The organism is Paenibacillus sp. RRE4 (genome assembly GCF_031844205.1).
GTDB classification, from domain to species: Bacteria; Bacillota; Bacilli; order Paenibacillales; family Paenibacillaceae; genus Paenibacillus; species Paenibacillus xylanexedens_B.
This window is the reverse complement of sequence record NZ_JAUZUT010000002.1, coordinates 173,015-230,685: the sequence shown is the minus strand read 5'-3', so window position 1 is coordinate 230,685 and position 57,671 is coordinate 173,015. Positions and strand designations below refer to the sequence as shown.

Sequence of the window (57,671 nt, the reverse complement as noted above, 5' to 3'; positions counted from 1 at the left end):
TGGTCAAAGGTATTCAAGGAGACCATCCCAAGTATTATAAGGCCGTAGCTACACTCAAACACTTCCTAGGCAACAACAACGAAGTGGATCGCGGCAGCGGCTCATCCAGCATCGATCCACGCAATATGCGCGAATATTATTTGAAAGCGTTCGAGAAGCCTTTTAAAGAAGGTGGAGCGCAGTCAATGATGACAGCGTACAACTCGATCAATGGCACGCCAGCTCTGTTGCATCCTTTTGTGAACGAGATTGTCAAAGGTGAATGGGGCATGGATGGATTTATCGTCAGTGACGCGGGCGACGTGATGGGCATCAAGAATGACCATAAGTATTATGATTCTCACACACCGGGTACAGTAGAGTCTGTCAAAGCAGGCATTGACAGCATCACCGATGATGCCGAACTGTCGAAGCAAGCGCTTCGTGAAGGGCTGGAGCAGGGACTCCTGACTATGGAAGATATCGACAAAGCTTTGTTCAATACATTCCGTGTGCGATTCCGTCTAGGTGAATTTGATCCGGAGGAAGGCAATCCGTACGCTGCAATTGGTGAGGAATCCATGATGACAGAAAAGGCCAAAGCACTGTCTCTCCGGGCGGCAAGAGAGCAGGTCGTCTTGCTCAAGAACGAAAATAGTACCCTTCCTTTGGACAAAACCAGAACAGGCAAAGTAGCTGTAATTGGCCAGCTCGGCGGAACAGTCTATCGGGACTGGTACGCCGGTACACTACCCTACAGCGTCACGCCTCTGGAGGCGATTCGCGGCAAAGTGGGCAGTGATAACGTTACTTTCCAAGACGGTGACAATCGCATCACACTGAAATCAGCAGCAAGTGGCAAACTGCTAGGTCTTGTCAGAGTGGAGGGTTCATCTGAGATGGCTGTTAAAGCTTCAGAAGAAGCCGAGACATTCCGAGTGACGGATTGGGGGTTCGGCAGTTACACGTTGCAGGCAGAGAGTAACCGCAAATACCTGACTACAGATGAAGAGTCTGTCACAGCCTCGGCTAATGAAGTATACGGCTGGTTTGTCAAAGAAGTATTCCACCTTCTTCCGCAATCGGATGGTCGCGTGGGGCTTACCACATGGAATGGTAAAATCGTGACGACATCGAACGATGGCCATGATGCACTCAAGGTGGCCGAAGAGTTGACAACATTCGGTGATGCAGCGCTATTCGAGCAAAATGTCGTAATGAACGGGATCAACGAAGCTGTTGCTGTAGCCAAAGAAGCCGAGACAGCAATTGTATTTGTCGGTAACAACCCGCTCGTTAACGGTAAAGAAGAAGTGGATCGCCCCAGCCTGGAGCTGGCTGAATCACAGCTTCAGCTGGTGAAGGCAGTACATGAAGCTAACCCGAACACCGTAGTGGTGATTGTAGGCAGTTATCCTTTTACCTGCAACTGGGTTCAGGAGAATATTCCAGCGGTCCTGTATACGTCACACGCCGGACAGGAGCTGGGGAACGCAGTCGCTGACGTATTGTACGGAGATTATGCACCTGCTGGGCGTTTGAACATGACCTGGGTGCAGTCGGCAGATCAACTGCCTGATATCCGGGATTATGACATTATCCAAGCGGGCCGCACGTATCAATATTTTGAAGGAGATGTGTTATATCCGTTCGGACATGGTTTGACCTATGCTTCATTTAAATACAGCAATCTGGAGGTTAGCCCTGCGCAAGCAGGAAAAGACGACCGCGTGACCATTCGAGTGGATGTGACGAATACCAGTTCAATCGCCAGTGACGAGGTCGTGCAGCTGTATGTGCGCGCAGGAAAGTCCAGAGTGAAACGTCCTCTCAAAACGCTGAAAGCATTCCGCCGCCTGCATATTGAGGCTGGAGCGACAGCGACCGTTCATTTTGACCTGCCGGTTCAGGAACTGGCCATCTGGGATGTTACACGTGACTGCTATGTTGTGGAGGATGGCATCTATTCGATTATGGCAGCCAAATCTTCCTCCGATGTGCAGTTGGTCGCAGATCTAAAAATAGATGGAGAGATCATACCTTCACGTGACCTGAGTGTGACTACACGTGCCGAGAATTATGATACATATCGGAGCGTGGAACTGGATGAGTGCAAAGAGGGCGGTACAGCAGTCCGTGTCATAGGAGAGCAAGGATGGATTGTCTTTAAGGATGCCGACCTTGGCAACGGGGCCACCACATTTAAAGCTCGCCTATCCGCAGAACAGCAAGGGGGTGTGCTGGAAGTGAGATTGGGTGCGTCAGATGGTGCAATCGCAGGACGTGTAGAACTGGCACAAGGCAGTGCTCAGCAGTGGTCTACGGTAGAGGTTGATCTTACAGGGGCATCGGGAGTGCAGGATATCTACCTGATGTTACCTGCGGGCGTCCGTGTTCGTCATTTTGAGGTGCGTTAACATATAGAAAATGTAAAAGATAGAGAGCAGGATAGAAGAGGTCGCTGACCATCTTTTTCCTATTCTCTATTATGCGAGGCCAACCTGTTTTTAACGGTTGGCCTTTTTTTATTTTTATATCATCGCCATTCAAAAACAGCAATTATATCACGATATATATTATATAGTGTCATATCATATGCTGAATGCATAGGTGGGGAAAGGAGTCGAACCCGAACTCGAACTCATTCTTTATCAGGACGGTATGTAAGCTACAAAAGTAAAGGAAAAGGGGAATCTGCAATGTTACGCTACTTCCGCAATCGAAGTTTAGTTTTCACCAGTTCTGTCCTGATTGCCATCATTTTGTTTGTAATGATCATCCTGATGAGTGTGTTGAATTTCAAACAAAGTCAGCAGGCTTACTACGAAGAAATCAATCAGGTAGGTAAGGCGCTGTCCAATCAGCTTCAGCTCAACCATAAATGGGTAGAACAAGCGAATCAGCAACTGGAGGCTTCACCTAACCCAACATCTCCCGAACTGACGTCATTGAAAGAACAACTCGATGCGATGACCGGTGTTGCTTCCATTGCAAACGCATATATATTCAGATCGGATATTATTGAACGTGATGGGAAACAGATCTTAACGGGGTTGCAAGTCAATCAGGCTCTCTATGAAATGGATATGGTGCCCGGTGTCGAATATGAAATTCCAGAAATAGTTCAAGATACATATGATCATGTATTTCAGAACGGAACCACTTTTACAGAACCTTACACGGATACTGCGGGGACATGGGTGACCTATCTAAGCACAATTAAGGATGATACGGGCAAGGCGATTGCGATTTTTGGTCTGGATCTGGATGCCGCCCAAGTCAAGCAGGATCAGATGTGGATGTTTTTGTACAGTCTGGGGAGTGGATTGGTCATTGCAGTCATCATGATTCTGGTTGTGGTCATTCTGGCTCGAATTGTACTTCGACCGTTACAGAAGCTGGCAGACGTATCGAAACAGGCAGCAGGCGGCAATCTGACAGTCAGTCTGGATGTTCGCAATAACAATGAGATCGGCCAAACGGCCAATGCATTTAATCATATGCTTGGGGGGCTGCAGCAACTGATTACAGGCATTCAGTCCACTTCTGCGAGTGTGACCCGCTCAGCTGCGGATCTGCAGATGAGTTCGGAACGTACGACTGAAGCCTCACAAGAGATAACCGAATCGATGTTGCAGGTGTCCTCCGGGGCAGAACAGCAACGTCAATCCACGAATGAATGCCAGGAGTCCATCGGCGAGATGGTCATTGGCATCAAACGAATTGCTGACTCATCTCAGGTGGTTGCTGAACTGGCTTCGGATACAACGGATCTCGCTAGCCGAGGTGAGGCAGATATTACAACGATGGTCGATCAGATGCAGAAGATTGAACTTAACATGTCGGGCACAGTCGTAGTTCTTCATGATCTTCAACAACTGAACAGCAGCATCGGTGGAATCATGTCCATGATTCGGGATATTGCGGATCAGACGAGCCTGCTTGCGCTGAATGCATCCATTGAGGCAGCCAGAGCAGGAGAGACCGGAAGAGGATTTGCGGTGGTTGCACAGGAGATTCAGAAGCTATCGGCCCGCTCCAAAGAGTCTTCTGATCAGATCGACCAGATTCTTCAAGGTATCCTGAATCATACGGAGAAGGCCGTAACCTCCATTGAAGAGTCGGTGGATGTCGCTAAACGAGGAGCAGAGACATCCGTCGTAACGGCAGAAACCTTCCGCCAGATTGTCGAATCTATTCAGAAGGTATCGGGACAAGTCTACGAAGTATCCGCTGCCTCCGAGCAAATGTCAGCCAGCAGTGATCAGATTGCTGCTTCTCTGGAGCAATTGGGTGTTGTGGCTTCGGATTCATCCGGTAACGCGAACAAGGCCCGTGCTTCTTCGGAAGAACAACTGGCGCTGATGGAAGAAGTATCAAGTCTCTCCCACGAACTGAGAAGTTTGGCTTACGAACTGAATCAGGTCATCCAAAGGTTTCAGGTGTAAAAAATTGAAAAACCATCGTTACATAGCATCAAGCTGCAATGTAACGATGGTTCCAGATGCCTGAGTAGCCCTTACGTCAATCAACCGCTGATTACGACTTCCGCGGAAAGGCAGAGATACGTCGCGCTCTGCCGCAACGTATCGTCCGTCAATAATTACGTCGCACAGCTGTGCAAGCTCTGCTCTCTCCGGGTCGGTGACGAGTTCCTCATATTTGAATCCGGTATAGGCCCACACCGTCAGATCCGGCCTTGCATCCCGAAACTGACGTACCCACCGGGTACATGCCGCTGCTGAGAAAAAGGGGTCACCTCCGCATAACGTCACGCCATCCAGTAGCGGATGGTTCGTGACCTCCTGCAAAATCTGTTGCTGCCGCTCTTCTGTAAAGGGTTCACCTGCGCGAAAACTCCACGAATCCGGGCTGAAGCAGCCCGGACATGCGTGGCGGCATCCGCTGATAAACAGCACAGCACGCAATCCGGTTCCTTCATTGACCGATTCGGGAATGTAACCAAACAGATTCACCGGTGTTTCACCCGATCCCGCACTTCGGCCTGCTTCGCAGCATTGAAGCGTACCTTGTAATCTCCAGTCAGATAACCGGTTACACGGCGCAAGCGCTGGAAGTGAACCTCATTTTCGTGAACTTCACATCCCGGACAGGTATCACCGATGACTCCTTCATACCCGCATTCAGGGCAGCGATCAATCGGATGGTTAATCGAGAAGTAACCAATATCTTGTGCCAGCGCGTACTGTACGATGCGCATAAAGGCGGCTGTATTCGCCCGCACATTGCCGTCAAGTTCAACATAAGAGATGGCTCCGGCATTGCACAGAGCGTGGAATGGAGCTTCCAGTTCGATCTTACGGTAGGCAGGAAGGTTATGATAGACCGGAATATGGAACGAGTTCGTATAATATTCACGTTCGTTCACACCAGAGATCGGGCCGTAACAGGCTCGGTCTATTTTGGTGAATTTGCCGGATAAACCTTCAGCAGGTGTAGCAAAGAGCGTAACGTTCAAGTTATGCAGCTCACTCATCCGATCACAGAACTCTCTCATCGTACGGATGACATGCAGCGCCTCGCGATGTACATGCATGTCTTGTCCGTGATGCCGTCCATACATAGCAGTCATACATTCGGCGAGTCCGATAAATCCAAGAGACAACGTGCCGTGTTTCAACAGATCGGCAACCGGCTCATCCGGTTCCAATTTCTCTCCGCCTTCCCATACCCCCTCACGCATCATGAAATCCGATGATTTGGCAGGCTGTTTTTTCTGAATGGCATACCGATGAAGTAAACCATCCACGGCATTGTGCATGATTTTATCCAAGGCGACGTAGAATCCTTCCCGATCCGCGACAGCCCGACTGTTTTGGCAGATGCCAAACCGAATCCCGAGCTTCACCAGATTGACCGTATTGAAGGACAGGTTTCCTTTGCCACTCTGCCGGTTTCGTCCAAAGCGATCCGCAAGGGTACGTGTGCGGCAGCCCATAGTTGCAATGATCGTGTCCGGGTCTTCCGGATGATAAAAAGATAAATTAAACGTTGCATCGACATTGACAAAGTTAGGATACATGCGACGTGAAGAACAGGTTACCGCGAGGCGGAACAAGTCATAGTTCGGGTCGCCCTGGGCCTGGTTAACCCCTTGTTTGCATTGGAAAATATGCTGTGGAAATACAGGCGTTTCCCCATGTCCGAGGCCACGAATCGTTGCTTCGAGCAGGGAGCGGGACACAAGACGGCCCTCGGCTGATGTACACATACCGTAGTTTAGCGATGTAAAAGGAATTTGTCCGCCTGCCCGACTGCTCATCGTATTCAGATTATGTATCAGAGATTCGGCAGCTTGTCCTGTTTCGAGCTCCGTTTCTTCATATGCAAAATCAAATGCACGTGGGCAATGTTGCTTCGCTATCATGCTGTCTAGATGTAGCTGCTCGTCCGTGATCAAGGCCTGTTCATTAAAAAGCCGTTGTCCTTTGCGGAAATGTTTTATGAAAGAGCGTTGCACGTAAGGCGCCAGATCCCAGTCGATTTTGTTGGCAGATACGCCGCCGTACTGGCTGTTTTGCTGCGACTGGAAGATGATTGCCACCAAAGCCATCGCAGACATGATCGTCTGTGGTGTGCGAACCGATCCATTCCCCGTATTGAAGCCGGAAGCCAGTAGCCGATCAAATGGAATGAAAATGCAGTTCGTTGTTCCGAGGGCATACTGGTCCAGATCATGCACATACAGATCACCATTCTCCACCGCATCTGCAAGCGCCTCTGGCAATACATGACGCATGGCGTGCCATTTGGCTGTCTCCGATCCAAGCCTGCTCATCTTGCCGCTGAAGGAATCTCCATTCAGATTCGCATTCTCCCTCAGCGTATCAGCGTCTTCTGCGCCAATAATACGTCTACCCAGGTCAGATAACAGATCGGTTGCCGGTGGTGCGGCATGCTCAAGCATAGTCATGTAACGTGCCTCCTAAATGATTTTTGAATAGATTATAATTTGATTAATATATGAGTTACATACTACATGTAGATTTGTATTATCCATTTATAAACTATATGTGGTTTTTTGGGTGTGATTATGATCACACCTCCTGCGAGGTAGAAGAGCATCTTCCGGGATTTGGCGCGGGTTTAAGGTTCCCAAAACTCAAACGGAGGCGTATAATTTCTATTTACCCTGCAAGGATAAACTTACAAGTCAGGATATCGTGGATCGAAGCTTTTTTCAGATCTGTTCGGTGAGAAAAGAGGTTACAGGCACCAAGATGATTCTCTTGCACTTCTGTGGTGTTAAACATATAAGTATAGTTTGTGACAATCGTTCGGATTCCCCGGCAGACCCCAGCATGTGAATCAACATTCTGATCGGTGAACTTAATATAGCAGCCAAGACAAACAAAGAGGGGTTGGATCATGGGGACGGTAGAAGGCGTTAACCAAGGCTTCTATGAAAATATTGAAGAAGCAGCGGCCCATATTGTGGACGTATTAAGTGGCATATTAAGAGTGAATACCATCTTCGTAGCCACGAATGACGGAGTGACTAATGTCATTCTGGAAGCCTTCAACCGCAAGGAAGAATTAATTGTCAAAGGGACTGCGCTTCCGTTTATGGAATCCTACTGCAGTCTGGTCTTGAGAGAAAATAACAGTGTCGTCACCATTGCGGATACCTTGGAGCATACTGTGACAAGCTCCATGGATGTTACCAATGGACTTGGAAATCGTTTTTTCGTAGGTGTACCCATTATGCGAAGAACAGGTGAAGCCTTCGGAACGATATGTATTATGGATGATCCAGGATATAAAATCAGTGAAACGGACATGAAGACACTGCAAGCGATGGCCGTATTTCTGGGATACGTTGTTGACCTGGAGAGTGCGTTGCACGTTCAGGAGCAGAGACTCAGCGATTCAGAACAGTTGCAAGAGAAATTACAGGCGGAGAAGGAACGTGCCGAATCCGAGGCCATGACCAAGACACAAATGCTCAAACTGATGAGTCATGAAATCCGTAATCCGCTGAACGGCATTTTGGGATTGACGGATCTGATGCGGACACCCGACATGTCCGAGGAACAAGCGGAGTATGTGAATATGATCGAAACGAGCGGTAATATTTTGCTTTCACTGCTCAACAATATGATGAACTTTAACATCAACGAAGCCGGAAAAACGGTTATTCATGATGACCCCTTTGATTTGGTCAGTACCATTGAGAACACCGTTTATCTCTATGCCGGAACAGCTGCGAGCAAAAAGATAGAACTGGGGTTAAACCTGAATCTGAATGTATCGCAGGTTTTCATTGGTGATGAGATCAAGATTGGCCAGATGTTGGGCCATGTGATGCAATACGCCATGGACTCCACTCGGGAAGGTGCTGTACTGGTGACAGCAGAGATGAGGGGAGAGGAAGTAGAGGATACAAGCCTTCTCTTGCTACGGGTTAGATACACGGGACAGATGTTATCTGACAACCGTTTGCGAATCTCTACTGCCAAACCAGAAACGATGAGTACCGAAAAACTGATTGGCAGCAATCTGGGACTAGCAGTCAGCCAGAATCTGGCGATCTTGATGCATGGCCGTATTCAGGTGAACAGTCTCCGAGGCGACGAAACCGAGTTCCAGATTTCATTGCCATTACGCAGGTATTGGGACTTGCCGCAAATCACAAGTGTGCAGCAACGTTTGAAAGCTAAAAAGGTGTTACTCGCGAAAGATCCTGATATTTTGCAGGGCGTATCCTCCTTGATGCGGAATTGGGAGATGGATGTGCACATGACTTCGGGTTCAGCCACTGCATATGAATGGATCAAGGAAGGTTATAAGCCGGATGTAGCTGTTGTTGACCTGGGCTTGCGTGAGGGCATTACAGTCGATTTCGTAATTGAGCTGAAACAGCAGATGGAAGCCTTGCCTGTCATTGTGCTCGTACCGTATGGCATGCATATGGATATTCAGCAGGCGGAGGTCTTTGATGCCGTGCTGACGAAGCCAGTTAGACAGACTGAGCTTTTAAATGCACTGAGTATTATTTTGCCATAAACGTTTGCTCAATGACCCGGCTATGTCATCTGGGCTAATCCCCCCTATTGAGGTTAAAAAACGTATATTTCTATTGAGGTTAAGAGGATACAAGCTTCTATTGAGTTAAGAAGTAGCATAGCTCTTCCAAGGTTACAGAAGGCACATCACATCGCATGTGCCTTTTTTGTAATTTTTCCTGAGGTTCTACGTATATGTTTTTCCATTTGTTCAGGTTGGGTTACAATAGGAGATGCAACTTAACTTCATCATTTCTACATTCTGAGGAGGACATGCATTCATGGATTATCGCAGGTTGGGTGGAAGCGGACTGAAAGTAAGCGAAATCAGCTTAGGCAGCTGGTTGACGTACGGAGGATATGTGGAACGTGAAAATGCGGTGAAATCAATTGAAACGGCATTTGATGAAGGCATTAACTTTTTTGATACAGCCAATGCTTATGAGCGGGGCGCTGCCGAAGTATTACTCGGTCAAACATTGAAAGCGTACTCACGGAGTTCTTATGTTCTCGCAACCAAGGTGTTTAACAAAATGGGTGATGGCCCTAACGATCACGGGTTATCCCGCAAACATATTATGGAGCAGTGCGATGCGAGCCTGAAGCGCCTTGGCACCGATTATGTTGATATCTACTATTGCCATCGTTATCATCAGGAGACCCCGATAGAGGAGACCCTCCGTGCACTGGACGATCTGGTGCGCCATGGTAAAGTGTTGTATGTAGGTGTAAGCCAGTGGACCGCAGCTCAGATGGAAGCTGCGCTTGGTACAGCAGACCGCCTGTTGCTGGATCGTATTGTGGTGAATCAACCGGTATATAATATGTTTGATCGGTATATTGAGAGCGAGATCATTCCTTTGGGTGAACGTAAGGGCATCGGACAGGTTGTTTATTCACCACTTGCACAAGGTTTGCTGACAGGGAAATATACAACTGCCTCCGATATCCCGGAGAATAGCCGGGCAGCCAAGCTTGGCTGGGATGAAGGGAAAATCAGCGCAGATCGCATCGGCAAAGTACGCCAATTAGTTGAAGTTGCAGACAAGCTGAACCTGAAGGTGGGACAACTGGCGCTGGCCTGGATTTTGCGGCAAAATAATGTTTCCAGCGCTCTGGTCGGAGCGAGCCGTCCGGAACAGGTTAAAGAAAATGCTGCAGCTTCTGGAATTAAGCTGGATGCTGCTGTTATTGCAGAGATTGAACAAATTCTGGCCTGACACGTTATCTCTTATATATAAGGACGGTAAGAACGAATTTGTTTAATGTATGGGAAAGGGATGTCCCGCTTGCCTTGGTTGAGGCAGGTGAGACATCCCTTTCGTTTCGTCGTTAAGACTAATCATCATCTCAAAATGAATCATTATCGACAACCGTGATATTCCGGGGCGGCAATGAGCATACCCTGTTGCGTCCCGTATTTTTGGCTTCATACAGCGCGCGGTCAGCTTGATCAAACAGGTCGTTGTCATCATGGTCATCACAGTGATCAGGGTAAACGGCTACACCAATGGAGATCGTGAGTTTTACGGTCTGACCGTCCGGCAGGATGAAAAGAGATCGGGCCACAGCTTTACGCACGGATTCTGCAATAGCCATGGATTGATGATAGCCACAATCGAGCAATAGAATTGCAAATTCTTCTCCACCGTTACGGGATACAAGATCGGTGGATCGCGCATGTTCTACAAGCAATTGCCCAAGTTGTTTCAATACTGAATCTCCGGCAGAGTGACCAAACGTATCGTTTACCTTTTTGAATCGATCAATATCAATAACCAGCAAGGAAAGCTTCTGATGATACTGCCTTGCATGCTGAAGCTCAGACTGGAGAGACTGTTCGAATTGCCGCCGATTGCTCAGATCCGTCAAATGGTCCGTGGAGGCTCGTCGTTCCAGCAGAAATAACATTTCGTTGGATCTATTGATAAATTCCGCGATAAAATATATGAAAAGGCCGCCAGCAAAGGCAATAGTCATCTGTATGGGATATACTTTCATCAATGTATTCATGCTGGGCGTGTTCATCAGCAGTACGATAAATATCATGGTCATGCCTAAGAGATTCATGGTAATAATCTTGGTTAATCTGGACCACGAAGCGTAGGCAAAATACACACCTGCCAGCCCGAGTAGGATCATGATAAATGCTGCATCAATGGCTGCTGAGGTAATACCAAACATAACGATACGAAGGATCGCTATGATGATTCCGGTGATGACCGAAGCGAGCCCGCCAAGATATACGGCTGCAGTCACGACAGCCAAATGCCGCAGATCCACAATGGTAGTATCATTGATATGGAAAGAATAATTCATAAGCACTGTACCGTATAGGCCGAATAAAAAGCCACCGACTAGCTGAACGCGAAGCGAGGGAAAAGGCAAACGAATGCTGTAGTATTTGGCGATTATTCCTGACAGGTATAGAAAGGAAATGATCACACAGAGATTGACAAAAAACGTGCTTAACAACCAGCATCCCCCCTTTTACGCACATCCCTCTATTTTATCTGAAAATCGGTGTGGTAGCGAACCATATAATCCCAAATGTTTGAAGGGTTTGGTTTTAATGCGCTATAAAATTCTAAAACGTGTGCGTACGGGACAATATTGACTTCCCTATGCATTAAGATTTATACTTAATCTAAATCAAAATCTTTTTGATATATATAAGCTAAAGCGAACGAAGATGTTCGAGAGGTATATACATTTGAAAAATAGAAAAAGGGGACTTGGTTGTGAAAACGTTAAATCTGACAATACAACGGCAAGCCGTGTATGATGTCGTACGTAAATCAGAAGACCATCCAACGGCTGCCGATGTAATGAACCGGCTGGTGGAACAGGGGTACAATCTGGCTTATGGCACGGTATACAATTCTCTTCGCTATTTAACAGACAAAGAGTTGATCAGGGAGCTTAAACTTGGCGAAACAGCAAGCCGATATGACGCCCGGATGGATGATCACCAGCATATTATGTGTGAAGTATGCGGTAAAGTGGACGAGGTGATGACAGAAGTTCCTCCACAATGGATGAAGCAGGTAGCGGCAGAAACCGGTTATTCAATAGATCATGCACATGTGGTATTTGGAGGTGTCTGCGGGGAATGCAAAACCAAACGGGTCAAGTAAAAGTGAAATGGTTAGGCCGCCGTTTGCCACTTCGGGTCAAACCTGCGCTGGAAGATTCAGGAAGTGCACCTCTCGTGGACAACTGCCCGATTACCAGACGTGTCATTCTGATCAGCCCGATGCCGGGTCAGGTGCATGAGCTGGTGAAGGCTCTGACAGATAGTTGCTTTGACGTACTTGTGTTCCATCGCTGGGAACCGGATCTCCATGAACGGCTTGTTTTTGATCTACTGATCTATGACCTCTCGGTTGCCGGAACGATTGATGCATTTACGGGAATCCACAGCCGCTTGAACCGCGAGGCGGAGCAAACGACACCTTGTCTCTACCTGGTGGGAGAGAAGATGATTGGCAGTGCAAGCGGACCGATGCTTCAGGAGGAGTTGCTTGTATGGCCTGCACGCCCGCAGGAGGCACTATACCGGGTACAGCGCATGATTGGCAGCAGTCCTGTGATGCCCAAGCGAGCTTTTTTACCTGAAGAGGGACAGCGAATCGGATTCAAAGACTTGGTGCTGGATCGGGAACGGATGAGTGTGCAGCGTGATCAGGATCGCATTCATCTGACCAAGACGGAGTATGATCTGTTACTCAAGCTGATTGATGCCAAAGGTGCAGTCATCTCGCGTGAAGAGATGCTTAGTGATATTTGGGAGACTGATTTTACAGGTGGAAGCAATGTGGTGGATGTTCATATCAAAAGCTTGCGTAAAAAATTGGGCGATAATGCGTCTTCGCCGCAATATATTGTAACGGTTAGAGGGGTAGGCTACCGCTTGGCGGATTAGTAGTATCCCATACAAGTTGAACTAAAGATTTTACACTAACCTGTATAGGATACAAGAATGGCCTCACGTAGTGTAATTGCGATTGGGAATATGAGCTCATGGTTATCTTGTTAGCGATTCAGATAAGGCGTAGATCGTTTATTAAATGATCTACGCCTTATTTTATTTTCCGGTGTCATATGAAACCTCTTTTGTATGCTTCATGTTTCATTCATCTTTAGCGTAACAACCTCATCTGAACCTCATGCGAACCTCATGCAGTAGATAGATGGGACATGTTAGAATCATTTTAACAGTTAGATCAAGTCTAAATGTATATTTGAACGAACGGTGAATATGATTGGAATTAGTAGATAGATACAGCAGACATGAGACCCATTATAAGGAGGACAACAGGATGACAGATCGTTTGACAACTAACCAGGGAGCACCGGTAGGAGATAATCAGAATTCGCGCACAGCAGGTAGAAGAGGGCCAACCTTGTTGGAGGATTACCATCTGATCGAGAAAATTGCCCATTTTGACCGCGAACGCATTCCTGAACGGGTTGTCCATGCAAGAGGTGCAGGAGCACATGGGGTGTTCAAGCTGGAGCAGAGCATGAAGGCATATACGTCAGCCGATTTCCTGCAAGAGCCGGGCACAGAAACGGATGTGCTCGTGCGGTTTTCAACTGTAATTCATGGTACGGGTTCTCCTGAGACCGCACGTGATCCGCGCGGGTTCGCCGTTAAATTTTATACACGTGAAGGAAATTATGATATTGTGGGTAACCATCTGCCTGTTTTCTTCATTCGGGATGCGATTAAATTTCCGGATATGGTGCACTCTCTCAAACCGGCTCCGGATACCAACATTCAGGACCCGGCACGGTATTGGGATTTCATGACGCTGACACCGGAATCCACACATATGATGACTTGGCTGTTCTCTGATCTGGGAACGCCTGCGAGTTACCGAGAGATGGATGGTTTCGGGGTACACGCATTTAAATGGATAAATGCCCAGGGCGAAGTTCACTATGTAAAATACAAATGGGAATCGGTTCAAGGGGTTCGCGCTTTCTCACGTCAGGAAGCTGCTGAAGTTCAGGGTCAGGATTTCAACCATGCAACACGTGATCTGCATGAACATATCAAAAACGGAGAATTTCCGCAGTGGAAGCTGCAAGTGCAACTACTGAAGCCGGAACAGATGGATGATTTCTCCTTCGATCCGCTTGACCCGACCAAAACATGGCCTGAGGATGTGCTGCCGTTCCAGACAGTAGGGACGATGACATTGAATCGTAATCCTCAGAATTTCTTCGCGGAAGTGGAGCAGGCGGCATTCTCACCAAGTGCCGTCGTGCCAGGCATTGAACCGTCTGAGGATAAATTGTTGCAGGGTCGTCTGTTCTCCTACCCGGATACACAGCGGCACCGTCTTGGACCCAACTATTTGCAAATTCCAGTGAATTGTCCGTATGCACCTGTGCGCAATCATCAGCGTGATGGGCTCATGAACGTGAACCAGGACCCCTCTCCCGTAAACTATGAGCCTAACAGCTCAGGTAACAGTCCACAGGAAGATCCGGCTTATCGGGAAACTCAGGTTCCATTGCAGGGGCATATTACACGAGAAAAGATTGAGAAAACAGATGATTACACGCAGGCAGGGGAACTGTTCCGCTCCTTCACACCAGAAGAACAGCAACATCTACTGGATAATCTGACGAATGATCTCAAAGCCGTACCGGTAGATATCCAGATGCGAGCATTATGCCACTTCTTCCGGGCAGACGGACAGCTGGGTGGACGACTGGCTCATGGCTTGGGCGTGGATATCTCTGGGCATATGCCAAAATAAAGCGAGACTACTTGTGGATACGGGAACTTCCTGCATTTTGAACAAGCGGATAGCTGGTCTTGATACCAGCTTGGAAAGGTCATGATACGAACCGGGTATGACTGCGATTTTGCAGCATTGCCCGGTTTTCTTATGTTATTTTATACACAAATGAAAAACATTTTTACAAATCATTTACATAAAATACCTGACATAGAGGTTGACTTCTCGTTTCTGGACACTACAATGGGTAGTGTGAGGGGTGTCAGAATATGAGAATACTCAATTTCAAAGTGGGCGAGCGAGGACTGAATCGTTTTTTTGGACCACTCGAGGCCAAGATTATGGAAGTATTGTGGGCTCGTCCCGGTAGTAGCATCCGTGAAGTACAGACGGCACTGGAGCAAGACAAAGACGTAAATTTCAATACGGTTATGACTGTGATGAATCGGTTGGTGGATAAGGGATTACTAGGCAAAACACAGAAGGGCCGCACATCGCTGTACCAGCCTGTACAAAGCAGGGAGGACTTTATGAACAATCAATCCAAGGAACTGTCCCAGGAATTGGTGGATGAATTCGGGACACTGGCAGTGAATCACATGCTGGATGCGTTAGATGAAGCCGACGAAGGCTTGATTGAACGGCTCGAGATGAAGATTAAGCAATGGAAAAAGGATAACGATTAAGATGTGGAAGACCCGTTCCAAGATTTTGTTCACCGTCGGGTTGGGTATTCCTGTACTCGTGCTCATGCAGATGTTCATGTATGCGATGTACAAAATATTTGGATGGGACATCCGGTTGAATCTGCTGTGGCTGTGCAATCACTGGATGAGTCGTATGGGGTGGATGTCTGTAGGTCAGTTCCTGATGCTTCTGGTTGTGCTGACTTTCGCTGGCACAAGCTGGATGTTGCTTAGACGAATTGTTCAGACACGCGCCGCGGTAACCAAGCTCCGCTCCATGGAGATTCGTGCTTGGTCGGAAGAATTGAATGCAAGGTACAGACATCTGAAGAAACCCCGATTTCTCGTTGTGGACAAACCTTCTCCGGTCGCGTTTACGATCGGGTTATGGCGCCCTTGCATCGTACTTTCAACAGGACTGCTCCGTATGCTCGATACGGATGAAGAGAAGGCCGTCGTGTATCATGAGGTTCACCATCTGTGGCATCGAGATCCGCTGAAAACAACGTTGCTATCGGTATTTGCTACGATGATGCCGTATATTCCTGTGCTGAAACATACGTCACAGCAATATCGGATCGTCAGAGAAATTTTAGCAGATAACGAAGCGATTGAACGTACGGGTAATGTTGCCGGTATTGGCAGTGCACTCTTGAAACTGCTCCGTGCCTGCACGCCATCTGGGGAGGGAAGAGCGATGACGATTCAGTCTTCGTTTGCCGATACGTCGGTAAATGTGCGCATTTCCCGTCTGCTCGACCCCGAACGTGATGTTACACTGCGCTTACCGCGGTATGCCATTCTAATCTCGGTAACGGTGTTTCTGTTGCTGTCTATCTTGTTTGTGTGGTCGATTGGATAGAAAACGGCCATGAACCAAGCAATCCATCAGGACTAAAATTATGAATGAAATGGGGAGATACGTGATGAATAACAAAACCATTGAAATTGGACTTTTTTTCTCAAGGATTATGATTGGTCTCATTTTTCTATTACATGGCTGGAGTAAATTCGAGGGTGGAATTAGCGGTACGGTTGGTTTCTTCGAAAGTATAGGCATTCCCGGTTTTATGGCTTCTGTTGTTGCTGTCATCGAATTGGCAGGAGGCGCGGCCATGATCTTGGGCCTGGGTACACGGGTGTTTGCTTTGTTGTTCATCGCGGTTATGGTCGGTGCAGTGTTCACAGCCAAGGCGGGGCAACCATTTTTGATGGGAACAGAGTTCGATTACATGCTGATGGCAGGATCATTGACTCTACTCCTGACAGGCAGCCGTTTTCTGGCACTGGATTATCTGTTTAACCGACAAGGAGCTACACGTCAGAACAGTCAACAAAATGTGAGTGCTTGATCTGCATCATAGGGAAATGTGGCATACGGCGTGGAGTATAATTAAAAGCATGCTCTAAAGAACCAAAGAAAAGTGTAACTTAAATTATAGAAGCGCAGCATAATTTCTGCGACCAAGCTCTTTGCTTACCGTCCGAAGAGGTAACGATAATTGCCGAATCGGACGGACAAGTAAAGAGCTTTTTGATATGGAAAAGGACTCCTCGCTTTTTTGGTTTGGACGTATTACCTTAACATTTGATATAATGAGAATAAGTATGCTACTAAGAAAAATTAAGAAGATAATACACGAATATTAACTATTATGAGGAGGCTCAGCGATATGATTAAGGTTATTCCATCCGAAGCACGTTCCAGCTTTGACCGTGGCTGGTTGCGAGGGAGTCACAGCTTTTCCTTTGGGGAGTACCAGGACCCGGATAACACAGCTTTTGGGCCTATGCGGGTAGCTAATGATGATGTCATCGCACCAGGTCGCGGTTTTGGGGCACATCCACACAGTGATATGGAGATTGTATCCATCGTGCTACATGGCAAGCTGAGACATGAAGATAGTCTGGGTAACGTTGCCGTAACAGGCTTTGGCAGCATTCAGCGCATGTCGGCAGGAAGTGGCGTCATTCATACGGAGCATAATGCCTCGGATACCGAGGAGGTTAGACTCCTCCAGCTGTGGTTTATGCCACATACGAAAGGGCTACAGCCATCTTATGAAACGACTTCTTTTGATACAGCTGCCCTGGAAGGGGCTCTTGTGCCTGTAGCATCATCGGATGGTGGGCCGCGGGTGGCCACGGTTCATCAAGACATGACGATTTACCTTGGGCGGTTATCCAAGGGCATGACGCTTGATTATGAACAGAACGAAGGTCGCCGCATGTACATTTTCTCCATTGAGGGCAAGCTTGGCCTGCAGCATGAACATGTGCTCTATACAGGAGATACCGCACGTGTGGAGCAGACTTCTTCTATGAAGCTGGAAGGGCATGAGGATACGTTTTATATGTTGATTGATTTGCCTTAATAAGAATAAGAACTCCCACTCCAAGATCAAAGGAGGAACGATACGTATGGCACAACAGGAATGGTTCATGGTAAAACACGGGGTGACCGGGCGTGGGCTAGCGAACAGCAAGACGGATGCAGCATTGTCTTATCGCTTTCAGCAGGAAGGAACAGGATACCTGTTCACTGTAATGGGACTTGATGAGCAGACTGCCTTGAAGATCATCGAGCTGAGACAGGAGTTAAACGTATTTCGTTTCGTACAGCGCAAAGACCGTCCTCTGACAAAGCACTGGTATTATGTTGATGGCGACCGCGTAAAATATGACAGCGACCGGCGCATGCTTACCATCTATGCCAAGTCCGAAATTCAATATATACCTGATGACTATTTTGCAGACTAACCGATCAGGACGAGCGTAAGATCTGGGGTTGTTATTCTGTTCATGGTGTAAGTTTTGATTTAAATGTATGGTTCAGTTTTCAAGTTGATCGTTTCGATCGTTAAGTCTTCCCTTGAGGAAGGCTTTTTTTTGTAAAAAAAGACCACATAATTCCCTGCCTTCTGGCACAAGCTACCTTGTATAAAAACCAAGAATGGAGGGGCGGCATAATGGCGGATAAATCATCAAAAGGTAGCGAAAAGTCCAGGAGTTCAGCATCAGCGACCGACAGCGGCAAATATGTACCCTTGGGACTGCCGTCCCCGCCTATTCTGAAACAACCGATCAGTGCCGTACATACAACTCAAATCCAGGCGTTAAAAGAAATCTTCTCGAACTCTTCGGACGTAGTGTTCCGCAACGTTATGATCACACCGGAGGTTCAGGGGCTTCTCGTGTATGTCGAGGGCATCGTGAATTCGGCTGATATTCAGGAGCATATGCTACGCCCGCTTATTCGAGGGCTGATCCAGCAACGTACAGACGAGCCCGATGTGCCGATTGATGATACGCGAATTGAATTAACGCAGGTCAAACGAGTTCAGACCTGGGCTGCCGCGACCGAGGGCGTGCTCGCCTCATCGGCCTTACTGGTTATGGACGGAAAAGCCGAAGCTTGGCTATTCAACGTGAAAGGTGGGGTACGTAGAGGGGTAGAGGAGCCGCAGACGGAGTCGGTGATCCGGGGGCCTCGGGAAGGATTTACGGAGACGCTGCGGGTTAATACGTCTTTGTTACGTTTCAAACTGAAGACACCTGCGCTAAAAATGGTAAGTATGACGCTGGGCTCCGACACCAAAACGGATGTCGTTTTGGTCTATCTGGAAGGGGTCGCTGATCCCCAATTGATTCAGGATGTCAAAAAACGTCTGGAGAAGATTGAGATCGACGGTATTCTGGAGAGCGGTTATATCGAGGAGCTTATCGAGGATAACCCGAATTCCCCGTTTCCACAGATGCACTATTCGGAGCGCCCGGATACAGTCGCCGCAAATCTGCTGGAAGGTCGATTCTCTATCATGGTGGACGGAACGCCGTTTGCATTGATTGCTCCCGTGACAATGTGGCAGATGTTACAGGCTAGTGAGGACTATTATGAGCGATTCTTCATTACAAATCTGATTCGCTGGATACGCTTTTTGTTTGTATTTATTGCGTTGTTCCTGCCGGCTCTGTATATCGCCATTACGACCTTTCATCAAGATATGCTACCAACTACACTGATTCTCAGCATTGCTGGTGCCCGTGAAGCCATCCCTTTCCCGGCACTCATTGAAGCGCTCATTATGGAATTATCTTTTGAAGCGCTAAGGGAAGCCGGGGTCAGGTTACCTAAAACGGTGGGGCAAGCAGTCAGTATTCTCGGTGCCCTTGTGATTGGTCAAGCTGCCGTGCAGGCGGGTATCGTCTCTGCCCCGATGGTTATTATCGTATCGATGACGGGTATTGCATCCTTCACCATTCCGCGCTTCAACTTTGCCATTACCGTAAGGCTGTTACGGTTTCCGATCATGCTTCTGGCAGGCATGCTGGGATTATACGGCATCGTGATTGGTCTAGTGTTGATTTCTGTACATCTGACACAGATGACATCTTTTGGTGTACCTTATCTGTCAGGGGTGAGTCCATACCATAAGAAGGATACCAAAGATATTTTGGTCCGGGTGCCTTGGTGGAAAATGATTAATCGTCCTTCGACCGTGCACCGGGATCGCAAACGTATGGCTAGAGATATTAATGGTTCGCCCGAAGCAGAGGAAGGATGGTGATTCCATGCGGTTTCTTATGAAGTATAGGGCTGTCATTTCGTTGATCCTGTGTACATCTCTGCTTGCAGGTTGCTGGGACCGCGAAGAGATTAATGATATTGCGTTTGTCATTGGTATTGCTGTTGATAAAGAAGGGAAGGATTACCGGTCTAGCCTGCAGATTGCCCTCCCTGGACAGTCGGGTGCTTCGGGCAGTGAAGGTGGCGGCGGAGGAACGAGCGGAGATAAACCGTGGTTTATCCTCTCTAATACGGCTCGTACACTGCGGGGGACATCGCTTGAGGGTCAGAAGTCACTCTCTCGCCGAATTTATTATGCTCATCGCCGCACCATTCTTATTGGAGAAGCATTAGCACGGGAGGGAGTTGCCCCGATGCTTGACCTGTTCACAAGATATCCGCTTAACCGCTTGTCGGCATTGCCTGTTGTCACCAGGGGTGAAGCGCATAAAGTTATAGACACGGATGCACCGATTGAGAAGTTCCCTTCCGAGATGGTGCGTGAATTATGTTTTCTTAACACGAGGAATCCAAGATCCCTTAAAACATTTATAGACTCGATTCTGGATGAAGGAGTGGACCCATTTCTACCTATCGCATCCGTTTCAGACAATGTACCACAGGATTGGAAGGGCGCCGTAACCAATATCAAACTGGACGGCTTGGCTATTTTCAAAAAAGACAAGCTGGTGGGCATGATGGACAAGGCCCCTGCCGATGCTTTGATTCTTGCCATGGGTGAAGCCAATGAACCCGAGGTCATGATTAAGGCCCCGCGGGGAGAAGGGGACCTGTTCATTAAATTGAACGAGAACAATTCTTCGCTGCATCCCAAGATTGTGAATGGCAAAGTGAGTGTAACCATTCGATTGTATGCCAAAGGGGTCATTGTGGATAACGAATCCGATTACGGTGACAGGCGTGAGAAAGAAATTTTAAATTTAAATGAGGCTGTGCATCGGAAGATTAAAGAGGATATTGAGGAAGGCGTAGAGCTGGTTCAACACAAATTCAAAGCGGACATTCTTGGCATCGGTCGTTCTATCCACAGACAATTACCGAAGGAGTGGGACAAGATTAAGGATCGTTGGGAGTTTCTCTATCCGGAGGTTCAGGTAACTGTGGAACCGCATGTCATTATTGAGAATGTCGGTATTGTCAATAAACCGATTGGAGTCGTAGAGGAGGACATTATACATGATTAAACCGCTACTGTACACTTATCTGGCAATGGTAATCGGGGTGCTGATTATGGATTTCAGGCATCTGAAGCAGGCGGCACCTATCAATCGATGGTTATCTTATGTCATCATCGCGGTTGGAACAGGGATCTGGTTTTATGTTACAACGTTGAAAAAAACCGTGTTTGTATCCGTATGGATGAGTCATATTATTCAACGTCTGCTACCAATGCCTTGAGGATATGGCTTATGTCATCTTAGTATGCAAGAAACTGGTACGGAAGGAGGGACAGGATGATTCAGAAGGTAACGCACAGGCAAATGGTCTTGATGCTCATGTTGCTTAGTATTACGGGTACATTGCTGCAACCTCATACACAAGCTATTTTTTACGCAGAACAGCATGCTTATCTTTGTTACATACCGGTTGTGCTGATTATGTTTACATCGATGTGGATGCTCAGCCGTGTCCAGCGGCGTTTTCCGGATAAGGATCTGTTTGAATCGTTAATGACACGATTCCCCTTTCTCGGAAGATTGGCCGGATTGATGTACATCGCGTTTTTTTTCTTTGTATTTGCGAGAGATATTCGGTTAACAGGGGATTATGTGAGTATTACATTGCTGGAAACAACACCAATATCTATTATTGTGCTTACGTTGCTCATTATGGCTATATTTATCGTGCGGGGCGGTTTGGGTTCTCTGGTTGGCATGGTGGAGCTGTATGTGGCTCTTTTTTTGTTAAACTCCATCATTGTGCCGTTTATGCTAATTCAGCAGATCAATCTGGATAACCTGAAGCCCTATTTCGATGTTGACCTGGCGGGTGTGGGCAGGGGGAGCTGGTATCTCTTTTCGTTTTATGGAGAGATGATTGCTCTGCCCTTTGTGATGAGGGGAAGTGACTTTCGAGTGAAATCGATTTTCACTGGCAACATCGTCACGGCACTACTGATGATGCTTATTGTCATCGAAACCATTACATCCATCGGTGTACCTATTGCTTCGAGGCTGGTGTATCCATCGTATGAGCTGGCAAGACAGTTGCAGATTAGTGACTTTCTGGATCGGTTTGATCTGGCGCTTGCCGCAGCAACCTTGCCGTGTATCATAACCAAGATTGCATTTGACCTGTATTTTGTGTGCTGGGGATTAAAACGCATGATTCCCAAAGTGTCTGGTAAAGTACTAACCGGACCCATTGCGTTGCTCGGTTTTGTATGTGCGTTCTGGTTTTTCCGCAATGCGATTCAGCTGAATCGGTTCACTCGGGAATGGACATGGGTTGCGATTGTATTTGAGGTGCTGTTTCCAATCGTATTCTTTCTATTTCTTCGTCCACGGAAAAAGGAGGCTGGGCATGCCCCGAACTCTGAATCGGGAGAGAGGGCATCCAGAGGCAAACAGCAGGAAGCAGAACAGAAGCAGGAGCAGGCATCTGGTGAATCAGATCACGCTGAAGGGAAGACAGAAGGCAAGTCAGAGGAGCAGTCTGGTGATAAGTCAGCGGAAAAATCTATAAAGAAGAAAGGTAAAACATCCCATGGCGGCGGTAATCTGCAGCCTTCCTGATAAAAACCATAAAAAATCGTTATAGCTAAAGAGCTCGGAAAGCAAGCAGGCATGGTTTCCCTCCGTACAAGGAGCCTGTATACTGTAGTCAGATTGGTGAACTTTCGGCTTAATAAACGGGGGGAACATAAATGGCTCAACATTTGGCAGGGGTACGTGTGGCGTTAACCGGACCGAGAAAGTCCAAAGAGATGTCTTTATTGGTAGAGAAGATGGGAGGAATCCCGCTTGTGCGTCCTGCGCAAGGCACAGTGTTTCTGGATGACCGTAACATTCGAGATGGACTGGTTTCCTGGATCTCTGATCCGCCGGAATGGGCTATTTTGACGACGGGCATGGGGCTGGATGCTTTGTTCGACATGGCTGAGGACATGGATATAGCCGGGCAACTTCGGGATGTATTGGCTGGATCATGCATTGCGGCTCGAGGGTACAAAACAGTGAATGCACTCAAGAAACTGAAGTTGACACCACTTGTACGAGATGATGATGGTAGTACAGATGGATTGATCCGTGAATTTGGTTCACATGATCTGACAGGCAAAAAGGTGATGTTGCAGTTGCATGGGGAGACTGCCCCCAAGCTGGTTCGCTGGTTAGAAGAACAAGGGGCTATTGTGCGGCAGGTGTTGCCGTATCGTCACGTACCGCCGGAAGAGACAGAGCTGGAGCAACTGCTGAATGAAGTAATTCAGCATAAGTTAGATGCGGTGGCCTTTACAAGTGGGCCGCAGGTTCGGTTTTTGACGGAATATGCGACATCTCAAGGGAAGCTGGAGCAGATGCTAACAGCTTTCAAGGAAGGGGTAGTCCCGGCCTCTGTTGGTAGAGTTACGGCGAACGCGATGCGTGAGGAAGGTATCGAAGCGCTGGTTGTACCAGACGAAGAGAAGATGGGAGCGCTCATCGTTGAACTGGGACGTTATTTTGCCGCGAATCCGGTGGGTGTCCGCGAAGATTAATAAAGGCAGATCGTGCAGAGATATTTAGATGTTCGGAGCAAGGCCTCAATGTGAATATTGAAAGATTGCGACATAGCCGTATGTAGAATAGAAGACGCAATTTGTATACAGAGGAGTATTAAGTTTAGAAGAAATCACATCAGGTATCTGGTGGATATATAAAGGTTCTGATCCGTTTTTGCGGATCGGGATCTTTTTTCATTTTTATCCAAAATTAATGGTTAGGACAATCTTGAGAAGCGTGGACATTATTTCCTGACCGATGGTATGATGAAGACAATATGAAAGCAGCAAGGTGCTCTTGCATAAAGCAAGAGGTAACAGGGAATCGGGTGCAAGTCCCGAGCGGTCCCGCCACTGTAATGGTGAAGCGTTTTCCATGAAAGTCACTCGGTACAACGGGGAAGACAGGAAAGAAAGCTAATGATCCAGAGCCAGGAGACCTACCTTGCGTGTGTCACCAAACCCTTCGCGGAAAGGAGTGGTGTACGATAAGTTCGGGAAAGGGACAAACCGTGGGTTGTCCTGTGAGGCTCTATATGGGCTATTATGGCTGTATGCAATTCCTTATTATGGAATGTTACAGGCCAGATTTCCTGAGTGTAAGTACATGCATATCTCATCCGTGATTAGGATGGGATTTTTTTGTTTTTTTGCACAGGAATGAAGTTAAAGTTACCTGGTTGAGCAGAAGGAATGATGAGTGACAGGGAAATAAAGTGAAAGAGCCCCATCTATATCGGGGAACTTTTTAGATAAACAAGGTTGGGGCGTTAATCGTATGACAAGCGGAGTGAGGGGGAAAAGGGATGCAAAAGCAAGGCAAGTTGCTGATCATCGGTTTCGGTCCAGGTGCGATGGAGCACATAACCAAACGGGCACTGGATGCATTGCAGGAAAGCGAGGTCATCATTGGATATAACACCTATGTGGATCTGATCCGGCCTTTGTTGAATGGACAAGCCATTGTGCGTACAGGCATGACGGAGGAAGTCAGCCGGGCACAGGAAGCGGTAAGACAAGCGGAAGCAGGCCACATTGTTGCCGTAATCTCCAGTGGGGATGCCGGGGTATACGGTATGGCAGGACTTGTATATGAGGTGCTGATCGAGCAAGGCTGGAAGCCGGATACAGGCGTAGCTGTCGAGGTTATTCCTGGCGTGTCGGCTATTCAATCGTGTGCTTCCTTGCTGGGTGCGCCTGTTATGCACGATGCATGTACGATCAGCCTCAGCGATCATCTGACACCATGGGAAACCATTATTCGGCGGGTTGAGGCGGCGGCATCGGCTGATTTTGTTATTGCTCTGTATAATCCCCGCAGTGGACGGCGTACACGCCAGATTGTAGAGACGCAAGAGATGTTGCTTCGTTACCGTGATCCGAAGACACCGGTCGGCTTGGTCAAAAGTGCATATCGGGAACGTCAGGACGTGGTCATGACTACGCTGGAGGAGATGCTGAATCACGATATCGGTATGTTAACCACCGTGATTATCGGCAATTCCTCGACCATGATGTACGAAGGCCTCATGGTCACCCCGCGCGGATATCAGCGGAAATATACGCTGAACTCCGCGGAACAGCCGCTCAGGCCCCATGAGCGGCTACGCACCGAAGCCGAGCCATGGTCGCTCGGCGCGCAAGAAGCCCGCGCTGCCGCCTCCGGCGAGGCAGCGGGCAATAGCACGGCCCGCGATACGCAGGCCGTGCCGCCGGCGGAGCCAGCCCTGCGCGGCGCCAGCGCCGGAGCAGGCACGGCTCCGCAAGGGCAGCCGCCCGCAAGCGCATGGGCGGCGACCCCGCCTGCGGCAAGCCTGGCGAGCGGTGCTGGCACCGCCGTGCTTGCCGCAGAGCGGCCCGCGTCCGCGGCGGCAGAGGCCGCACCGCGCGCTGCCGCTGCGGCGCCACGCGCCGGCGCAGCCGAGCTCGCCGCGGAGGCGCTGACGCGGCTCGCGGCAGGCGGTGCGCTCGCGGGCGAAGCGGCAAGCCGCTGGCTGGACGCATCGGCGTCAGGCCCGGCAGCCGCGGGCGCGCAGGGCGCGAGCAGTTCAGCTGTGCTTGGCGCAGCCGCTGCTGTGCCCGTGCCGGGGCGCAAGGCGCCGCTCTTTGAGATCGGCGTGTCGCCCGGCGTGGGCAACAAAAAGTTCACCGCCACGCAGATGGCCCTGCTGGCGCAGTGCGCAAGCGAGGACGGCGAGCTGGAGTATACGCCGGAGCACCAGATCATTCTGAGAGTGCCGACGTTTGAACCGGATGCGCTGGTAGACGAGCTACGCGCAGCGAACTTTATCGTGGTGCCGATTGGGGACGTGATCAAGGTCAAAGCCTGTGACTTCTGCAACCTGGAGAAGGACGACGCGGTGCCGATGGCTAACCATCTGCAAGAAGTGATCGGCGGATTGTCTGCTCCGAAGGAAACGAGTGTGGCGTTAAACGGCTGCGGGATGGCTTGTTACGGAGCAGTGCTGGAGGATATCGGCATCGTGTACCGCAAGGGCGGCTACGATCTGTTCCTTGGCGGTAAAAAGTTTGGCCGCAATGCACATCCGGCTCAGCCTGTAGCAGAGGGCATTCCGGGTGATCAGATCGGCGGCATTGTGGAGCGCATTGTTGCGGAGTACAAGGAAAAGGGACATCCGAACGAGCGGTTCCACAAGTTTTTCAAACGCGTAGGTGTCATTCAAGGCTTCCGTCATGTGGATGCGCCAGTCACCGTTGAAGTGAATCCGGTTTGCGGTGACTAAGAAGTGGAATTGCATGGTATGTATGGGTCAAGCCTGAAAGTCCACTTAAGCATCAGAGGCAGGGTCATCTACGGAGAATGAGTGGTCACAACACCAAAAAATAAACGAAACACAATCCTCGGCTGAAGCCCGGCTGATATAGATAGATAAGACATGCAAAGTTGAACCCATTGCAGAATTAGAAATAGGTTATACCTTTCTTCCTTGGAGCCGAGTGGAGAGCCTTACGAATATGAGAAATCCGATCTACGGATCGGACAGAGGAGGAAATATAGAAGATGGATGCCATTTTGTTGGTGGGACACGGGAGCCGTGATCCCGAGGGGAACCGCGAGTTAAAGGAGTTTGCACGTGAGGTCGCTGAGCAGGCACCGGAGAACACACTGGTGGAAACCTGTTTTCTGGAATTAACCAGACCGAGTATTGCGGATGGAGTTACGGCTTGTGTAGATCGAGGCGCGACACGCGTCGTACTCGTACCGATTATTTTATTTGCAGCGGGACATGCCAAGATTGATATTCCGAATGCGATTGATCGTGCCAAAGCACGTTATCCGCAAGTGCAGTTTATTTATGGGCGTCCGATCGGTGTGCATGAAAAAGTCGTGCAAATTATGCAAACTCGTCTGCAAGAGGCGCAACCTGTACGTGTTGCAGCTCAAGGTGAAGGTGGAACAGATACAGCAGTTGCAGTGGCCGCTCCGCCTGCTACGGTTACTGATGAAGAGACCGCTGTACTTGTGCTTGGACGGGGAAGCAGTGACCCGGATGCCAACAGTGACTTTTTCAAAATGACCCGTATGCTGTGGGAGAAGCTACCGTACAGATGGGCGGAAAGCAGCTTTATCGGCGTAACCCAGCCTTCTTTCCCGGATGGATTGGAACGTTGCCTCTTGCTTGGTGCGAAAAAAATTGTTGTCATGCCGTATTTCCTCTTTACCGGTGTGCTGATTAAACGCATTGATGAGATGACGGCCGAATTTGCAACCGCGCATCCGGATATTCAAGTCGAAATCGGTGGTTATTTCGGTTTCCATCCGAAACTGGTCGAGCTGGTGCTGGAACGTGCGCATGAGGGGTTATACGGACGGGTTACAGCCAACTGTGACAACTGCCAATTCAGACTTGAAGCAGCCAAACATCACCACCACCATCACGACCATGACCACGGGCATGACCACGATCACGACCATGATCATCACGACCACCACGACCATGATCACCATGATCATCACGATCACGGACATGACCATGACCACGGGCACGATCACGACCATCATGATCACCACCACGATGATCATAGCCACAGTCATGGACACGACCATCAGCACGAAGGTCAGCATGTCCATAGTCATGATGATGAGCATGAACGTCATGATCATAAGCACGACGGTGGGTACTCCGAGCTGGCGGCCGTTACTCGTGAGGCGACACTTGATTTCCATCATGACCATGACGAAGAGCTACATCACTCGCATCATGAGCACGATGGACATCGGAGCAAACAGCAGCACAATTTAGCAGGAGCAGAAGGAAATGTACAGCAGCATTCATCCTCTTCTAAGGCACAAGTGGCATCAACTTCCGAGCAGGTGAAGCGTTCATGATCCTCATGTTATGCGGTACCAGTGATGCACGCGAACTTGCGATCCGAATCCAGCAACAAGGACATAACGTCCTGACCTCGGTTGTGACCGATAGCGCAGCCCAAAGTCTGACCGAAGCCGGCTTACCTGTGCGGACGGGCCGATTGACCGTAGAGGCGATGGTGCAGTTGATCCGTGAAAAAAACACCCCTGTGCTTGTAGATGCGAGTCATCCTTTTGCCGAAGAAGCCCATGCGAATGCCATGGAAGCCGCGAAACAGGCGGGCATCCCTTACATTCGTTACGAACGAACCGGGCTTGCTTATGATGACCATGAACTATTACATGTCGTGTCATCTTATGATGACGCAGCACTCAAGGCCAAAGAGCTGAAAGGCTCCGTCATGCTGACGACAGGTAGCAAAACGCTACAAATCTTCACCAAGCACCTGCTTGGTGATCCGGATATACGACTTGTTGCACGCATGCTCCCCCGTCTCGACAATATGGAGAAATGCGGTGAACTGGGCGTAGAGCAGCGCAATATTATTGCGATGCAAGGACCTTTTTCCCGAGAAATGAATGAGGCACTTTACAAGCACTATGCAACAACGGTGATGGTCACCAAGGAAAGCGGAAAAACCGGAGCCGTGGACGAGAAGATCCAGTCTGCACTGGAGCTGGGCATTCATGTTGTGCTGATCTCACGTCCAGAGGCGGAGTTTGGCACGGTGTTTGATCATTTTGACGGTGTATTGCACGAGCTGAAAGGGATTCTGGGGCAGTGATTTCCCTGATAGGCTTAATTTGAATAACGCAACTTTGAACGGCTTGATTGTGAATATCGAAAGAAGAATGGAGTGATTCGGGTGGATTTCAAAACAGAGTTTAAACCGCTGACCGTGCAACCTCAGGAAATTGAAGGTAAAAGTTTTGAGATGATTACGGAGGAACTGGGGGAGCACCCGTTTACCGATGAGCAGTATCCGGTCGTACAGCGTGTCATTCATGCTTCGGCTGATTTTGAACTGGGCCGCAGCATGGTGTTTCACCCGGATGCAATACAGGCAGGTATCGCCGCGCTACGCGCAGGCCAATCTGTTATTGCAGATGTGCAGATGATTCAGGCAGGCGTGAGCAAGGATCGTATCCGCGGTTTTGGCGGCGATGTACATGTACATATTTCCGATCCGGATGTGATGGAAGAAGCCAAACGCCTCAACACTACTCGTGCGATCATCTCGACACGCAAAGCAACCCAAATGTATGACGGGGGCATCTACGCTATCGGTAACGCGCCAACGGCGCTGCTGGAGTTAATTCGTCTTGTCAAAGAGGGCGAGGCCAAGCCGGGGCTGATCATCGGCATGCCGGTAGGTTTTGTATCCGCGGCCGAGTCCAAGGACGAGCTACGCAAGCTGGACATTCCTTTTATCACCAACATCGGTCGCAAAGGCGGCAGTACAATCGTTGTGGCAGCACTTAACGCAATCTCGTTGATGGCTGTGAAGGCAAATTAGGCCAAATAACGTTATCTGTGATCGTTAGCGCTTAGTCGTGGGTGTAACAGGTGTCAAAGTAAACGAGATCCTTAGCATGCGAGTCACCAGAGATTGGGGTTCCGCTCCAGCAACTTCTAACGATCACCAGGGAGCTTATTTAACGTAAAATCAGTCTTTTGAAATTCTAACGATCCTGAGGAACGTTATTTCGCTCAAAACCACTCGAAAGCGCTGGAAATTGCACCATTTTGGTGAAATAGCGTCTCCTGAGATCGTTAGAATTCCAGCGAGGGCAAATTAGGCCAAATAACGTTATCTGTGATCGTTAGCGCTTGGATATACTTGTAGTTGCTATTAAGTAACTGAGATGGTTAATGCGTGGGCCACCAGTGGTATGAGTTTTGTCTAGCAACTTCTAATGCTACGAATGATTATTGTACGGTCGTTAGCGTGCGGGGACGGTGAGTGCAAGTCTAGTCCAGCACCTTCTAACGCTCTCCAGTTGGTTCGTTTACATTTACTAGCGCCACAGTTGTTAAGTACAACTAAAAATCAATGAATCAACAATTCATACAAGACTAAACAACAATGAACAATCAACAATCAACATCAGCCAACAGCCAACAGCCACAGTCAACATAAGTCCAACCAACAAGCGAGCATCTAGAAAGGACGGGAGGTTCAAAGCCATGGAAAATAAACGCATGAAGAGCGGAGAAGCACCGGACCCGGATAAACCGATGCGTTCCGGCTTTACGACCGGGGCGTGTGCTACGGCGGTTGCCAAAGGCGCGACGCAGCTCCTGTTAACGGGGCATATTCCTGCACAAGCCGTGGTTTCCTTGCCCGCCGGCTTTGACCACTCGTTCGAGCTGATCGAGCAGGAGCTGATGACGGACGGTACAGCAACCTGTGCCACGATCAAGGATGCCGGGGATGACCCGGACGCCACGCATTTGGCGAAAATCATTGCCCATGTTTCCTGGCGGGACGAGCCGGGGGTAGAGCTGGATGGGGGTATCGGTGTCGGTCGCGTCACCAAACCTGGATTGCCCGTGCCCGTAGGCGAAGCAGCCATTAATCCCGTGCCGCGGCGTATGATCACCGAAGCCGTGACCCAAGTGCTGACCGAGCATGGCACCGCGAGAGGGGTGCGAGTAGTCATCAGCGTGCCGGACGGCGAAGAGATTGCGAAAAAAACGCTCAATGCGCGGCTTGGCATTCTTGGCGGCATCTCCATTTTAGGTACACGAGGTGTGGTCGTTCCGTTTTCTACTTCGGCGTACAAAGCCAGTGTAGTACAGGCCATTTCCGTCGCGCAGGCTTCCGGCTGCGAGCATATTGTGCTGACGACAGGTGGCAGCAGTGAGAAATATGCGATGAAAATGATGCCCGAACTGCCGGAAGAAGCCTTTATTCAGATGGGTGACTTTGTCGGCTTTGCGATCAAGCACGGGAAACGGCTGGGCATGAAACGCATCAGTCTGGTCGGGATGCCGGGCAAATTCGCCAAAGTGGCTCAAGGGGTCATGATGGTGCACTCCAAGAGTGCGCCGGTGGATTTTGGATTTCTTGCGTCCGTGGCTCGCGAGACCGGGGCCGGCGATGAACTGGCGCAAGCGATCGAGGAAGCCAACACGGCGACTCAGGTGGCGGATATGATGACCGAAGCGGGATATTTGCCTTATTTTGAAAAGTTATGCCTTTATGCCTGCCAGCACTGTCTGGAACATGCGGGCGGCGGCGTAACGGTGGAAGTGGTGCTGGTCACCATGAAAGGAATGGAACTGGGGAGGGCAGAAATCAGTGAACTCGAACACAACAACTGGAGCAAAGAATCGTAACATCCGCATTATTGGCGTAGGCGAAGAAGGGGCAGCCGGACTTACAGCAGAGAGCCTGAGTTTGATTCAGGAGGCTGATGTGCTGGTCGGCGGCGAGCGTCTGCTGCAATTTTTCCCGGCTTTTGCGGGAGAGAAGCTGGTGATCAAGAGCAGTTTGAGTGACCTCGTTGCGAAAATAAAAACGTTGCAGGACACGCACAACATCGTTGTGCTCGCCTCGGGGGACCCGCTGTTTTACGGCATCGCCGGGTATTTCGCGCGCAAGCTCGGCCCGGATCAGCTGGACATCCGGCCTAATCTCAGCTCGCTGCAGCTGGCATTCGCGAGGCTTGGCGAGAGCTGGCACGACGCCGTGCTCGAAAGCGTGCACGGTCGCCCGCTCAAAGGCCTCGCCCAGCGCATCGATGGCAAAGCCAAAGTGGCGCTGCTCACGGACGAGCACAACAGCCCCGCTGCGATCGGGGCGTACCTGCAACAGTTCGGCATGACCGAGTATGATGCCTACGTTGCAGAGAACCTGGGCGCGGCAGACGAGCGTGCCCGCCACTACACCCTGGACGAGCTGGCAGCGGCTGAGTGCAGCCCGCTGAACGTCGTCATTTTGTTGCGCCGCAAAGATGCACCGGCGCCGCGCAAAGGCTTCGGGTTTGCAGATGAGGAATTCCATCAGCGCAAACCCGAAAAAGGCCTCATCACCAAGCGTGAGGTCCGCGCGTTCAGCTTGTCCGAGCTGAAACTGGGCGAGGACAGCATCGTGTGGGATATCGGCGCAGGTTCGGGCTCGGTGGCGGTGGAGTGCACGCGGCTGGCGCCGCGGGGCCAGGTCTTCGCCATCGAAAAGAACGAAGGTGACCTCGTGAACATCGAGGCCAACCGTGTCAAATTCCGGACGGATTTTACCGTCCTGCATGCCAAAGCGCCAGCGGGGCTGGACGAACTGCCCGAACCGGATGCGGTGTTCATTGGCGGCAGCGGCGGCGAGCTCGCGCAGCTGATCGCCCTGTGTGCGTCCCGGCTGCGCCCCGAGGGACGCATCGTGGTGAATGCAGCGACCATCGAAACGCTGCATGACAGCATGAAGGCGATGCGCGATGCGGGCATGGACACCTCCGTGACCCTGCTGCAGACGGCGCGGAGCAAGCCGATCCTGAATATGACCCGTTTTGACGGATTGAACCCGATCTATGTGATTACAGGCCAATATATTGCAGCAGACGAAGCGGAAGCTGTGAACGGAGTAGAATAGTTTTTTTGGCAAGGAACCAAAGGGGGAGAGCAGCATTAGCACAACAACAGGAAACATCAATAGTACTGGAATTCATACGGGAAGTTCATCAGCGAGCGTGACAGGAGCCGGAGTTAACGTTGGCACACTGTATGGCGTGGGCGTTGGGCCGGGAGACCCGGAGCTGATTACGGTCAAAGCCTACCGGATGATCCGCGAGTGCCCGGTGGTCGCCTACCCGAAGAAACGCAAAGGCGGTAAATCCTACGCTCACGAGATCGTGGAATTGTACGTGAATCCAGAGGAGAAAGAGATGCTGGGGCTGATCTTTCCCATGACCAAAGACCCTGTCGTGCTGGAGCGCGAGTGGGGCAAAACCGTGGAAGCGTGCTGGGAAGCGCTGAAGCAAGGCAAGGATGTCGCTTTTGTGACGGAAGGAGATCCGAACTTATACAGTACCTTTATCCACCTTGCACGTCTCATGCGTGAACTTCATCCTGAAGTTCCGATTAGCTCGATTCCGGGCATATCCTCTGTTCTTGGTGCGGCGGCTGCACTCGATATTCATCTGGCAGATGGCGACGAGCAGGTCGGCATTATTCCGGCGACGGCGGACAAAGAAGCGATGAGGCAGGCGATTGAACATCACGATACGATTGTGTTTATTAAGGTAGCGAAGGTACTGGACCCGATGCTGGAGCTGCTGGACGAGATGGGACTTGGGGGCAAAGCGTCGGTGGTTACCAAAGTCACTTCCCCTTATGAATTGGTCTGGCGTGACGCCCGTGAACTGAAAGGGCAGGAGCTGGAATATTTAAGCCTGATGGTGGTGAGCAAATGAAGACATTAGAACCGAAAGTGTACATTGTTGGTGCTGGCCCGGGAGATCCCGAGCTGATTACGGTCAAGGGCTCGAATATTCTGAAAAATGCTGACCTCGTTTTGTACACGGATTCCCTCGTGAATGACGAACTGATTGCGACAGCCAAACCCGAAGCCGAGGTGCTGCAAAGTTCGGGCATGGATTTGGAACAGCAGGTCGAGCTGATGTGCACCGCAGTCCGGGCAGGACGAAGCGTAGCACGTGTACATACGGGTGATCCGGCGATGTACGGTGCCATTTTGGAACAAATGGTGCTGCTCAAGCAGCAGGGCGTGGAATATGAGATTATTCCGGGTGTAAGTTCCGTCTTTGCTTCGGCAGCGGCGCTGGGAGCGGAACTAACTGTACCCGAACTGACACAGACCGTTATCCTGACGCGTGCGGAAGGACGTACGCCTGTGCCTGAACGCGAGAAGCTGCGGGATTTGGCATCCCATCACTGTACGGTGGCGCTCTTTCTGAGTGCAACACTGGCAAAAAAGGTCGTCGTGGAATTCCTTGCCGCAGGCTGGAGCGAAGATACACCGGTCGCGGTAGTGCAGCGCGCAACATGGCCGGATCAGAAAATCGTGCGCACCACGCTAGCGAATCTGGCTGCTGATCTGCGTGCCGCAGGCATTACGATGCATGCGATGATTCTGGCAGGCTGGGCGCTTGACCCCGATCTGGTGAACCGGGATGCACACCGCTCGAAGCTGTACGACAAGTCCTTTACCCACGGCTATCGCAAGGGAGTGAAGTCCGGTGAGTAATCCGTTTGCTGCTGTAGCCATTACGAAGCACGGCGTGGAGATGGTGCGTAACCTAGAAGGACAGTTTCAGGGTACAGATGTCTATTATATGAGTAAATTTGCCCGTGGCGACGAGGAGCAGCTTGGATATACGTTGTTTGAAGGCTCGGTGAAGCTGATTCTGCCAGACCTGTTCAAACGTTATAACGGCATCATTCTGTTTATCTCTCTCGGTGCCGTTGTACGTATGATTGCTCCGCTACTAGTGGACAAAAAAGTCGATCCTGCCGTTCTGGTCATTGATGACCGCGGCGAGAACGTGATTAGCGTGCTGTCCGGTCACCTTGGCGGTGCCAACGAACTGACGCGTCAAGTGGCGGAAGTGCTTGGTGCGCGTGCCGTCATCACGACAGCTTCGGACGTGCAGGGCACGATTCCGGTGGATATGTTTGGTCGTGAGCTGGGCTGGATCGTGGACAGCTTTGATAAAGCAACCCCGGTAAGTGCAGCGGTGGTCAACGAAGAGCCGGTGGCATTGATTCAGGAGACAGGCGAACGCAACTGGTGGCGGTACAACAAGCCTGTACCGGATCATATCCGGGTCTTCGGTAGTATGGCCGAGACGGAATCTTTCCCGTTTAATGCGGCACTGGTGGTCAGTGACCGTTTGCTTTCGAAGGCGGAAGAGGAACGTTTTCTAACCAACGGTGTGCTGTACCGTCCGAAGAGCCTGGTGCTTGGCATGGGCTGCAATCGCGGTACCGCGATGGAGGAGTTGGAGCAGGAAGTGCTTGCCACGCTGGAAGAGCTGTCTTTGTCCGTGAAGAGCGTGCGCAACATTGCCACCATTGATCTGAAAAAAGACGAGGAAGGCCTGCTGGCTCTATGCGCCAAGTACGGCTGGGAACTCGTGACTTACACTCCGGAGGAACTGAATACGGTGCAACTTGCCAATCCGTCCGAGACGGTATTCAAATACACAGGAGCCTATGGCGTAAGTGAACCGGCGGCACTGCTTTCTTCGGGAGCAGACCACTGGCTGCTGGAAAAGAAAAAGAGCGGCAACCTGACGATCTCTGTTGCACGGGTTGCATTTGATTAAGCTGTATTTGATTTGATAAAGCCATATTTAAGCGGTTCAGAAGTATTTTGTGTGGTCAACCAGCGTTTCGTGTGATCTCGTTTAACCAACCAGCGTTCGTGTGACCAATAAGCATCTCGTTTGACCAGCCAGCTTTCGTGCGATCTACAGGCATGAACGTGTCTTTGATCGTGTGCCTCACCAATGAGCACGAATATATCTTAGGTAGCTAGCTTCTCCCGAAGCGCGGCATGTTTTAATGTGAATAATTTGAATTAGCATCGATCATCAGCGAGCGTAAGCAGTAGGCAGTAAGCAGTAGGCCACGAGCATAAACAGTTCTCCAAAATAATCAGCGTGAACGTCATCTCTAACGATCACAGATGACGCTATTTGCTCCAAAATGGGCAACTCTAAATTCTAACGATCACCACAGACGTTATTTGAGCATTTTGCAGAGGAAATGGCTGGAATTCGGGCTTTTCACCCCAAATAGCGTTCCTCAGGATCGTTAGAATTTGAAAGTGTGATTTTTTCGCGAAATAAGGTCTCTGGTGATCGTTAGAGGTGAAGCATCAAAGGAAGGGCCGGTACTTCGGTAATTGGGTACTTCTGTACTTTGAGTTGCTCTAGGTTGCTTTGAGTTGCTATGGGTTGCATCAGTTACCTCGGTTGCCATCCGTTGCATCCATTGTGGAATTATAGTTACGAGTTACGTCTACCGAGGCGAGATTACGCGGTCCATCCGAGTGGACTAAAGCTACTTTTCACCTTGATGCGTTCACATACAAAATGCAGTTGATATCACCTTATGAACATGACCGTCCCAGGCCGTTGGAATCGATATGGGATGGTCTATTTGTTATATGTAAAGCAAAGGCGGGATGAACGATGAACTCAAAGAATGTAAAGACCACTGTTTCCAATAATGAGACCTTACCCACGAATGGAGCTTTGCCAACCGAGGGTAATAATCGAGTCACACCTGTGACGTTCGATAGCAAAATCACACCAATGACGTCTGATCATGGAGTCGCACCAATGACGTCTAATAACGGAGTCGCAACAACGACGCCCAATAACGATGTCGCAACACTGATCTCCAATAACGAACCCATAACGGCGACACCCGGTAACCAAACTGTGCCTCGGCTGATTATCGCCGGTACGGGTAGTGGTGCTGGCAAAACAACTGTAACGCTCGGTCTAATGAAAGCACTTGCCCAGCGTGGATTAAGTGTACAGGGGTTCAAATGCGGCCCGGATTATATTGACCCAACGTATCATACGGCAGTGACAGGTCGGGCTTCGCGTAATCTGGACGCATGGATGACTTCCCCTGCATATGTGAAGCAGACATTCCAGAGGGCATCCGCAGGTCATGATATTTCCATCATTGAAGGGGTGATGGGCCTTTACGATGGCAAAGATCCGCTCAGCAATACAGGTTCTACCGCAGAGATCGCGATGATTACGCAGACACCGGTGATTTTGGTTGTCGATGTACGTAGTATGGCGCGCAGTGCAGCGGCGATCGTACTGGGTTTTCAGCAACTCGAGCCTGAATTAAACATTGCTGGTGTGATTGTGAATCGGTGCGGAAGTGCGGGGCATTATACGATTGTAAAAAAAGCCATTGAGCAGATGTGCAACATTCCGGTCGTTGGCTGGCTAAAGCGGGATGAAGACATGTCCATCCCCGAGAGACATCTCGGACTCGTTCCTGCCATTGAGCGTGGGGAGCTGGAACCGTTATTCCAGCGGGCAGCCGATGTGCTGCTGGAAGGCACGGATCTGGATCTTCTGCTGGAACTGGCCGGAAGTGCTCCCCCGCTCCCGTTGCAGTCCGCCACTCCAGCTGGCTCAACGAATGTAATCCAGAGCGATATGGCCCATGTGGATTATACTGCTCGCAATAACGTTATTACCCAAGCAGTTACTGCAGCGAATGATGCTCAGAGCTGCGACATGGATAGTATAACGAGGGAAGCAGAGACTGTTGGTACTAGCGGTCTGTTGGACACATCCAGTGAAGCCAACGATGCCCGTACCACCGATACATTTAATAAATTTAGTGAAGTAGAAACTACTCTCATTAGCGACAAAACCAATACTAAAGACATGGTTAACGCTACCGATATCAGTAGCATTGCCCACATAGCCAGCGTGAACGACGCTGAGCATGATTCCCACCCGACAAATCCCCATAACCATATTACGCCGGATACGTACCAGCCTGTGATTGCCGTCGCTCGTGATGCGGCGTTTAACTTCTATTATCCGGATAACCTGGAACTGCTCGAAGCGGCGGGGGCACGGCTACAGTATTTCAGTCCACTCGCTGGTGAAGGCATTCCGGCCGAGGCGGACAGCATTTATCTGGGTGGTGGTTTTCCCGAGGAGTTCGCGGCGGTGATTGCCGGAAACGAGCGTTTTCTGGAAGGGCTGCGCGAAGCAGCCCGTTCCCGGATGCCGCTGTTTGCGGAGTGCGGCGGCTACATGGTACTGGCCGAAACGCTGACGGATCGTGAAGGGCAGACGTACACCATGGCAGGCATTATTCCTGCGCAGGTACAGATGCGGAAGAAACGAGCTGCGCTGGGATACCGGGAGGCGAGTGCGGTTCAGGACTCTTTTTTGCTAAAACAGGGTGAAGTGCTGCGGGGGCATGAATTCCATTACTCAACGATGACGTACCGCGAAGAGGTACCTATTCCGTATGCTTATGAAACGAAGGGATTACGGGGCGTAAAGCAAGAGGGGTACGCTTTGGGCAGTATCGTGGCCGGATACACCCATGTGCACCTCGGCTCTGATCCGCAAGCGGCACAGAGATGGGTGGAGCATTGCCGACTGTACCGCGAGCACCAAGCTTAGTTGAAACGCAGTACCCGTGTGCAATGATCATGCTCAGATCAAACGTGTATAACGCATTCATATGCGGCACGGAAGTAACGTTAATATGATTACACAGAGCCTAAAATGGAGGGGTAGAGGTTAGAGAACGAAGTACGATGAGGCGATTTTTCGTTCGGTGGAACCAGCCTGCTCCCCTCTTTCGGCAATAAGCGGAAGGGCTTGAATTCGTTTTGAACCTCCTGAGACTTTGGTCGTGAAGTTGGGAATGGGACTGTACAATTAAAGGTTTTTAGTGAAACATGTGGAATGTGTTAGGGATGGAGTGTGTTGTGACAAGGTAAATGGTGAATCCCAGCTGGATATGCATGATATGGATATGCCAATCCGTTATACGGCTATACTAGGAAGTATTGTGATAGAGTATATGTCTTATTCGAAACCCAAGTGGAAGAGATGAAGAAACACCACGGTAGTCGATTTGATAAAGCGTGGTTAATTTATAGGATATGGAGTGTGCAGACGAACGTAAACGAACAAGATTACAAGAAAGGAGATGATGATAATGGATCATCGCAAAAAAGCACTTTTAATTGGAGATTATACGCATCCGGACTGGCATCCGCTACAGGGGGTAGACGCGGAGATTAGCCGGATTTTTCAAGATACGATTACGGTTCAGTGCAGTGAAAATCGCAACATGCTGCTTCATGAAAATATTTCGGGATTTGATGTATGTATCTCATACATGGACGATTGGAGAGGCAAAGTCTCCCCGCAGCAGACAGCAGGTCTGTTGTCTTACGTAAGTAACGGGGGCGGTCTGGTCATCTTACATAATGGGATCTCGCTTCAGAATCGAAATGAGATCAAACAGATGATTGGCGCCAAGTTTCTTCATCACCCGCCGTATGCGCCGCTGGAGTTCACGGTGACGGAAGAGAGCCATCCCGTGACGGAGGGAATTTCCGGTTTTACGATGGAAGAAGAACCATATGAATTCGAGTTCGGTTCATTTACCGAGACTAAAATTTTGCTGCAATACCAGTCTAAAGAAGGGCCGAGACCGGCAGCTTGGGCTCATAAGTATGGACTCGGGCGAATTGTTTATCTGATGCCTGGGCATTCTGTTCCCTCCTTTGCGAACGAAACCTATCGTCGACTGGTTTTGCAAGCAGGCAAATGGGCAGCACGGTACGTGTAAGAAAGGTCTCCTTTTTGCATGTCGGGGTTTAACAGGTGTAATATAGAGACAACCGAAGAGGAGGATGAAGAAGATGAGCGATTTGTTCAAGAAGGCGTTCTCGTTAGGGCTGGGTCTCACGGTAGTCAGCAAAGAAAAGATTGAGAAAACGGTGGATGATCTGGTGGAGCGCGGGAAGCTTGCACCTGGGGAATCCAAAGCGTTTGTTGAACGTTTGTTGGAGCGCGGCGAGGAAGAGCAGGGCCAACTGAAACGTATCATTCAGGAACAGGTCAAGCGTGTGCTTCAAGAAGCTGGTGTAGCCTCCGAAAGTGATGTAACCAGTCTGGAACAGCGTGTTGCGGTATTGGAAAAAAAACTGGCCGAGCTGCATCAGACACCTCAGCTTCAAGTTGATGAAACCCCGGCTCCGGTTGTTGAAGACTCTCCTCCTCTCAAAGGAAACGAGATCGAATAGATGGCTGTGCGGATCAAACATGTCGGCAGATACCGGGAAATTGCCATGGCGCTGGTGCGTCATGGCTTCGGGTATATGGTCGAGGAGCTCGGGTTATTCCAGCTTCTTGCACTGCCCAGACGGTGGATGTCGCGTGAAGCGCAACCCACCAAGACGTTAAGCGAACGGATCAGGCTGGTGTTGCAGGAGCTGGGGCCGGCTTTTGTGAAGCTGGGGCAACTTGCAAGCACAAGGGCAGATCTATTACCTGAATCGGTGATTCGGGAACTGGTCAAATTACAGGATCAGGTTCCGCCGTTCTCGTCAGAGACGGCACGGGGTATTTTGGAACAGGAATTGGATACACCGCTGGAAGAGATCTTTTCCCGGTTCGAGGATACCCCTGTGGCCGCAGCCAGTATTGGTCAGGTGCATCTGGGCAAGCTTCAGAGCGGAGAGGCGGTAGCGATCAAAGTCCAGCGCCCTGGCATATCACGGATTGTGCAGCGTGATCTCGACATTCTGCGAGAATTGACTGCGATGGCGGAGAAACGTTGGGATTGGGTGAAACAATACCAGATTCCGCAGATGGTGGAAGAATATGCCCAGGCTCTGATGGCAGAGCTCGATTATACGGTGGAAGGTCGCAATACGGAGAAGATTGCACAGCAATATCAGCAGGACCCTAAAGTGAAAATTCCGGTAATATATTGGGATCAGACCTCATCACGTGTGTTGACCATGGAATATATTGAGGGCATCAAGCTGAACAACCGGGATGAACTGGTGAAGCGCGGTCACGATCTGAACAATATTGCCGAACGGCTGGTGGATGCGCTGCTCAATCAGATTTTTATGCATGGTTTCTTCCATGCCGATCCGCATCCGGGCAATCTGATGGTGCTGAAGGACGGTCGATTGGCTTTCATTGACTTCGGCATGGTCGGCAGTCTGAGTGATGAGATGAAACAGCAGCTTGCCTCGCTTATTATCGGGCTGATGCGTAAGGATACGGATAGTATGATCCGTGCGATTGAGAAGCTTGGCATGATGCCGGATGATATGGATGCACGTGCGCTTCATGTGGATTTGGACAAACTCCGAACGAAATATTACGATATTCCTTTTTCCAAAATCAGCGTAGGACAGGCGCTCAATGATCTGTTCGGCATTGCCCAGAAACATCGGGTTGTCATGCCCGCAGATATACTGCTGATGGGCAAATCGTTGCTGACCGTGGAAGGAGTTATTGAACATCTCGACCCTACCTTGAGTATCGTGGATATGGCGGAGCCGTTCGGGCGAAAGTTGCTCAAGGAACGTTTTAGCGCGGGACGCATCAAAAATCGGTTGTTTCGCAGTGCGGCAGACATGGCCGAAAGTGTCATTGGTTTGCCAGGACAGCTGCGGCAGTTGTCCTCCATCATCAGCAAAGGAAAGCTGCGACTGGAGATCAGCGTTCCCGAATTAGAATCACTCATGCGCAGGCTGGATCAGATCAGCAATCGTTTATCGTTCAGCATTGTGCTGCTGGCCTTCTGTATCATCATGGTGGGACTTATTATCGGTTCTTCGATTAGTCACCAATCCACGATGCTGTGGGATATTCCGGTGATTGAGATCGGTTTTCTCGTGGCGATCCTCATGGTGGCGTTTCTGTTGTACTCGATATTCAAATCGGGCAGGTTCTAAACCGGAAGTTCAAGCTTTTATAATAATGAAGTTAGCAAACGAACGCCAAAAAGTGATTGCTTGAAAATAGGAGTAACTCACCATAACCTGTAAATGCCAAAATAGACTGCAAGGCCTTTTATGAAAGGTCTTTGCGGTTTTTTTTATGAGTAGTGATAAAGAGGGTTAAATATAGAAAATAGAAGATAACAAGAGATAAGCCCTTGTTTTTGCGAGATTACAGTGTTCGTACATGTGTATGTCTGTAACTATAATAATAGGTCAGTAGATTAACGGCCCCGGTTTTTCTGAGAGAGGAAAACTAACAGGTGTTGCTTCGTTCATCCATCGAATGAGATGGTGAGACGAGAATACCGCAAGCAAGAAGACAACGGAATGGGTAACGGAAAAGTCAGTACACGCTGGAACGGCAATGACATGATGAATTTGAATCGGCGTTTAGCGCTGAATTAAAGATTTAGACCATCATGCACATCGGGACAAATAGACTAGCAATGGACAGGTTAAGGGCACTGTATGCTTATTGGCATTTACCCATGAGCAGGCGAAAAGTCAGGCATGATAGTTTTTTTTGCGGCGACTCATCCGTTATTTTGTGTTCTTTGCAGACTTGCCACTGTCGTTTTTATGGGTCCCAAAGTGGAAATTGGACGTGTACGACTTCCGTTATTCTTCAGCAGATTCGTTAATTTAAGGGACACATCTAGGAGGCAATGCAACAACATATGAATACGTTAAAACAACAGTGGTTTGGCAACATTCGCGGAGACGTGCTGGCAGGAATCACGGTAGCACTCGCGCTCATTCCGGAAGCTATTGCCTTCTCCATTATCGCCGGAGTTGATCCGATGGTCGGCTTGTATGCGTCGATTACGATTGCGATCGTCATTTCGATTGCAGGAGGGAGACCGGGCATGATTTCGGCAGCAACAGGAGCTATGGCGGTATTGATGGTAGGACTCGTCAAGGATTATGGCGTGGAATATCTTTTTGCGGCGACCATTCTGACGGGCATCATTCAGTTTGTTTTAGGCATATTTAAAGTAGGGCGATTTATTACGTTTGTACCTCATTCGGTGTTGACCGGATTTGTGAATGCACTGGCGATTCTGATCTTTATGGCGCAGCTCACCCACTTTACGGGAGCGAACTGGATCATGTATGTGATGGTGGCGGCAACACTGGCAATCATCTATATTTTGCCGCGTTTTTTCAAAGGGGCTCCGGCTCCGCTTGTAGCGATTATTATCATGACCATTATTACGGCGATTTTTCATCTTGATGTCAAAACGGTGGGTGAAATGGGCAATCTGACAAGCACATTGCCGATGTTCCATCTGCCGAATATTGCGTGGACATGGGATACACTGATGATTCTGCTACCGTATTCATTTACGATGGCACTTGTCGGTTTGCTGGAGTCCCTTTTGACCGCGACCATTGTGGATGAGATGACGGAAACGAAAAGTAGCAAAAACCGAGAGGTACGTGGTCAGGGGATTGCAAACTTTGTGAACGGACTGTTCGGCGGGATGGGTGGCTGTGCGATGATCGGACAGTCCGTCATTAATGTGAAGTCAGGCGGCCGCGGCAGGTTGTCGACATTTACGGCAGGGGCGTTCCTGGCGATTTTATTGTTGCTCCTGAGCGGTGTGGTGAAGCAGGTACCGATGGGTGCGCTGGTTGGTGTGATGTTTATGGTGTGTATCGGTACGTTTGACTGGAGTTCTGTGAAAAATATAGCCCGCGTCCCACGCGCTGAAGCGATCGTTATGGTGGTGACGGTAGCGATCGTTGTTTACACGCATGACCTGTCGCTTGGTGTAATGGTTGGCGTTGTGCTCAGTGTGCTGCACTTTGGTTGGAAACAGACCAAGATTCGCGTACAGGCTAGCGAAGAGCAAGGACAGAAAGTTTACCTTGTACACGGGCCGTTCTTCTTCGGTTCCTCGTCCCACTTTGTGGATGAATTCGATGCGGAAACCGATCCGCAGGACATCACCATTGACTTTGGCGGCTCACATATCTGGGACAACACCGCGGTTGTGGCGATTGGCAAAGTGAAATTCAAATACGCGAAGCTTGGCAAAACCGTACATTTGCGTGGATTAAACGAGGAAAGCACCCGATTGCTGGAGCGCAGCGGATATAAGGTTTCTGGTGCGGATACCGTTCCGGGTACGGGCGGACACGGAGCATAAAGTTAATGTGAAGTGTAAAGCTCAACTAAGGCGTAAAGTTAAAGTGGAGTGTAAATTCAAGTAAAGTGTAAAGTTCAAGTAGAGCGTAACGTTTAAATTAAAGTAACTTGTTCCAAAATGGTTTTGGTATCTGCGTGTTACAACATCGACAGGTGGCAAGTAAGCTTAGAAATTGCCGATTGTGATGCGAACGAGCTGGAGATGACTATGGAGCTGGAGATGATAAAAGAGCGATATGGCATCTCAAACAGCAATAGTCGGTGAGTATGCCGCAACGCGTGCATTTCCTGACGCGCGGTGTAATGCGTTTGGCGCATCAAGATGCTCAGCCTTGCGGCCATGCCTACCAGAAATATCGCTGGGTGATCGGTGATTAGGTACAGTTAAGGTAACAAGTAACAAGTAACAGTTAACAGCTGGGGATTGGAAGTTACGTAGCGGTAACCCTTGAAAAGGCTTAAGGTAGTAGGTTATAGGGGGTATTGGGGTTATAGTCTATAAGCTATAGACTGTGGATATCACTAAACAGTATTAATATGCAGCGGTCTTCTTGCGATGTATGCCGGGGAGCCGCTTTTTTTGTATCTGTGAGTGCTAACGATCAGGAGAGAGCTTATTTAGGCGAATTTGGGCCATTTTCATTTCTAACGATCACCAGAGACGTTATTTTACTGATTTCGCTACTTTTTGTGGGAATTTTCGTGATTTTTGACGAAATAAGCTTCCTAGTGATTGTTAGATTTCGCACAAAGCATATTGCGGGCAAATAAGCTCTGTGGTGATCGTTACTATGAACGTTTTAGTCAAGCCCAGCACAAAATGCTACAAATTTGTCCGAAGCCCTAAGCGCGTGGGTCCATATGCTAGCGACGGTTGGCACGCTGCTATCCGTGGGTTGGTTACCACATGGTATGTCTTCGTCAAGGAGAGCGGTTGTAAGCTAGAAACGCACTCACCGAAATTTTTCTTTAAACCGATGAATGTTCTGGTAGACTGCATAGTGATAGCTCTCTTTTGCTGTGTAGCTCTGAAATGTTGGTCTATTCACTTCCATTTTTACCTACGATGCTCAGCAATATGTGGGGGCTATCCTTGTTTACGTTCATCATAGTAGAAACTTTCGTGGTGGTGTAGAAATAGTTGGTGTCGCATGATTTACGAAAAACAAATTTTTGTGTCCATACCCCTGTGTTCCGTACTCCCTAAGTCCGGCTTATACGCGCCTCGTGTGAAATATGCATAAAAACGTCTGCTTTTTACGATACATTTATGCTACAAGTTGGCGCGGTAGTTCAGTTTCGCTTTTGTTTTGCTGGATGAACGTGTAAACTACAGGGTATGGAGAAGAAGAGCAACGTAATGATTGCTTTTCAAAAATTCATTTCATAATCAGAGTTGAATTCAGGAAAACTAGTTTGGACTCACGGGATGTGTACTGCAGTTACAGGTGTGATTGGAGTAGAGAATCAGGTTCAGATGCAGAACTCGGGCACACGGACGCCAATATCCGGCTCGTATGCCGACTCAGACAATGACATAGACTCAATCAAGTTCAGACGGAGATGCCTATGCATTTCCAGGGGCTAGGGTCTTCTATGGAATGAACTTATCTAAATGAATATACAGAGGTGTAACGATTGGCAAACTTTGAACAACTGGGCATTCGCCCGGAATGGTGCGAGGTGCTGAAACATCAGGGCATCGTCGTGCCAACTCCAGTACAGGAGCGTTCCATTCCCGTACTGCTGGGTGGACGTGATATCATCGCCGAGGCGCAGACAGGCACAGGAAAAACGCTGGCTTTTTTGTTGCCGATTATTCAAAAAATTAACGTATCCGACCGCTCTCCGCAGGCACTGATTATTGCGCCTACGCGTGAGCTTGCATTGCAGATTACGGAAGAAGCGAAGAAATTGACCGCGAACGATGACAAGCTACATGTCCTTGCAGTGTATGGTGGACAGGATGTAGAAAAGCAGTTGCGCAAGCTGCAAAACGGAACGCAAATCGTTGTAGGAACACCAGGGCGGCTTCTGGATCACCTGCGCCGTGGTACCTTGAAGCTCGATAATGTGAAAAAACTGGTACTGGATGAAGCGGATCAGATGTTACACATGGGCTTCCTGGACGATGTAGAGACCATTTTGCGCGAACTGCCGCATAAACGTCAAACGATGCTGTTTTCGGCAACGATGCCTAAAGGCATTCGTGTACTGGCAAAGAACTACATGAAAGACCCGGAGGACGTGAAAGTTTCCTCCAAATCCGTGATTCCGATTCATCAGATTCGCCAGCAGGTGCTGGAATGTACAGATCGTGGCAAGTTTGATGCACTTCGTGGCATGATTGATACGTATCGCCCGTATTTGGCTATTATTTTCTGCCGCACGAAGCGCCGTGCTTCGAAGCTGAACGAAGATCTGCGTGAAGCCGGATATGAAAGTGACGAGCTTCACGGGGATTTGTCCCAATCCAAGCGGGAAAATGTCATGAAGGCGTTCCGCGATGCGAAGTTGCAAATCCTTGTAGCTACAGATGTTGCCGCACGCGGTCTGGACGTTGAAGGGGTTACTCACGTATTTAACTACGATATTCCGCATGATGCGGAAAGTTATATTCACCGTATCGGTCGTACAGGTCGTGCTGGTGGAACGGGTCTTGCGGTGACGTTTGCAACGCAACACGATAGACCAGAGCTTGCTCGAATCGAGGAAGGCACGAATCAGAAGCTGAATCGCATCCAATGGACAAGCGAAGGGCCAGTCGCTTCTACGGGAGCTTCTCGCCGCGTAATTAATAGCGAGGGCAATGATGAGCGCGGCGGTCGTACTGCCGGGACAGGCAGTGCCCGTCGCGGTGCAGGACGTAACGACCGCCGAGATGGTGGACGTGGCGGTCGTGGATCACGCGGAGGCGAAGGTGGCCGTAGCGGTGGACGCAGTGGCGGCCGTAGCGGTGACGAGCGTGGCGCGAGCCGTGGATCGGCGCGCAGCAGCAGTAGCCGCGGCACAAGCCAAGGCGGCCGCGGTGGAGCAGGCCGCGGCGAAGAGCGCAGCAGCGGCGGCTGGGCCGGCCGCAGCGCCGACAAGCGCACCGCTGGGCGCGGTGGTGCTGGTTCGGGCCGCTCGGACTCCGCAGGACGCGGTCCGAGCAGGGGCGACCGCCGCGATTCTCGTCGCGGGCGGTAACGCACTGGGGCAAGCGGCGATGCAGCCGCATCTTGCGCTTGAAGCATCATAGCCATGCCACCGCAGCAGCGGATGCCCCGCATGGCTCATATCAAGAGCGTTCGGGTACATCATCGTACCGAATGCTCGAATCAAGGGTCGCGACGGAAACACGTCGCGGCCCTTTTTTACAACCAACGGTACAGCCCTTATTTTACATGCACTTATTCGCACGATGTGAACCTCACTTGAGCACCCTTCGTTACACGGTCACCATGCTGTGATGGCTGCACTACTGCTTATTTCAATATAATATCACTGCAAGTGGGTCCATTTATTACTTCCATGTTGTCAAATGCTTGCCTTCAGCTGCCGCGATGCTCGCCTTCTATCACATTACATAGTAGTCAGCTTTTAACCTCATCAAAGTACCATTTTATTTCAATCCCGAGCGCTAACAATCACGAGAAACCTTATTTGGGCTTTTTTGAAGAGTAGAAAATTATAACGATCAGGAGAGACGCTATCTGACCAAAAAGATGCAAATGAAGGGCGGATCGTGGTGATTTCAGTGAAATAGGCTCCGTGGAGATCGTTAGGATTTCTAGAGTACCAATTTACCCGAAATAAGCCCCCCTGTGATCGTTAGAATCTGCGCAATATGAACCAGAACGACAAAACACCTCATCCTAGACCTAAGGACGGGGTGTTTTTGGTTTAAAACTTATATGATGAAAAGATGACACAATATCTTGCTGCTAGGTCACCAAAAATGCAGGGAAGCTTGGTGTACCGTTCGTCTATAGTTAGGGAGCTGATTTGCATTATTTCACTAACGGGTTAACAGGGTATTACACGCGATGCACCCACTTTTTAAGAATCCCAATCTGAACTTATCCTAGTCTCGTTACGATATAGACTGGCTTGTTGCACAGACAGTCACCCACGGACATCAGCTTACTGATCCCGGTACTTCTCGTTGTACACTCGTCCGACGGACTCCGCGAGTCCACCGCGTGCTTTGGTCGGATAACGTTCAATTGTATGATAGAGACGCATGAATCGGTCTTTAGGCATGAAGCGCGCATAGCGGGTGATCAGGCTGGGAAACAGCTCAATATATTTGCTCTTACGAACGGCAGCTGACGCTACGGAGGTCAGAATCTGGATGCCATTATGCAGTTGTAAAATGTGAACCTCATACGTGGCGATATACCGAATCGCGTCTTCACGGATCAATTCCGGCTTCAGCCTCGCAATTTCGCCAATATACTCGGCGAGCAGGCGCTCGAAGTTCTGGAGCAATAGCGGTTTAAGTTGCAAGTCCATATCGCTACGTAACACGAAGGATTGCAGTAACGCGATCTGTTGTAGCCGAATCCGGTCGTTATAGATCAGGGAGCCGATCTCGCGCAGCATCTCATAGGCGAGTGCCTCGTCTTCTTTTCGCGCTTCGGCAACAAGCGCCCAGTTTAGATTGATCCCTTGGCGAATGATCTCTTCATCCAGTCGCAGCAACTGTCTCATTTCGCGGCGCTGTTCAACCTGGAATGAGCGTTGCTGCATAAAGATCAGACCGCCGAGCAGTAACAGCGTCACCGTAGCAGCAATCATAGACTGATCCAACGTTTCACCGAAATAAGTAGCTGCGGCGCCGATCAAGAGAACAAGGAAAACATCACGGACCATCCTGCGCTTTACTCGTGAACTTGCTTTTTCCTCTACGGTGACAAGTGTGCTACGTCCGCAGGAAGTGCACTGATCTTCCCAGAGGCAGGTATATTGCCCGCAGCGTTTGCAGATATGCAACTTTTGATAGGCGTATGTCGTTCGATAGAAAGGCCGGATGGATACTACTTTTCTCGTACTACTCATGCTCCATCACGCCCACCATTCAGAATGTTGTATAACGTGCGATCGGTATCTTCGCGAGAGACGGGTTTGCGCCTTCGAACCTGAAACGTGATCACCTTGATCATAACAAAAAGAAACATGATGGCGAGGCATACGTATGTAACCATAATTCCGTCCCTTTCTAAGGCTTGAAGATCAAGCGCTGTTATATTGCGGTTTGTTGGTAATAGCTATATCATATTTCCATAGTTGGATTAAATCTTCCAACAAAAACCCTAAAATCGTCGATTATTGTCAAACATTACAAAACTGTAACTCAGAATAGGGGTGCTTTTCAGATTTTATTAGAAGACTGTTAAGATTTCCTTAAGGCTTGACGCCTATAATAAACTATTCGCATTTTAATCTCAAACGTGAAGGAGTACATCCCATGCTGCGGACACGCAAAATACGCTGGCTCAGCGGAACCCTGGTTCTGCTGACATTACTAACTTTGTTATTGCCTTCAGCAATGCTTCCTCAAGCGGAAGCGGCTCAGGCACAGACGAGTGGAATCGACGCGGTACTTGTAGCCGATGTCAGCAACTCGATGAATACAAGTGATCGCGACAAGATCAGTAACGAAGCGATGAAAATGTTTATAGATATGCTACCCACCGTCGGCGATAAAGTAGGTATCGTGGCTTACACCGATCAGGTTGAGCGGGAAAAGGCAATGCTTGAGATTCAGTCTGACGCAGATAAAAGCAATCTGAAAGACTTTATCGACCAGCTTGGCAGAGGCCCATACACCGATATATCCGTAGGTGTTGCGGAAGCCATGAACATTTTGAACCATGGTGCCGACCCGTCGCACTCGCCTATGATTGTACTGCTGGCGGATGGCAATAACGATTTTAACAAAAGTAAAGGACGCACCCAGGCCGAGTCGGATGCGGATCTGGCGAAAGCCGTCAAGGATGCGCAAGCAAAAGGTATTCCAGTCTACACGATCGGACTGAATGCCGATGGCAAGCTGAACAAAAATGCACTCGCAGACCTTGCCAAACAAACAAAAGGCAAGTCGTTTATCACCGATACACCGGATGATCTGCCGCAGATTTTAAGTGAAATTTTCGCCGATCATGCCAAGCTGAATGTGGTGAAGCTGCCTTCCGTAACCGGAAACGGCAGTTATCAGGAAGTTACCGTGAACGTGCCGAATGACAGCGTGCTGGAAGCGAATATTTCCATCATGTCCTCGAAGCCGGTGCAAATACAGTTAACTGATCCTTCAGGCAAAAGCGTGAACCTGAATTCAAATGAGGCCAAGCTGTCCACGTCCAAAAGTTATTCACTCGTAAAACTGCTGAAACCTCAGGAGGGCGACTGGAAGCTTCGGGTAAAAGGGGCACCGAAAGACAGCATCGATATCAACCTGCTGTTTAATTACGATCTTCAACTCGTCGCGGACCCAATTAAGACCAAGTCCTATACGAAAGGGGACAAGATCGACCTGTCGGCGAGGCTGGAAAATGGCGGTCAGCCGTTACAGGATAATGACCTGTATGCGGACATGAAGGCTACATTGATCGTGAATGACAAGGACACAGGCAAGAGTGAAGAGCAACCGCTCAAGAACACGGGCTCCGGTTTCGCCGGAACCTTTGAAGTGCCGGACAATCACAATTATGAACTGGTCATCCGTGCAGAGGAAGACAGCTTTTACCGTGAAAGCGCACCGATCGTCATCAACGCAGGGGGGACAGGCGGAAGTCAGGCAAAACCGACAACGCCAGCTGCTGCGAACGACAAGCCGTTCCCCTGGTTGCCTGTCATCCTGGGTGTGATTGCCCTTATTATGGTGGCGGCGGGAGGCTGGTTCCTGATGGGCTGGCTGAAACGCAAAAACCGCGGCTTTGTCGGCCAAATTATCGTGGAGATTCGCGATGAGAACACCGGGGACAAGTCCTATCCGCAATACAAAAAGCTGGCATCCTTCCGGGGCAAGTTCCACCTGCATCAATTGTTACAACTCGACCCTGAACTGAAGGAAACCGAAAAATATATATTTACTCCTGGGAATGGAGACCGATTGATCATCCGGAATACCGCAGGAGGTACGCTGGAGAAATCCGGCCGTGCGGTGGATGCAAGCTCAGGCGTTGAACTGAAGAACGGTGATCGGCTGAGCATCCCGCTGCAACAGGCGGATAAAACGATTTTGATTGAGTATTTGGTGTAACATGATTGTTCGGTTTGTTGGTTCAAATTGATTATTTGTTTTAAATGGATGATTTGATTTAAAAGGGATACCAATATAAGTTGGGCTAATTGTTTACACGTGAACGGAGAGGACAGAGAAAACCTGAAGAAGCGGAGCGTTCGCCTTTATCATCAGATTTTTCCCTCTAGAGAAGGGAATCAAGAAAATCTGGGGATAACAGCGATCGGAAGGTTGCTCTGTCATCGAAGTGGCAAGTGTAATGAGTTGTAGCCCAACTGGTTTACTAAGGGAGGATATTGAATGAAACCGATTGTTAGAGAACATATTCAGCAACTGGATGTATCACTTGGCGGGGGTATCGTCAGTGAGAAAATCAGGGTCGATACGATTGATAACCCGATTCTGATTATCGGCCTGGGTGGAACGGGAATTGACGCGCTGCTGCGTCTGAAATATCAGATCAACCGCCGTTTCAAACTGCCGCAGGACCCGGTGTCCAAGAAAAAGATGGAGAAGCCGGACAATGTTGAATTTCTGGCGTTCGAGACGAACGAACAGGATCGCGCGAAGAAATACAGAGGCATCGGACTTGATCCGATCAACGAATTTGTACTGCTTTCGAATGCCGAGATTGGCGGCCTTTTGCAGAACCGCAGCGTGCTGGAGCCGTACATTACAGACTGGCTGTCTCCTGAACTGAGCATCACGGACGGTATGAACGGAGCCGCAGGGGTGCGTCAGGCTGGACGTTTGCTTCTGTTTACGAAGATCAATCAAGTGGTACAGGCCATCGATAAAAAGATCAAAACGTTATCCGTAGGCACGAACAAAAAACTGATGGTATTCCTGCTCACCGGTCTGTCCGGTGGTACAGGCAGCGGCTGCTTCCTCGATATTTCCTATATCGTGCGCGGCATCATCGAGCGGGATCACGGCTCTGCCGGAATTGACCGCGTCAACACGCTCGGTTACCTGTTCACGCCTGACGTGAACCTGTCTAACAAAAGCCTGAGCGAGCACACACGCGAATATATTCGCAAGAACGGGTATGCCGCGCTCAAAGAGCTGGATTACTGGATGAACGTGGACAGCCGCGGTGAGCGGTTTACCCAGAAGTACGGCAACATTTTGGCCGTGAACTCACCGTTGCCGCCATTTAACCTGTGTCATCTGATCTCGGCGACGAATACGGAAGGCAAATTGCTGGAAAATGCCTACGACTATTGCATGAACGTCACGGCGGAGAATATCACCAACTTTATCTCCAGTGAAGAGAAACAATCGGGTGAGGAATTTGCGATCCACGACTATATCAGCAACATTCGCACCAACATCGCACAGATGAACAAAGTGTACCCTGCCAACTACGACTACAACATCATCGGTGCATCCTCGGCTGTACTGCCGATTGAAGAGATGACCACATATTTGGCGTACCGGATGTTTGACAAAATGAGCACCATGTTCTCGAAAGCACCGAATCAGGAGGATACCGAAAAGTTTGCACGTAAGCTGGGTATTGATCTCGAAAGTGTAGTTAAATCCTTCGAATCCCGCGTACCTGAACCGTTGCCGGGTTACCAGAACAGCGAACGTCTATCCTATGGCAACGTGGTGAAATCCCAGGTCGTCAACATGGATACGGAACTGGAACAGAACTTTCTGGCACGTGCCCGTGAAGAATATATCAAGGCGAAGAAGCAGCTTCCGGGCGAGATTGCGGGTCAGTTTACCGAGCAGATTCGGCGTATGTTTTTGCATCCTGAACAGGGGCCGTTCTATGTCTCTCGTTTGATTTATACCGAAAAAGGATTCTGTGTACTGAAAATGATTCAGTCGTACATCGAAACGCTGCGCGAAAATGCCTTCCGTATCCCTCGTGATATTGAAGCGGCTCAGGAGCAGTCCGAAGAGAAGCTTGGCGATGCGAAGAGCGCTTTTGTCTCCAAAGAGAAGAAAAAGAATGCTTATATTGAAGCGAAAATCCATGAATACTGGCTGCACGCCGATGTGGAACGCAACGACCAGATGATTGAGTTCTATGAAGACCTGTATGAACTGCTGAATCAAGAGAACAGTCGCATTTATAACGTATTTTCCGAGACGCTGAATGCGCTCAGTTCTATCTTTGCCAAGAACGGCGATCTGCTGACACGCGGCGAAGAGCAAACCGATCACAAAGGCAACAAAACGTATTATTGGAACGTGGTAAGTGTACCGGATATCGTGAGCGTGGTGGACGGACTATTGGACAAACGCGACACGGACGATCTGATCCGCGACTTCTCGCGTGAGCTGCTGGAAAATTCGAGCCAGTGGGTGAAGGAAAACGAGATAGATATCGTCAGCTCCATCTCTGATTTCCTGAGTGAAAAATTCGGTGATCTCATTACTCGTTCCATGGAGGACTTCCTGGTGATCAAATACGGGAAAGACGAGTCCGTTGAGAAATTCGTGGAACGTTTCATCGCAGGCAAGCTGGATGACGAGGCCGTGCCGGTGTTTAATCTGAGCAACAGCACAGGCAGTCTGCACTTTCCTTCGTGGGGATTTGTATCCGTGCCGGCACAGGCTCCGGGTATCCTGAAAGGGATTCGGAACTACCAGAACAATGCCGTAGGCAAATCGCACTTTACCGTTAAAGAGAGCGAAGTGCGGAACCGGATTTTCTGGTTGAATACGCGCAACGGGGTACCGCTGTTTGTATACACACCGCTCAAGGTTTATGAAGAGAGTTATGAACGCACGATTTTGGACAAAGAGGGTATTGGACGCCATCTGGTGCAGACGGAGAAAAATAACTGGACGTACCTGCCATCTCCAATCCCGGAAAAATCATGGGGAGATGTGTACGAGAATACCCGAGTGAAGCAATATAACGCGAGGGTTCGTAGTGAATTCGAGCAGGCGCTCGGATATAAGATTGTTGTAGCCAAATCCGTGGATGAAAATACAAGTAACCGCTATGCGATTGTCACGACGGAACCGTTTGATCTGTCCGCCAAGCTGGTTGCATATGACATGCGTCTGACGTCGAATGCACCGAATCTCGGAGAAGTGAAACGGGCGGTCCTTGAACTGAAACGTCTGCAATCCGAAGGGCTACCACGGGTAGATACGAAGGATATTTTCGGAAGTATTAACGAAGATATGGCGAAAGAAAACCTTGTACGCTCTCCGCAGCTTATCGGGCGGGTACGTGAGGAACTGGCGAAGATGAATGCGATCACTGCGAAAGTGGCTGAACTGGAAGGCATTCTCGCACAGTATCAGGATGAGGAGCAGTGGTATGATCGCTTTATCGAAGCACTCTATACCGATACGATTGTTAAAAAGGGTGCACTTTACGTCTACGACCGTGATCCGGAGGAAGACGCATGGGAACCGTTCGCTAACCTGATGAAAAGCCGTAATTTCGCTGAATACGAAGTGTTTGGCAACTTCCGCGGCCTGTCCGAGAAGGATCGTAGCACATTGCTACGCAAATCCTCCCGTCGCGACAACGACCTGACCGCTTCCGAGGATATTACACCGCTCCTGAGCAAGCTGGATGATCTGGCGGCACTGTTTATGGAGTCACGTGATCGTCTGGAGTATGAACGGGTAGAGCTCGCGAACGGAGAAGACATCTACCAGTTCTACAGAACGATGTCGTCGAAGCTGAACGATATTCGCAGAAGGCTGAAATAAGGTGGCTGATGGTATGAATGTACCAATGAATATGCAGCAAAAGGAAAACGGAATGAGGCATGCACTCAAGCGTGAGCTTCAGAAATACGCCATCCGTTATGCCGTAGAGCAGGAACGCCAAGGGAGCCAAGGGGATGGACGCAGCAGCATCCATTACCCGGCCTTGTTCCTTTTTGTCGGTGATCTGGTGAAACCTGCGGTGTCCGCTGTGCATGATATTAACCAATTGAAGTGGGATAACGAAGACGGTGTAGTATACGTGCACATTGGAACAGATGATGCATCGAATGAAGCCGATGCGGCAAATGCATCGAGTGCTTCGAGTCCTTCAAACATATTGAAGCCAGTTGATGCAGTTATTGCAACGAATTCGTCTCACAATCAGGAAACAGCAAAATCAGGTTACGGGGCTGAGTCATCATATGAAAACGAGCAGGTCACATACCACCGTTTACCACTCTCCACCTTGCAGTCGCAGCGGCGTTCTTCCAAAACGTTGCGCAAGGATGTGCATCGTAGCTTTCACGAGTCGGCAGCGGCGCTTTTTGGATTAAATCGAATGATGCGGCGGGTAAGCAACCGTATTGCTGACTATGGACGTCTGTACTCGTCCTTTGATCGAATTTACGTAACCGTCATTACCCGGGCCGATGATCCGCTGAATGTACTGTTGCCGGAGATTACAAAGCTGGCTGAGACCATCCTGGCACAGTCCTTCAAGTCGGTACAGACGGATCTGCATGTGCTGGTTAGCGAGATGGAGCAGGTTGATTCCTTCGGATATGCCAGCGCCGCAGGCCTTGCTTTTTTGCGGGAGTTGGATTACATTCAATCGTTGGACTACATGTTCAGCGGCAAGTTGCTGGTGACGGAGGACGGGATATCCATTCCCGTAACCCATCCTGCAGCGCCTTTGTTTGATCTGGTCTATGTACTTTCGGACAAAAACGAACGTGGCACCGGTGTACCCGGCGGCTGGATTGAAAATGCCGAGATTATCTGCCGCATCTGCCTGCTGAAGAACCGAAAGCAGGAGGAGACCTATGAAGATCGGGCTGCCATCGCCAGCACGGGCGCAAATACCTACAATAATACGTCGTTCAAAAATAATATCCGTACCACCTCGGATCAGCATGGGTATGCCAGTGCAGGTTTTGCCGAGATCAGGCGGCCGAACAAACCGATTGCGCTGACCGTGCTGTATCATCTGTACCGTTATCTGCTTGGCCGGATGCAACAGGAACCGGACTGGAGTATCAAGGACAAAATGACCTTTTTCGGACTGGATGCCCCCTCCGTGGAACGCAAGGTGGAGGGGCTGTTGCCAAGCGAAGACCTCGTTAGTGGCATGAGCGGCATCATGACGCATAACCGTAGCTTTGCTGAACTCAAGCCGCTCTCTTTAAGAGAAGCAGAACGAGCGCTGTATGGAGAAGGAGCAGAGGCTTACTTCCGTGAAAACGTTGTTCGTCCGGTGCAGGAGCGTGTGCGCGAGCGCAGTTCTGCGGGGGCCCTTCGCCGTCAGGCCGAGCAGTCTCATATGGAATATCCCGAAATAGGATACTTTCAATGGGCTGCCTGGAGCGACGGTGAGCCAGGGAGTGTTCGTGAAGCCCTGCTCGCACTGATCCGCGACAAATCGATGCAGCTCGAATCCGCACGGGCACTGCTGGAGCAGCGTCAGCAAGAGCGGGTAGAGGATCAACCGATCAAACGTGCGCTCTTCCGTGACAAGCAGAACGTGCGTAATCTAATCGATTGTTTACTGGAACGTGTATACGAACCTAAGGTAGACCTGCTAAGGTTGGAAAATGAACTGCATTTGCTCCGTATATACGATACGGAAATGGAAGAACTGCATCGCTACAGTCGTCAAGTTACAACCTCACTTGAAGCGCTGGAGCGTACATTGCGTGAAGCAGCGGAAGAGAGTATTGCCGCCGCTGACGAATATATTGGTCAGAACGTTATGGAGTATTACGGCAAAGTAACGGAAGAACTGATCGCCGATCTGGAGGCAAGACGGGGACGGGAAGTATGGTTCGAAGATCGCTACATGGGAGACATAAATGAGCTTGCGATCAAAGGCAGTGACCGTTTGCTTGCACGCTTGATGGAAGTTTGCCGTGAATTGTTGCTTTCCGCGGAACCGCTTCGCTTGTCGTTTGAAGAGGAACTGCTGCAGCGAGCCAATGTAACGATTACGTACAGGGATCGGGATGTATTGACCCGCGATGATCTATTCCGCAGGTTGTATCGTACATTAGAAGATCAGGCCATTGTCCGAATAAGGGTATTCGACTATACGCAAGAGCACCGGTACGAAGAGAAGTACTTTTTTGGCGACCATCACAGTGCTTTTATGGACTATGCGGCACATGCCGAGGAAACCTCGCGCATTTATAAACTGGGTGTAGTCTATGAGGAACGTAGTAGCGGAGTGGAGAAGCTTAACTTGATGGGCGGGTTCCATTTGGAAGATCTTATGGTGTACCGTAACGGTAAGGTGTACTACGATTCTTATACGGAAAATGGTTATGAGCTTCACCCTGCGGAGCTAGCAGAGAAACTATCTCCGCTTCGGTAGCGGAATGAAAGAACATAAAGCACAATGTACGTTGGAAGGGGCATCCTGTTAAGGGAGTGTAGAGGTAAACCATCTTTAAGTTTAACTTGCTTAGATTAAGCAGAGGTGTCCTTCTATATTTCGTGGGTACTAAGTCAGCCCGCTTCTGCGGGTGTTGAGAAAGGATGCATGTAGACATGCAGCGAAAAATCAATCTTCTCCTGGTGCTGTTCAGCCTGATTGGCGGAGCAGTGGGTTTTGCGGCAGGAGAAATCATGCTGCATCAGTGGCTTGGCGAGATGCCACGCCTGCTGTTGATGGGGTTATACTTTGGCGTATTAGCACTTAGTGTTGGACTGTTCTGCCTGCTGGCAGAGATGATCTCACCAAGACTGAACGGTGCTTCGTGGAAGCTCAGGTACCTCAGCTTGTCCTGGAAGCTGCTTGTGCCTGCAACGCTAGCGCTGC

41 protein-coding genes and 1 riboswitch (2 of these 42 running past the window's edge) are annotated in these 57,671 nt (G+C 49.6%); of the genes, 36 read left to right on the top strand and 5 right to left on the bottom strand.

Annotation, left to right across the window (positions count from 1 at the left end):
* On the top strand, window positions 1-2,396 hold the 3' portion of the coding sequence (locus tag Q9R46_RS18060; protein WP_311281178.1) for a glycoside hydrolase family 3 C-terminal domain-containing protein. The gene continues 436 nt to the left of window position 1, outside the view; 2,396 of the gene's 2,832 nt are visible here — the last part of the coding sequence; the start codon falls outside the window, past its left edge; it ends in the stop codon at window positions 2,394-2,396.
* Between the two features lie 282 nt (window positions 2,397-2,678).
* Window positions 2,679-4,427 (top strand): methyl-accepting chemotaxis protein, encoded by a 1,749-nt coding sequence (locus Q9R46_RS18055; protein WP_311281177.1) that lies wholly within the window; start codon window positions 2,679-2,681, stop codon window positions 4,425-4,427.
* Window positions 4,428-4,445: 18 nt separating this feature from the next.
* Here the strand turns inward: Q9R46_RS18055 and nrdG are convergent, their stop codons facing one another.
* Window positions 4,446-4,955 (bottom strand): anaerobic ribonucleoside-triphosphate reductase activating protein, encoded by a 510-nt coding sequence (nrdG, locus tag Q9R46_RS18050; protein ID WP_311281176.1) that lies wholly within the window; start codon window positions 4,953-4,955, stop codon window positions 4,446-4,448.
* Entirely contained in the window at window positions 4,952-6,913 is a 1,962-nt protein-coding gene (locus Q9R46_RS18045; RefSeq protein ID WP_311281174.1) for an anaerobic ribonucleoside triphosphate reductase, read from the bottom strand. Before Q9R46_RS18045 ends, nrdG begins: the two co-directional genes overlap by 4 nt.
* 455 nt (window positions 6,914-7,368) lie before the next feature.
* Between Q9R46_RS18045 and Q9R46_RS18040 the strand changes: the two genes are divergently transcribed.
* Together Q9R46_RS18040 and Q9R46_RS18035 are read left to right on the top strand one after the other, a co-directional pair.
* A complete protein-coding gene (locus tag Q9R46_RS18040) occupies window positions 7,369-9,006 on the top strand; it encodes a hybrid sensor histidine kinase/response regulator (RefSeq protein WP_311281173.1) in 1,638 nt (545 codons plus the stop codon).
* Between the two features lie 280 nt (window positions 9,007-9,286).
* Window positions 9,287-10,225 (top strand): aldo/keto reductase family protein, encoded by a 939-nt coding sequence (locus Q9R46_RS18035; protein ID WP_311281172.1) that lies wholly within the window; start codon window positions 9,287-9,289, stop codon window positions 10,223-10,225.
* Between the two features lie 130 nt (window positions 10,226-10,355).
* On the opposite strand, the gene Q9R46_RS18030 is transcribed toward Q9R46_RS18035, so the two are convergent.
* Window positions 10,356-11,480 carry a GGDEF domain-containing protein gene (locus tag Q9R46_RS18030; RefSeq protein WP_145333544.1) on the bottom strand — a complete coding sequence of 375 codons (1,125 nt, stop codon included), beginning with the start codon at window positions 11,478-11,480 and terminating at the stop codon, window positions 10,356-10,358.
* A 266-nt stretch (window positions 11,481-11,746) separates the two neighbouring features.
* On the opposite strand from Q9R46_RS18030, the gene Q9R46_RS18025 reads away from it, so the two are divergent.
* From Q9R46_RS18025 to Q9R46_RS17890, 28 genes are all read left to right on the top strand, one after another.
* A complete protein-coding gene (locus Q9R46_RS18025) occupies window positions 11,747-12,142 on the top strand; it encodes a Fur family transcriptional regulator (protein WP_090924136.1) in 396 nt (131 codons plus the stop codon).
* Window positions 12,118-12,930, top strand: coding sequence for a winged helix-turn-helix domain-containing protein (locus tag Q9R46_RS18020; RefSeq protein WP_311281171.1), 813 nt, complete (start codon window positions 12,118-12,120; stop codon window positions 12,928-12,930). The genes Q9R46_RS18025 and Q9R46_RS18020 overlap by 25 nt, the downstream gene beginning before the upstream one ends.
* 397 nt (window positions 12,931-13,327) lie before the next feature.
* The gene (locus Q9R46_RS18015) at window positions 13,328-14,779 is read left to right on the top strand and encodes a catalase (RefSeq protein ID WP_311281170.1); all 1,452 of its coding nucleotides are present in this window, start codon (window positions 13,328-13,330) and stop codon (window positions 14,777-14,779) included.
* A gap of 251 nt (window positions 14,780-15,030) precedes the next feature.
* The gene (locus Q9R46_RS18010; RefSeq protein WP_311281169.1) at window positions 15,031-15,447 is read left to right on the top strand and encodes a BlaI/MecI/CopY family transcriptional regulator; all 417 of its coding nucleotides are present in this window, start codon (window positions 15,031-15,033) and stop codon (window positions 15,445-15,447) included.
* Window position 15,448: 1 nt separating this feature from the next.
* Window positions 15,449-16,309, top strand: a complete 861-nt coding sequence (locus Q9R46_RS18005) for a M56 family metallopeptidase (RefSeq protein ID WP_145333540.1) — start codon at window positions 15,449-15,451, stop codon at window positions 16,307-16,309.
* Window positions 16,310-16,373: 64 nt separating this feature from the next.
* Complete coding sequence (locus Q9R46_RS18000) at window positions 16,374-16,799, top strand: DoxX family protein (RefSeq protein ID WP_145333539.1); 426 nt, start codon at window positions 16,374-16,376, stop codon at window positions 16,797-16,799.
* Window positions 16,800-17,120: 321 nt separating this feature from the next.
* A complete protein-coding gene (locus Q9R46_RS17995) occupies window positions 17,121-17,822 on the top strand; it encodes a pirin family protein (protein ID WP_311281168.1) in 702 nt (233 codons plus the stop codon).
* A 46-nt stretch (window positions 17,823-17,868) separates the two neighbouring features.
* Complete coding sequence (locus Q9R46_RS17990; RefSeq protein WP_311281167.1) at window positions 17,869-18,207, top strand: hypothetical protein; 339 nt, start codon at window positions 17,869-17,871, stop codon at window positions 18,205-18,207.
* Window positions 18,208-18,416: 209 nt separating this feature from the next.
* A complete protein-coding gene (locus tag Q9R46_RS17985) occupies window positions 18,417-20,015 on the top strand; it encodes a spore germination protein (RefSeq protein WP_311281166.1) in 1,599 nt (532 codons plus the stop codon).
* A gap of 4 nt (window positions 20,016-20,019) precedes the next feature.
* A complete protein-coding gene (locus Q9R46_RS17980) occupies window positions 20,020-21,219 on the top strand; it encodes a Ger(x)C family spore germination protein (RefSeq protein WP_311281165.1) in 1,200 nt (399 codons plus the stop codon).
* A complete protein-coding gene (locus Q9R46_RS17975) occupies window positions 21,212-21,433 on the top strand; it encodes a hypothetical protein (protein WP_311281164.1) in 222 nt (73 codons plus the stop codon). The genes Q9R46_RS17980 and Q9R46_RS17975 overlap by 8 nt, the downstream gene beginning before the upstream one ends.
* Window positions 21,434-21,489: 56 nt before the next feature.
* Entirely contained in the window at window positions 21,490-22,770 is a 1,281-nt protein-coding gene (locus Q9R46_RS17970) for a GerAB/ArcD/ProY family transporter (protein WP_311281163.1), read from the top strand.
* A 131-nt stretch (window positions 22,771-22,901) separates the two neighbouring features.
* Window positions 22,902-23,732 (top strand): uroporphyrinogen-III synthase, encoded by an 831-nt coding sequence (locus tag Q9R46_RS17965; protein ID WP_311281162.1) that lies wholly within the window; start codon window positions 22,902-22,904, stop codon window positions 23,730-23,732.
* A gap of 276 nt (window positions 23,733-24,008) precedes the next feature.
* Window positions 24,009-24,197, top strand: a riboswitch (cobalamin riboswitch).
* A gap of 344 nt (window positions 24,198-24,541) precedes the next feature.
* A complete protein-coding gene (gene cobJ, locus Q9R46_RS17960; protein WP_311281161.1) occupies window positions 24,542-26,479 on the top strand; it encodes a precorrin-3B C(17)-methyltransferase in 1,938 nt (645 codons plus the stop codon).
* Window positions 26,480-26,757: 278 nt separating this feature from the next.
* A complete protein-coding gene (locus Q9R46_RS17955) occupies window positions 26,758-28,086 on the top strand; it encodes a sirohydrochlorin chelatase (protein WP_311281160.1) in 1,329 nt (442 codons plus the stop codon).
* The gene (gene cobK / locus Q9R46_RS17950; RefSeq protein WP_145333529.1) at window positions 28,083-28,853 is read left to right on the top strand and encodes a precorrin-6A reductase; all 771 of its coding nucleotides are present in this window, start codon (window positions 28,083-28,085) and stop codon (window positions 28,851-28,853) included. Before Q9R46_RS17955 ends, cobK begins: the two co-directional genes overlap by 4 nt.
* An 81-nt stretch (window positions 28,854-28,934) precedes the next feature.
* Window positions 28,935-29,585: a precorrin-8X methylmutase gene (locus Q9R46_RS17945; protein WP_311281159.1), complete on the top strand. Its 651-nt coding sequence runs from the start codon at window positions 28,935-28,937 to the stop codon at window positions 29,583-29,585.
* A gap of 671 nt (window positions 29,586-30,256) precedes the next feature.
* On the top strand, window positions 30,257-31,411 hold the full coding sequence (locus tag Q9R46_RS17940; protein WP_311281158.1) for a cobalt-precorrin-5B (C(1))-methyltransferase: 1,155 nt from the start codon (window positions 30,257-30,259) through the stop codon (window positions 31,409-31,411).
* Window positions 31,374-32,657, top strand: a complete 1,284-nt coding sequence (cbiE, locus tag Q9R46_RS17935; protein ID WP_311281157.1) for a precorrin-6y C5,15-methyltransferase (decarboxylating) subunit CbiE — start codon at window positions 31,374-31,376, stop codon at window positions 32,655-32,657. The genes Q9R46_RS17940 and cbiE overlap by 38 nt, the downstream gene beginning before the upstream one ends.
* 97 nt (window positions 32,658-32,754) lie before the next feature.
* Window positions 32,755-33,477, top strand: coding sequence for a precorrin-2 C(20)-methyltransferase (gene cobI / locus Q9R46_RS17930; protein ID WP_145333527.1), 723 nt, complete (start codon window positions 32,755-32,757; stop codon window positions 33,475-33,477).
* Window positions 33,474-34,271, top strand: a complete 798-nt coding sequence (gene cobM, locus Q9R46_RS17925) for a precorrin-4 C(11)-methyltransferase (protein ID WP_154890305.1) — start codon at window positions 33,474-33,476, stop codon at window positions 34,269-34,271. Before cobI ends, cobM begins: the two co-directional genes overlap by 4 nt.
* Window positions 34,264-35,352 (top strand): cobalt-precorrin 5A hydrolase, encoded by a 1,089-nt coding sequence (locus tag Q9R46_RS17920; RefSeq protein WP_311281156.1) that lies wholly within the window; start codon window positions 34,264-34,266, stop codon window positions 35,350-35,352. Before cobM ends, Q9R46_RS17920 begins: the two co-directional genes overlap by 8 nt.
* Before the next feature lie 870 nt (window positions 35,353-36,222).
* On the top strand, window positions 36,223-38,208 hold the full coding sequence (locus Q9R46_RS17915; RefSeq protein WP_311281155.1) for a cobyrinic acid a,c-diamide synthase CobB: 1,986 nt from the start codon (window positions 36,223-36,225) through the stop codon (window positions 38,206-38,208).
* A 544-nt stretch (window positions 38,209-38,752) separates the two neighbouring features.
* Window positions 38,753-39,391, top strand: coding sequence for a ThuA domain-containing protein (locus Q9R46_RS17910; protein WP_311281154.1), 639 nt, complete (start codon window positions 38,753-38,755; stop codon window positions 39,389-39,391).
* Window positions 39,392-39,464: 73 nt separating this feature from the next.
* Entirely contained in the window at window positions 39,465-39,848 is a 384-nt protein-coding gene (locus Q9R46_RS17905) for a phasin family protein (protein WP_311281153.1), read from the top strand.
* Window positions 39,849-41,519, top strand: a complete 1,671-nt coding sequence (locus Q9R46_RS17900; RefSeq protein ID WP_311281152.1) for an ABC1 kinase family protein — start codon at window positions 39,849-39,851, stop codon at window positions 41,517-41,519. It abuts the gene before it with no gap.
* Between the two features lie 725 nt (window positions 41,520-42,244).
* Window positions 42,245-43,720, top strand: a complete 1,476-nt coding sequence (locus Q9R46_RS17895) for a SulP family inorganic anion transporter (protein WP_311281151.1) — start codon at window positions 42,245-42,247, stop codon at window positions 43,718-43,720.
* A gap of 1,637 nt (window positions 43,721-45,357) precedes the next feature.
* A complete protein-coding gene (locus Q9R46_RS17890) occupies window positions 45,358-46,908 on the top strand; it encodes a DEAD/DEAH box helicase (RefSeq protein ID WP_311281150.1) in 1,551 nt (516 codons plus the stop codon).
* Window positions 46,909-47,844: 936 nt separating this feature from the next.
* Here Q9R46_RS17890 and Q9R46_RS17885 read toward each other — a convergent pair.
* Together Q9R46_RS17885 and Q9R46_RS17880 are read right to left on the bottom strand one after the other, a co-directional pair.
* A complete protein-coding gene (locus Q9R46_RS17885) occupies window positions 47,845-48,762 on the bottom strand; it encodes a hypothetical protein (protein WP_311281149.1) in 918 nt (305 codons plus the stop codon).
* A complete protein-coding gene (locus Q9R46_RS17880; RefSeq protein WP_186331757.1) occupies window positions 48,759-48,908 on the bottom strand; it encodes a hypothetical protein in 150 nt (49 codons plus the stop codon). The genes Q9R46_RS17885 and Q9R46_RS17880 overlap by 4 nt, the downstream gene beginning before the upstream one ends.
* Window positions 48,909-49,171: 263 nt before the next feature.
* Between Q9R46_RS17880 and Q9R46_RS17875 the strand changes: the two genes are divergently transcribed.
* The 4 genes from Q9R46_RS17875 to Q9R46_RS17860 all read left to right on the top strand — a co-directional run.
* Window positions 49,172-50,965, top strand: a complete 1,794-nt coding sequence (locus Q9R46_RS17875) for a vWA domain-containing protein (protein WP_311281148.1) — start codon at window positions 49,172-49,174, stop codon at window positions 50,963-50,965.
* 282 nt (window positions 50,966-51,247) lie between these two features.
* On the top strand, window positions 51,248-54,637 hold the full coding sequence (locus Q9R46_RS17870; RefSeq protein WP_311281147.1) for a tubulin-like doman-containing protein: 3,390 nt from the start codon (window positions 51,248-51,250) through the stop codon (window positions 54,635-54,637).
* A 13-nt stretch (window positions 54,638-54,650) separates the two neighbouring features.
* The gene (locus Q9R46_RS17865; RefSeq protein WP_311281146.1) at window positions 54,651-57,224 is read left to right on the top strand and encodes a transcription initiation factor TFIID; all 2,574 of its coding nucleotides are present in this window, start codon (window positions 54,651-54,653) and stop codon (window positions 57,222-57,224) included.
* A 176-nt stretch (window positions 57,225-57,400) separates the two neighbouring features.
* Window positions 57,401-57,671, top strand: the start of a protein-coding gene (locus Q9R46_RS17860) for a vWA domain-containing protein (protein WP_311281145.1). Its footprint extends 1,013 nt past the window's final position; only the first 271 of its 1,284 coding nucleotides appear in the window; the start codon lies at window positions 57,401-57,403; its stop codon lies off the right edge, out of view.

What these genes read in the sequence shown, in the direction of transcription:
- Q9R46_RS18055 (WP_311281177.1), top strand. Translation starts at nt 2,679, where the DNA reads ATGTTACGCTACTTCCGCAATCGAAGTTTAGTTTTCACCAGTTCTGTC.
- Q9R46_RS18045 (WP_311281174.1), bottom strand. Translation starts at nt 6,913, where the DNA reads ATGACTATGCTTGAGCATGCCGCACCACCGGCAACCGATCTGTTATCT.
- Q9R46_RS18040 (WP_311281173.1), top strand. Translation starts at nt 7,369, where the DNA reads ATGGGGACGGTAGAAGGCGTTAACCAAGGCTTCTATGAAAATATTGAA.
- Q9R46_RS18035 (WP_311281172.1), top strand. Translation starts at nt 9,287, where the DNA reads ATGGATTATCGCAGGTTGGGTGGAAGCGGACTGAAAGTAAGCGAAATC.
- Q9R46_RS18020 (WP_311281171.1), top strand. Translation starts at nt 12,118, where the DNA reads ATGCAAAACCAAACGGGTCAAGTAAAAGTGAAATGGTTAGGCCGCCGT.
- Q9R46_RS18015 (WP_311281170.1), top strand. Translation starts at nt 13,328, where the DNA reads ATGACAGATCGTTTGACAACTAACCAGGGAGCACCGGTAGGAGATAAT.
- Q9R46_RS18010 (WP_311281169.1), top strand. Translation starts at nt 15,031, where the DNA reads ATGAGAATACTCAATTTCAAAGTGGGCGAGCGAGGACTGAATCGTTTT.
- Q9R46_RS18005 (WP_145333540.1), top strand. Translation starts at nt 15,449, where the DNA reads ATGTGGAAGACCCGTTCCAAGATTTTGTTCACCGTCGGGTTGGGTATT.
- Q9R46_RS18000 (WP_145333539.1), top strand. Translation starts at nt 16,374, where the DNA reads ATGAATAACAAAACCATTGAAATTGGACTTTTTTTCTCAAGGATTATG.
- Q9R46_RS17995 (WP_311281168.1), top strand. Translation starts at nt 17,121, where the DNA reads ATGATTAAGGTTATTCCATCCGAAGCACGTTCCAGCTTTGACCGTGGC.
- Q9R46_RS17990 (WP_311281167.1), top strand. Translation starts at nt 17,869, where the DNA reads ATGGCACAACAGGAATGGTTCATGGTAAAACACGGGGTGACCGGGCGT.
- Q9R46_RS17985 (WP_311281166.1), top strand. Translation starts at nt 18,417, where the DNA reads ATGGCGGATAAATCATCAAAAGGTAGCGAAAAGTCCAGGAGTTCAGCA.
- Q9R46_RS17980 (WP_311281165.1), top strand. Translation starts at nt 20,020, where the DNA reads ATGCGGTTTCTTATGAAGTATAGGGCTGTCATTTCGTTGATCCTGTGT.
- Q9R46_RS17975 (WP_311281164.1), top strand. Translation starts at nt 21,212, where the DNA reads ATGATTAAACCGCTACTGTACACTTATCTGGCAATGGTAATCGGGGTG.
- Q9R46_RS17970 (WP_311281163.1), top strand. Translation starts at nt 21,490, where the DNA reads ATGATTCAGAAGGTAACGCACAGGCAAATGGTCTTGATGCTCATGTTG.
- Q9R46_RS17965 (WP_311281162.1), top strand. Translation starts at nt 22,902, where the DNA reads ATGGCTCAACATTTGGCAGGGGTACGTGTGGCGTTAACCGGACCGAGA.
- cobJ (WP_311281161.1), top strand. Translation starts at nt 24,542, where the DNA reads ATGCAAAAGCAAGGCAAGTTGCTGATCATCGGTTTCGGTCCAGGTGCG.
- Q9R46_RS17955 (WP_311281160.1), top strand. Translation starts at nt 26,758, where the DNA reads ATGGATGCCATTTTGTTGGTGGGACACGGGAGCCGTGATCCCGAGGGG.
- cobK (WP_145333529.1), top strand. Translation starts at nt 28,083, where the DNA reads ATGATCCTCATGTTATGCGGTACCAGTGATGCACGCGAACTTGCGATC.
- Q9R46_RS17940 (WP_311281158.1), top strand. Translation starts at nt 30,257, where the DNA reads ATGGAAAATAAACGCATGAAGAGCGGAGAAGCACCGGACCCGGATAAA.
- cobM (WP_154890305.1), top strand. Translation starts at nt 33,474, where the DNA reads ATGAAGACATTAGAACCGAAAGTGTACATTGTTGGTGCTGGCCCGGGA.
- Q9R46_RS17915 (WP_311281155.1), top strand. Translation starts at nt 36,223, where the DNA reads ATGAACTCAAAGAATGTAAAGACCACTGTTTCCAATAATGAGACCTTA.
- Q9R46_RS17910 (WP_311281154.1), top strand. Translation starts at nt 38,753, where the DNA reads ATGGATCATCGCAAAAAAGCACTTTTAATTGGAGATTATACGCATCCG.
- Q9R46_RS17905 (WP_311281153.1), top strand. Translation starts at nt 39,465, where the DNA reads ATGAGCGATTTGTTCAAGAAGGCGTTCTCGTTAGGGCTGGGTCTCACG.
- Q9R46_RS17900 (WP_311281152.1), top strand. Translation starts at nt 39,849, where the DNA reads ATGGCTGTGCGGATCAAACATGTCGGCAGATACCGGGAAATTGCCATG.
- Q9R46_RS17895 (WP_311281151.1), top strand. Translation starts at nt 42,245, where the DNA reads ATGAATACGTTAAAACAACAGTGGTTTGGCAACATTCGCGGAGACGTG.
- Q9R46_RS17885 (WP_311281149.1), bottom strand. Translation starts at nt 48,762, where the DNA reads ATGAGTAGTACGAGAAAAGTAGTATCCATCCGGCCTTTCTATCGAACG.
- Q9R46_RS17880 (WP_186331757.1), bottom strand. Translation starts at nt 48,908, where the DNA reads ATGGTTACATACGTATGCCTCGCCATCATGTTTCTTTTTGTTATGATC.
- Q9R46_RS17875 (WP_311281148.1), top strand. Translation starts at nt 49,172, where the DNA reads ATGCTGCGGACACGCAAAATACGCTGGCTCAGCGGAACCCTGGTTCTG.
- Q9R46_RS17870 (WP_311281147.1), top strand. Translation starts at nt 51,248, where the DNA reads ATGAAACCGATTGTTAGAGAACATATTCAGCAACTGGATGTATCACTT.
- Q9R46_RS17865 (WP_311281146.1), top strand. Translation starts at nt 54,651, where the DNA reads ATGAATGTACCAATGAATATGCAGCAAAAGGAAAACGGAATGAGGCAT.